The following is a 55628-nucleotide window of genomic DNA, read 5'->3' as shown; positions in this document are numbered from 1 at the left end:
GTATGCGCGCCGAGCGTCAGCCGGCCGTCGTCGATGCGCAGCCATACCCGGCGATGCTGCCAGTAGAATCCCATGACCAGCCCGATCAGCGAGATGAAGGCGCCGACGAAGACGAACGGCAGCGCCCGGTCGACGCGGACATTGAGATAGCTGACGTCGCCGGCGAATTCCACGTTCGCCATGTCCGTCACGCGGATGTCGAACCGTTCGGCCATTTCGCCGTTGATCAGGTCCTGGCCGAACCGCTCGCGGTCGGTCTGGATCGGGAAGTAGAAGAACGTCTCCCCTTCCGCCGGAAGATCCGGCCCCTGGATCAGGAACAGGAACGCCGGCGCGTTCGGCTGGGACGACAGGTTCGCCGGCTCGCCGCTTGCGTTCACCGTGAAATCGAGGAACCGTGTAATCAGCTTCAGCCGGTACGGGCCGAGTTCATACTCCGATTCCGGCTCGAGGATCGACAGCTCGAAAGGTCCGTACGATTCGCCGCTCTTCAGATCCATCAGCACCGGACGGACCGCCTTGAGCCTCGGCGTCGTGTCGTAGTCGAACTGGTACAGCTTGAGCCCCTTGTATTCGAGCGGGTCGTTGACGAGAATGTCGTGCGTTTTCACCTTGCGCAGGACGGGTTCCAGCGCCGTGCTGCCGCAGTTCGCTTCGCATACGTACAGCTCGGCCTTCGTCTCGAACCGCTTCGGGCGCATCGTCCCCTTCAGCCGGTCCGGCATTTCGTCATCCGAGTAGTACTCAACCTCGAAATCGATGTTTTTCACATAATAGTTCGTTTCGGGAATCGGCACGGCCTCGCCTTCCCGCACGGCCACATATTCATCCAGCTGCCAGCCGGGGATGGCGCGGGCGAGGACGGCCAGCAGGAAAATAATCAGCCCGATATGGTTGATGTACGGCCCCCACCGGCTGAACCGGTTCTTCTCGGCGAGCAGCGCCGTCTGTTCCGCCGCGACGCGGAACCGCTTCTTCCTGAGCTGCTCCGCCAGCTTCCGCGTCCATTCCTCGTCGCCGCCTTCCAGATCCGCGGCATAGGTCACCCGCTGGCGCGTCAGGAACTGGAGATGCTTCCGGATCTGCTGCTTGTTCAGCGCCCGGTACAGCGGCAGCACCCGGTCCAGGCTGCAGATGACGAGCGAAGCGCCGATCATGACGAGCAGCGTGATGAACCACCACGACTCGTACGTATGGGACAAGCCGAGCGCATAGTAGATTTTGCCGGCCAGCCCGTAGTTCTCTTCGTAATATGCGGGATCGAAATTGATGAACGTGTTCTCCTGCGGATAGATCGTGCCGAGCATCGCCCCGATCAGCGTGATGACGATCAGGACGACGGCCACCTTGACCGAGGAGAAGAAATTCCAGATGCGGTCGATCAGGTTCGGATTCGCCTTCTGCGACCGGCGCGCCACGCCGTCATACCGCATCTCGAGCGGGCGGTTCGACAAGGCCTCCTCGCCGAGCGGCTTCCCGCAAGATTCGCACAGCGTCGTATCCGGCGGATTCTGGTGCCCGCATTCGCATTTCGTGTTTTCAAACAATGCCGCCAATGCTGCCTGCTCCTTTCCGGATGTCACGCCTCCATCAGTTTCAGAATGCGCTGTTCAATGTCCTCTTCGGTCATTCCGCCGACTTTGATGTCCTGAATTCGTCCGTCGCGGCTGATGAAGAACGTTGTCGGATAGGAACGCAGCGCATATTTCTTCTCGATCATCCGATTCTTGTCGCGCAGGATCGTATAGTGCAGATCGAACCGTTTCAGAAAATCCCGCACGGTGATGTCGTCCTCGCTCAGATTGATCGCAAGCACGACGAGCCCTTGATCCCGGTATTTCAAATATTGCCTGTCGATCGCCGGCATCTCCGCCACGCACGGCGGGCAGAAGCTGCCCCAGAAATTAATGACCACGGGTTTCCCCTTGTAATCGTCAAGGCTGTGCAGATTGCCTTCGATATCGGCCACATTCTCGAACGACGGCGGACGTCCGCCGATCTTGGGCTTGTCATCGTCCGACACGAACAGCGTCTTGCCGACCGCGTAACCGCCGAGCAGCAGAATGCCGATCAGGATGACGTATTGGATAATCTTGCGCTCCCGGCCTTTCATCCGCTGTCCACCTTTCCGTGAGTTAACCGTTATTCTCCATCATTATAACGAATCCCGGCGCCTTGGGGCTCCGGGGCTGAATCGTTATTTATGAACTTTATGTGACCTTTCGGCTTCCATTAGCAGCGCCTTCACCTCTTCGGGCTTGAGTTCGCGGTACTTGCCGCGGGGAATGCCCTGCAGGGTAAGACTGCCGAAGCGCACGCGCCTCAGCCGCTTCACCGGATGGCCGATCGCTTCGAACATCCGCCGCACCTGCCGGTTGCGTCCTTCGTACAGCGTAATCTCGATGGTCGCCTCGTTCTTGTCCATATCCACGTCCCGGTACTCGACTTCCGCGGGAGCCGTCATGCCGTCGTCCAGATTGATGCCTGCCGCCAGCTTCTCAAGGAGCGTGCCGTGCGGGATCCCCTTCACGACGGCATGGTACGTCCGCGGGATATGGCCGGAAGGATGCGTCAGCTTGTTGGCGAAATCGCCGTCGTTCGTGACGATGAGCAGACCTTCCGTATCGTAATCGAGACGTCCGACCGGGTACACCCGTTCCTTGACGTCGCGGAAATAATCAGCCATCACCCTGCGCCCTTCCGGATCGCGGGCGCTCGTGATGACGCCCTTCGGCTTGTTGAACGCGAAGTACAGCTTTTTTTCCGGGCGGATGGGGCGTCCGGCGACCTTGATCTCGTCGACGGCCGGATCAGCTTTCGCCCCGAGCGTGCGGACGACCTCGCCGTTCACTTCCACCTGGCCGGACAGGATCAGTTCTTCGCATTTCCGCCGCGATGCAATCCCTGCGCGGGCCATGATCTTCTGCAGTCGTTCCAATCGTTGTCACCTCTCGTCAACATCATACCCGTCCGCGGGCAAAATCACAAGCGGACCGCCCATTGGCATACGAAAACGGGAACTCCGGCGCTTAGCCGAAAGTTCCCGCTTGTCACCGAATGTTTCATCCGAAAACGATCATGCAGACGGCGATGGCGGCGACGAATCCGACCAGATCCGAGAACAGCCCGACCTTGAGCGCGTAGCGCGTACGGCGGATGCCGACCGCGCCGAAATAGACGGTGAGCACATAGAGCGTCGTGTCCGTGCTGCCCTGGATGGTCGACGCGATGCGGCCGATCATCGAATCCGGCCCGTACGTCTTGATGAGATCAGTCGTATACGCCAGCGATCCCGCGCCGGTGATCGGCCGAAGCAGGCCGAGCGGCACGACTTCGCTCGGCACGCCCAGCCGCTCGAACAGCGGCTTTACCGCCGCGAGCATCAGATCCATCGCACCCGAAGCGCGGAACATGCTGATGGCCGTGATCATGCCGACCAGATGCGGAATGAGGCCGACGGCCGTCCCGAAGCCGTCCTTCGCGCCTTCGACGAACGTTTCGTACACCGGCACCTTGCGGTAAGCCGCGTACAGCGGAATGAAGGCGATCATGGCGGGGATCATCCAGGCGGAGAGCGTCGTGACGAGCGCGTACACCGGCGCTCACCCGCCTTCCGCATGCGGCGGACGGCCAGAACCGCCGGCTGCCGGCGGCAGCGGTTCTTCCGCCGGACGCCGGGATCTCCCCGCGCGTGTCGTCCGGGGCAGCCCGGCCGGCGGATCCGACCGGTGCGGCGGCCGCAAGGCGCGGCTGCGATACCAGCGGTCGGCCAGCAGCGCCGCGCCCGTCGCGATCGCCGTGGCGGCGATGGTCGTGCCGACGATTTCCGCCGGATTCGCGGAGCCGAAGTTCATCCGGATCGCGATGAGCGTCGTCGGCACGAGCGTAATGCTCGACGTATTGATCGCAAGCAGCGTGCACATGGCGGGCGTGGCCGTCTTCGGATCGGGATTCAGCTTCTGCAGCTCTTGCATCGCCTTGATGCCCATCGGCGTCGCGGCGTTGCCGAGCCCGAGCAGATTCGCGCTCATGTTCGACATGATGTATCCGATCGCCGGGTGATCCTTCGGCACGTCGGGGAACAGGCGACGGACGGCCGGACCGAGCAAGGCCGCCAGCTTCCCCAGCAATCCCGCGTCCTCGGCGATCCGCATCAGGCCCATCCAGAACACGAGCACGCTGATGAGCCCGAAGCATACGGTAACGCCGGTCTGCGCGCCGTCGAACGCCGCCTTGGTCAGTTCGTCCATCCGGCCGGTCGCGGCGGCGGCGATGAAACTGAGCACGATCATGCCGAGCCAGATCAGGTTGACCACGGCTCACACCTCCCGCATCAGCAGCGTCAGACCGACCGTCCGCAGGGCGGAGAGCAGCGTGCGCGCCGCCGGCCGGGCTTCCGGCTGCGGCCCGGCGCCGGACGAAACGGCCTTCCGGTCAGCCTGGCCGCGCGACAAGCCGGGCTGCTCCAGCAGCTTCAGCGGCACCGAACCGATCGGCACGCCGCCGAGCTCCAATTCCAGCCGCCCGGCATCGCCGAGCAGCGTCCGGACATCGTCCTGCGGGCGGACGACGAGCCGCGTCGTGATCCGCTCCCGCTCGCCTTCCGCCAGCGGGTAACGGAACGTGCGTCCGGCCGCCAGACTGTAGCCCGCGATCTTGCGGCCTTCTTCCACAATGGTTTGCAGCGGATAATGCCGGAACCCCCAGTCGAGCAGCCGCTGATGATCGGCCCAATCGTCTCCGTCATTGAGCGTGACGGCCGCGAGCTGCTGTCCGCCCCGCGTGGCCGAACTGACGAGGCAGCGGTGCGCCAGTTTCGTATAGCCGGTCTTGACGCCGTCCGCCCCTTCGTACATGGTGAGCATTTTGTTCTTGTTCGTCCATATGTAGTCCCATTCCGCGTTCGGATTCGGCACCTTTTTGACGCGGGTCTTCACGATTTCGCGGAATACCGGATTGCGCAAGGCGTATGCGGTGAGCCTCGCCAGATCGTTCGCGGACGAATAATGATCGTCGTGGTCAAGTCCGTGCGGGTTCATGAAATGCGTGTTCGCAAGTCCGAGCTCGCGGGCTTTCTCGTTCATCATCCAGACAAACCCTTCCTCCGAGCCCCCGACATGCTCGGCGATCGCGACGGCGGCGTCGTTGCCGGAGCGAAGCATGAGGCCGTACAGCAGGTGGTGAAGGCTCATCTCCTCGCCCGCCTTAAGGTAGATCGACGATCCTTCTTTGCCCGCCGCGCGGCTGCTCGTCTTGACGATATCGGACAAGTCGCCGTTCTCGATGGCGACGATCGCGGTCATGATCTTCGTCAGACTGGCGATGCGCATCCGTTTGTCGCCGTTGTGGCTGTAAAGCAGCCTTCCCGATTCGACGTCGATCAGCGCGGCGGCTTCCGCGTTTGTCTCGATCGGGCGGGGCGCGGCGGCGGCTCCCGGCGAGACGGCCGATGCCAGCAAAGCGGCGACGGCCAGAATCCATAGCATGCGCGGCTTCATCCTGCGGCTTCCTCCTTCGCGGACTGGCGGATCGGGCGCGAGTCAGGCCGCGCCCGACCCCCGGGTCTTGTACCATCGTATGTCCGAGCCTCCGCCCGAATGCTTCGGTCCTGCAAAAGCCGAAAAAAAAAACTGCCCTTGAGCGGGCAGTTTCCATCAGACGACCGGGGTGTTCGCCGTTGTTGCTTCCGTCTCGATCTGCGCGTCCGAAACGTGCTTGTGCGAGCCGGATTTCATCATGGCCGAAAGCTTGTCGAGCATCTTCGGAGCCGAGTCGATGACGCGCTCCCACAGGTGGGTCTGGTTGTCCAGCGAAACGATCTTGACGCCCTGCGAGCCGACGACCAGGAATGCGATCGGCGTAATCGACACGCCGGCGCCGCTGCCGCCGCCGAAAGGAAGCGAGACTGTCGCGTTATGCTGATCGACCGAAGCGTGCGTCGGTTCGGAATTGCCGTCCAGTTTGATGTCGGAGCCGCCGGCGACAAAGCCGAAACCGACTTTCGAAATCGGCAGGATTACGCTGCCGTCCGGCGTCTGCACCGGATCGCCGACGATCGTGTTGACGTCCACCATCTCCCGGATGCTCTCCATGGCGGTCTCCATCAGCCCTTGGATCGGGTGCTCGAGCATGTTCATCCTCCTTCGTCGGTTAATGCTGCTGCTCACGCATGGTTAGGTTGCCCCGGGCCGGATTCTTTATGCCGCGCGATTCAGCGGGCGTGCGGCCCGCATGGCAAAGCGTTCTGTGAACGCTGTTCCCGCAGCGCTATGTACGCTGAGGCTCGGCCTTGTCCGGCTTCGTCAGCAGCTTTACCCAGCCTTCGATTCCGCCGCGCACGCGCAAGATCCGGCCAAACATGCTCAGGCCGGCAAGCAGCAGCAGGCCCGCGCGGATCCGGGCGGTGAAGGTCAGATTTGTCTTGAACACGGATGAACCGAACAGCGGTTCCACGCGCAGCACCGGCTTCGCGCAAAGGCGCAGACGGTGCGACAGGAAGCCCGTCAATCCCGCCTGGAGCGACCAGGCGGCCCCGGTCATCATCGCCGTCCAGAACGCGTCGCGCAAGCCGATGACCGTATGCCATTCCCACTCGGTCAATCTCATTCTGGCTGTCAGCCGCTTGACGACATCGGTCAAATGAAAGGTCAGCCGGAGGGCCACCCTGGTATTCCGGAAAAACCGCTCCACATCGTCCCGGTCGATATGCGCGACGCCCTGCTGTCCGCGCTTTACGAGAAATTCCGTGCCGGACCAGGACCAGTCGAACGCCTTCACCACCGAGCGCCGACGGATCAATCCGTACAGCGCGCGGATTTCCAACTCGGCTTCATCATCCGCGCCGACGCGGCGGTAACGCCCGCGCACTACGACATCCGAACTGCAGACGGCTGTGAGCAGAATGATTGCGGCGACGGAAAACCAAAACCAGGCAAACGGCATCGTCCATCCCCCGCTTTCCGACGCGTTGCCATGGATAGTATGCTCTTCCGCTGCCGGATTATGCCGCAGGCCGGACGGCTGAAAAAACGGCAGACCGAAAGCGCCGCCTGGGCGCGTACCAGTCTGCCGTCGTCAGGATTGATATGATGGTGATCAGGCCTTGGTCAGTTTTCGTCCCTGAATTCGTCCAGCGTCATCTGCATGCTGTCAAGCTTCTCGAACAGCATCTGCGTCTGCTCGGCCAGCAGATCCTGCTCGGCTTCTTCCGGCTCGGGCAGGGCGCTCAGATCCGGCAAGCCGAAATAGTCGAGGAAAGCTTTCGTCGTGCCGTACAGGATCGGCCGTCCGATCGCGTCCGCGCGGCCGACTTCCTGGATCAGTTCCTTGTTCACCAGCGACTGCAGCGCGCGATCGCTCTTGACGCCGCGGATTTCCTCGATCTCGACGCGCGTGATCGGCTGGCGGTAGGCGATGATCGCCAGCGTCTCCAGCGCGGCCTGCGACAGACTCTGCCGGCCGGGCGTATAGGCCAGCTTCTCGAAATAAGGCGCATGCTCCGGCACGGTGGTCAGGCGATAGCCTCCGGCCACTTCGGCGACGCGCAAGCCCCGGCCCTCGCGGACCATGTCCGCCTTCAGTTCTTCGGCGGCGTCCCGCGCCAGGGCGGGGTCGCAGCCGAGGATCTCGCCGAGCTGCTTCGCGCTGATCCCTTCGTCGCCGGCCATGAACAGCAGTCCCTCAATAATCGATTTCAAGGTCTTGTAATCCACTCGCCGCCGCATCCCCTCTCCATTGAATGACGATATCGTCGAACAACCGATGCTGGAAACAGTACACCGCCCGCCGCTTCATCAGTTCCAGGATGGCGAGAAAGGTCACGACGATCTCATGGCGGTCCATTTCCCGCCGGATGAGCTTCGAGAACTTGACGGTCGAATGCTCCCGCAGCAGTTCGGCAATATCGCGGATCCGGTCCTTGACCGAAATTTCGTCGCGCCTCACCGTGGAGACGATGTTGCGGCGCGCCTGCCGGCGCAGCGCGCGCATATAGGCCGCGGCCAGGTCGGCCGGCACCAGCCCCTGGACCGGATTTTCCGGCTTGGAAGGCATGTAGGGCGTCAGATCTTCGGGCTCCTTGGTGTAGACAAGCCCGCGGTCGGTCTCCAGCTCGCGCAGCTTCCCGGCGATTTCCTTGTATTTGCGGTATTCGACCAGCCGCCGGATCAGCTCTTCGCGCGTATCGATTTCGTCATCCTCGAAACCTTCGGGCCATTCTTCCTCCACGACCGGCGGTTTCGGCAGCAGCTGCCGGCTCTTGATGGCCAGCAGCGTGGCGGCCATGACGAGAAATTCGCTCGTGATCTCGAGTTCGAGTTCCTGCATGGCGTTCAGATACGCCAGATATTGGTCCGTGATCTCGCTGATCGAAATCTCGTGGATGTCGATTTCCGCCTGATCGACCAGATGGAGCAAGAGGTCGAGCGGCCCTTCGAATGTCTCGAGTTTGTAATGGATCGTCACGCTTAGAGTTCCCTTCGCTTCGGCTGTATCAATTTTCAGGCCTGGATAGCCCGGGTCAGGTTCGCCATTTCAATGGCCGTGACGGCGGCGTCCCAGCCTTTGTTGCCCGCTTTCGTGCCGGCCCGCTCCACCGCCTGCTCGATCGTGTCGGTCGTCAGGACGCCGAAAATGACCGGCACGCCCGTCTTCAGCGAGATCGCCGCGACGCCCTTGGACACCTCATTGCAGACGTAATCGAAATGCGGCGTCGAGCCGCGGATGACCGCGCCGAGCGTAATGACGGCGTCGTACTTGCCGCTTTCCGCCATCTTCTGCGCGATGAGCGGAATCTCGAACGCGCCGGGCACCCAGGCGATCTCGATCTCCGAATCGTCCGCTCCGTGCCGCTTGAGCGCGTCAAGGGCGCCCGACACCAGCTTGGATACGATAAACTCGTTGAACCGTCCGGCGACAATGCCGTATTTGAGCCCTTGCGAGACCAGCTGTCCTTCGTACACTTTCACCATTGCATCCGTCATCCTTTCTCTCCACCCAGGGAATTCAGATCGAGCATATGCCCGAGTTTCGTCTGCTTCGTCCGCAGATAGCGGACATTGTCTTCGTTCGCTTCCATCTGCAGCGGCACCCGCTCGACCACCTCGAGGCCGTAGCCTTCGAGACCCTTGATCTTGCGCGGATTGTTCGTGAGCAGCCGCATTTTGCGCACGCCCAGATCTTTCAGAATCTGCGCGCCGATGCCGTAATCGCGCAGGTCGGGCTTGAAGCCCAGTTTAATATTCGCGTCGACCGTGTCGAATCCCTGCTCCTGCAGCTTGTACGCCTTCAATTTGTTGATCAGCCCGATGCCCCGGCCTTCCTGGCGCATATAGAGCAGGACGCCGCAGCCGGCCGCGTCGATCTGGCGCAGCGCCGCCTCGAGCTGCGGACCGCAGTCGCATCGGTGGGAATGGAACACGTCGCCGGTCAGACATTCGGAATGGACGCGCACGAGCACCGGCTGGGAAGGATCGATCTGCCCTTTCACCAGCGCGACGTGCTCTTTCGAGTCGACATCGTTCGTATAGGCGATCGCGCGGAACACGCCGAAATCGGTCGGCATCCGCACCTCGACGACGCGCTGGACCAGATTTTCCTTCTCGTTCCGGTAGCGGATCAGGTCCCGGATCGTGATCAGCTTCAGCCCGTGCTTCTCGCGGAACTTGAGAAGATCCGGCAGTCTCGCCATCGTGCCGTCGTCTTTGATGATCTCGCAGATGACCGCCGCGGGATAAGCGCCGCACATCCGCGCCAGGTCGATCGCCGCTTCGGTATGGCCGGCGCGCCTCAGCACGCCGCCTTTCTTTCCGATCAGCGGGAAGATGTGGCCCGGCCGCCGGAAATCGGTTGGCTTAGCCTTCGGATCGATCAGCGCCTTCACCGTTTGGGCGCGTTCGAACGCCGATATGCCCGTCGTCGTCGAAACGTGGTCGACCGAGACGGTGAACGCCGTGCCGTGATAATCGGTATTGTGGCTGACCATCGGCGGCAGGTCAAGCTCCTCCGCGCGTTCCGGCGTAAGCGGCACGCAGACGAGGCCGCGGGCCTCCGTGATCATGAAATTGATCACCTCCGGCGTCGCCTTGTCCGCCAGCGCGATCAGATCGCCTTCATTTTCCCGGTCTTCATCGTCCACGACGATAACCGGCTTGCCCAGGATGAGATCGTATATCGCATCTTCGATCGCATCGAATTCCGGTTTCATCGCACTCCCTCCGTTTCTTCGCGCATCTTTTTGAATATCAGATAAAACCGTTCTCTCTGAGCAGCGCTTCCGTCAGGCCGCCTCCGCTGATGTCCGCCCGCCCCCCGGATTTTTGACCGAAGCCGAGCAGATGCTCCACGTATTTGCCCAATATGTCGCATTCCAGATTGACGCGGTCGCCGGGCCGCTTGTGCCGGAGCGCCGTCATTGCCAGCGTGTGCGGGATGATGGAGACGCTGAAGCTTCCGCCGTCGACCCTCGCGACCGTCAGGCTGATGCCGTCCACCGCGATCGAACCGCGCGGCACGATATAGCGCATCAGATTCGGATCGTCCGGCTTGAACGCGAACCAGACGGCGTTGCCCTCGTCCTCCCGCGACACGATGACGCCCGTACCGTCGGCATGTCCCTGCACGATATGGCCGCCGAACCGGCCGTCCGCAGGCATCGCCCGCTCCAGATTGACCGGGCTGCCCGGCTTCAGAACGCCGAGCGCCGTGTGCCGGTAAGTCTGCGGCGTCACGTCCGCGGTGAACACGCTGCCGCCCAGCGACGTCACGGTCAGACAGACGCCGCTGACCGCGATGCTGTCGCCGATTTTCGTGCCTTCGAGCACCCGGTCCGCCTCGATCGTCAGTTCCATCGACTCGCCTTTCTTTACGGCTCTCACGAGCCGTCCGACTTCCTCCACCAGACCGGTGAACATGCTCTACTCCCCTCCCTGTGCTGGCTGCTCCGGATAACCGGTGACGCACCAATCGTCTCCATAGCGTTCGATCTCGACCCGGGTGAGCCTTACGGCTTCCGCCATCCGCGCGGCGACCGGATGGTCGAACAGCGGCGTTCCGCCGCTGCCGACGATCTTCGGCGCGAAGAAGACGGCGATCTTGTCGATAAGTCCGGCCTGAAGCATCGCGCCGTTCAGCCTGCCGCCGCCCTCAAGCAGCACGGAGCCGATCTCGCGCTCGCCCAGCTTTCGCATCGCGTCATGCAGATCGATGCGCCCGCCGTCCGCGGCGCAGCCGATGACTTCGACGCCCGCCGTTTCGAGCACGCGCCTCTTGTCGGCATTGGCGTCCGCCGCGGTGAGCACGATCGTCGGCGCCTGGCCGTCGGTGAACAGCTTCAGGTTCGGCGGCAGCTTGAGCTGCGCGTCGACGACGATGCGCACCGGATGGAGGCCCGGAACCGGCGTCCGCGTCGTGAGCGACGGATCGTCCTTGAGCGCCGTGCCGGCGCCGATCATGATCGCGTCATGCAAATGCCGCAGCGTATGCACGGCCGCCCTCGACTCCTCACCGGTCACCCACTTGCTGTCGCCCGAGCCAGCGGCCAGCCTTCCGTCCAGCGTCGCGCCCGCTTTCAGCGTCACGAACGGCAGGCCGGTGCGGATATATTTCTCGAACGCTTCGTTCAGCTTCCGCGACTCGGCTTCGAGGACGCCGCTGACCGTCTCGATGCCGGCGGCCCGCAGCTTCGCAAGGCCGGTTCCCGACACCTTCGGGTTCGGGTCCGTCGCGGCGGCGACCACGCGGCCGACTCCCGCTTCGATCAGCCGGTCGGCGCATGGCGGCGTGCGGCCGTAGTGGGAACATGGTTCAAGCGTCACGTAGACGGCCGCTCCGCGCGCCTCTTCTCCGGCCATTTTCAGCGCGTGGATTTCGGCGTGCGCTTCGCCGCGCCGCAGATGGCTGCCGAGGCCGACGATCCGGCCGTCTTTCACGATGACGCAGCCGACGACCGGATTGACGCCGGTCTGGCCGCGCGCCTTCGCGGCGAGTTCGAGCGCCAGCCGCATGTAGTATTCGTCATCCAATCGGTCGATCACAACAAGAAAACCTCCGAAGTTCGTTCCTTCGGAGGCTTGGAGAATGCGGACATTTATGCGCACGCAAGGAGCGTCCGGAACCGTTAGACCCAGGTCCGGCCGAATGCTTTTTTTCAACACGGAGAGAATGGAATGGCCCGTCGGTTCACGGCCGCGCCAAATGCGGCGGCTGCAGGAAGCAGCGTATGCCTTGGCTCGCGAGGTCACATGACAAACCGGATGCCCCGGTACAGGATTTGCGTCCGCACATGCCCGAACATGCACGGATATACCGGCATGCACGCCCAGACGATAAGCGCCCGGTCATGGGTCATGGCCGAACAAGTGCAACCCGCCATTCGGGCATGCCCGGATCGACGGACTGCCGGCCGGCGCCGATTGTCGAACTCTCCATGTGAAAAAAAGTACAATCCTTGCTGTCTCAAAACTGTTGCGCTTCTGCCCGCTTCCTTCTCCCATCCAGACTGTTACTGTCGGCTCCGGAATTGCACCGGATCCACCGTGCCGTCAGACGGCTTATCGCCGTCGTTCCGGCCCGGGTCACGGGCTGACGCCGGTTCCTTGCGGCTGTGCGCCGCTCCGGAACCGCGATCACCGCCGGTAGGGACTTCCACCCTGCCCCGAAGGAAACGTTCATGAAAAATATTCAAAAGGGATACAGATGAATAGTAGCACCATCGCCGGCAATTTGCAAGAAACGCCGAACGAGCGCCCGGCTGTGGATGCCACTCGGCGGCGGAACCACGTTCCGTTAGCGTGCCCGTCCCGCCCGCGGGCCAGAGGCCACGTCCCCCGCGGTCAATCGAATCACACTTCGTAAACTTCGACTTTCTCCATGACATCGCGCCCTTTGAACGCGTCGACATGCTCCATGCCTTTGATCACTTTGCCGAACACCGTGTGCTCGCCGTCCAGATGCGGCTGCGGCTGGTAGCAGATGTAGAACTGGCTGCCGCCCGTGTTCCGTCCGGCGTGCGCCATGGCGACGGTTCCGCGCTCATGCTTGTTCGGATTGATCTCGCAGTTGATCGTATAGCCCGGGCCGCCGGTGCCGTTGCCGTTCGGGCAGCCGCCCTGCGCGACGAATCCCGGAATGACCCGGTGGAACGTCAGTCCGTTGTAGAATCCTTTGTTCGCGAGTGTCTCGAAATTTTTCACCGTATTCGGCGCGTCTTTCTCGAACAGTTCGATGACGATTTCCGCGCCATTCTGCATTTTGATTTTTGCTTGTTTGGCCATGGTCCGGCTTTCAGCTCCTCTGTCCAAAAAAGTTTGCACCCATCATACTACAAACCGCCCGTCGGCGCAAAAAGGCCGACCGTCAGCAAACGCAAAAAAAACTCCCCGCACCCGCCGCCCGGACCGCCGAGAGTTCGACGTCAGGCGCGAAGGCCGGGGAAGCTGACGCGCTTCAGATCAGTTCGCCGCCGGCGCGGCTTTCAGCCGCTCGGGCAGCAGATCGTTGCCGACGATGTCTTCGTACGTTTCGCGTCGCACGACGAGCGACGCCTGGCCGTCCTTGACGAAGACGACCGCCGGACGCGGAATCCGGTTGTAGTTGCTGGACATCGCGTAGTTGTAAGCGCCGGTGCAGAACACGGCGAGCAGATCGCCCGGCTTCACGGCCGGAAGCTCGATGTCCCAGATCAGCATGTCGCCGCTCTCGCAGCATTTGCCCGCGATCGACACCGTTTCGGTCGCCGGCTCGTTCGCCCGGTTCGCCAGCACCGCTTCGTACTTCGAGCCGTACAGCGCCGGACGCGGATTGTCCGTCATGCCGCCGTCGACGGCGACGTACTTGCGCACGCCCGGAATGTCCTTCGTCGTGCCGACAGTGTAAAGCGTCGTCCCGGCGTCGCCGATGATGCTGCGGCCCGGTTCGATCCAGATCTCGGGCAGCGGATACTGCGCCGCGGTGAAGTTCGTCCGGACCGCATCCGCGATCGCCTGGACGTAAGTTGCCGCCGGAAGCGGCTTGTCTTCGGCCGTGTAGCGGATGCCGAAACCTCCGCCCAGATTGATGACGCGGAACAGGATGCCGAGCTCGTCCCGCACCTGGATCGCAAACTCCGCCGCTTTGGCCGCCGCCAGGCGGAAGCCTTCCACTTCGAAAATTTGCGAGCCGATATGCGAATGGATGCCGAGCAGTTCAAGATGCGGCTTCGCCGCGGCGCGCTTCACCGCTTCGAACGCGGCCCCGCCGGCCAGGTTGAAGCCGAACTTCGAATCCTGCTGCCCGGTCGAAATGTATTCATGCGTATGCGCTTCGACACCGGGCGTGATGCGCAGCAAAATATTCACGCGCTTGCCCCGTTCGCCGGCCAGCGCGTCGAGCAGATCGAGCTCGACGAAGTTGTCGACGACGAAGCAGCCGATGTTCGCGTCAAGCGCCAACGCGATTTCATCCGGCGTCTTGTTGTTGCCGTGGAAATGGATCCGCTTCGCCGGGAAGCCGGCCTTGAGCGCCGTGTGCAGTTCGCCGCCGGAGACGACGTCCAGCGACAGCCCTTCCTGCTCGGCGACGGCGCAGATCGCCATCGTGCAGAACGCCTTGCTGGCGTAAGCGACCTGGAACGGAATGCCGGTGGCGCGGAACGCGTCCATGTACTCGCGCATGCGCTGCCGGACGAGCGCTTCATCGACAATATAGAGCGGCGTGCCGAATTCAGCCGCCAGAAGCTGAACGTCGCAGCCGCCGATTTCAAGCCGGCCTTCGGCATTGATCTTGCTGGTTCCGTGCAAGTGCATCAAAGATTCTCCCCTTGCGCTGGTTCATCTGATTTGCAGCATATGCACTAGTATATCGCATTCGGAACCAGTGAGAAATGGATTTTTTGCAACAACCTTTGCACTTTTATGCCTGTTGTTTGCACTTATTTACCTATTCTTCTGCGTATCCGGGAGCCGGTCCAGCTGCTGCGGCTTCAGCAGCGGATTCCGCTTCTTGTTCTGCAGCTCCGGCGGACGAATGAGCAGGGCGGCCAGCGACCTGCCGTCGAACGGGATGAACGGCCACAGATAGGGCCGGTTGAACGACCGGGTGCAGGCGAGCAGCACGACGAACAGCGCGGTGCCGACGACGAATCCCGGAATGCCGAAAATCGCCACGGCGATGATGAGCGCCAGCCGGACGATCCGGTTCGCCAGCCCAAGCTCATAGTTCGGCGTGGCGAACATGCCGATCGCGGCGATTGCCATGTACAGAATGACCTCGTTGTTGAACAGCCCGGTCTTCACGGCGATGTCGCCGATCAGAATCGCCGCGATCAGGGACATGGCGGTCGACAGCGGCGAAGGCGTATGAACGGCGGCCATCCGCATCAGGTCGACCCCGATCTCGGCGAGCACGAACTGCAGAAACAACGGGATTCGCCCCATCTGCTGCGGGCCGAGGAAGTCCAGCTGCGGCGGCTTCAGCTCCGGCTTCAGTACGAGCAGAAACCAGAGCGGCAGCAGGAAGAGCGAGAAAAAGATGCCGATATACCGCACCCAGCGCAGGTACGTGCCGATAAACGGCGTCTGACGGTTCTCTTCCGCGTGCTGGGTCAAGTCGAAGAACGTCGTCGGCAGCATCATGACGCTCGGCGTCGTGTCGGTCAACACCGCGACGCTGCCTTCGAGCAGCTGCGCCGCGACGACGTCCGGCCGCTCCGAATAGCGGACGAGCGGGTACGGATGCCAGCCGCGGTTGACGGTCGTCTCTTCGAGCTGCTTGTCCGCGAGCGGCAGCCCGTACACGTTCACATGCCCGATTTTCCTCTTCACTTCTTCGACCAGTTCGGGATCCGCAATGTCGCGGATATACGCGATGCAGACATCCGTCTTCGTCCGCGCGCCGACGCGTATCAGCTCGTACCGCAGGTCCTTGTCGCGCAGCCGGCGGCGGATCAACGACACGTTCGTCATCAGCGTCTCGATAAAACCGTCGCGGGAACCGCGCACGACCCGTTCGAGCGAAGGTTCTTCCGGCGTTCGGTCCGGGAACATCTTCGCGTCGATGATCAGCGCCGCGCGCTCGCGGTCGACGAACAGGGCGGCGCAGCCCGCGAACACGCTGTCCAGCATGTCGTCGAACACATCCGTCTTCGTCACCTGGACCGCGGGCACATACGTCTCGAAGAAAAGTTTCAGCGCGTCCGTATCGAGATCTTCCGCCGTCAGGTACGACAGCCGTTTGAGCACTTCCGTCAGCTCCGCCGAATTGACCAGCCCGTTCATGTAAAAAAGCGCCGTCCGCCGGCCGCCGAACGTCATCTCGCGCAGCACGACGTCGAAACTGGTGTTCAGCCCCGCCTCGCGTTCCAACAGCGGCTTCAGCTCATCGATGCTTGCCGGAATCGGCTGCTTATCCGCCGGCTGCGATTGCCCGTGCTGTTCCCGGTTCTGCGAGCCGGCTTGTCCATGCCGGGCTTGACTTTGCTCCTCCCGGTTGCGGGCACCGCCTTGCCCCGGCTGCCCCAGGCTTTGCGCGCGGGTCTGCCCCTGCCGCTCTCCGTTCTGCCCGCGGGCTTGACCATCCAGGCTCCGCGCCGCCAAGCGGGATCTGCGGCCCGATTGCCGCCCGCGTCCCCGCCTGGAACGCTCATCTTCCGCGGCATGCTTGCCGGAACGATCGTCCTCCGGTTCTTCCCGCTCCGGACGAATCAGCTTCCGCCGGACGGGACGATCGGTGCTCGCTCCCGGTTCCTTCGGCGGTTCGGGCGGAACGACGGGAGGCTGCCATCCGCCATCCTGCTGCATATCGTTTCGTTCGTCCATGGGGCTGTTGCGCACCTCCTGCCGGAATGTGCCGGAAGCCCGGCCTCAGCGATGATAGACGAGCCAATCGAACAGCGAACCGGCCAGCTTGCCGAGCACCAGCGCCCAGACGAGCGCCGGCAGTTTCGACTCCAGCCTGAGCCGCTTCGCCATGATGGGCAGGACGTTGACCACTTCCGTCAGCGCGGCCGCCAGCATGCCGACGAACAGCCCGGTGAACAGGCCGGCCAGCGCGGCAAGGATCTCGGCTGCGCCCGTATGCGGGCTCCGCCAGTCGCCGAAATCAGCCGACATCCAGTACACCGTGCCGGCGATGATGGCCGTCTCGTACCATGCCGCCAGCCGGTATCCCCGGGACAGCTGCGCGAGCCGCGGAATCAAATCCAGAATGACCAGCAGCGCGATCAGGCCGCTTCCGACCGCGAGTCCCCCGGACAGGCCGAGCAGCGCGGCTGCGCCGTTCGCGAGCCATTCAGCCACGGCCGCCGCTCCCTTGTCCGCCGCCTCCCTGATTCCGGTGCAGTTTCCGCATCTCGTCGGCGACGACGTAGGCGTCGACGTTTTCCTGGTACAGATACAGTTCGACTTCAAGCGGACTGGGCTCTTCGCTTAGCTTGCGCCGGATCACGCGGTTGAAGAACAGCACCATGCCCAGACCGACACCGATCGAATACGGAATTTGGAACCAGAGCGGGCGTTCCGGCTTCGTGCCCGTAATCAGCTCCGTCATGCGCCGATGCACTTCCAGCATGCCGACGTCGGCGTGGAAGTTCATGATGGCGAGCCCCGAACCGAAGAACAGAAGGAGCCACGCCACAATCAACATGCCGGGCAGCGGCTTCTGCGGCCGGGCGGCGACCGTGACGAGCGTCTGCGGCTCGCCGACGAACTCGACGTCGAGCCCCGGCTCCGTTTCGGACACGGCGCGGATGACGTGCAGCATGTCGATGACGACGCGGTCGCCGTCTTCCGGCTTGTGCCGGTACAGAACCAGCTCCTTCAGCCGCCGCTCCCGCGCTTCGTCGGCGAGCAGCCGGGCGGCGTCGCCGAGCCGCACGTCATCGCCGGGCCGGATGACCAGCCGCTTGCGCAGCCGGACGTACAGCGTGTTCGTTCGCACGGTCGTCATGGGACTCACCCTTTCGCGGCGTTCCTGTCAAGTTCTAGTATGAGTGGGAAACGGCCGGCCTAACCGGGAGCCTCCCTGACAAATGCGGGAAACGCGGACGCCGCCAAAAAAGACCAGACCGCTAAAGCGCGATCTGGTCCTTGATCGTCTGCAATATTTTTTTCTCGAGCCGGGACACCTGCACCTGCGAAATGCCGAGCCGGCTGGCCACTTCCGATTGCGTCTGATCGCGGTAATAGCGGAGATAGACGATCAGCCGCTCCCGTTCGGACAGCGTCCCGATCGCTTCGCTGAGCGCCAGCCGATCAAACCAACGTTCTCCCGATTCGTCGGCGATCTGGTCCATCAGCGTAATCGGATCGCCGTCGTTCTCGAACACGGTCTCATGAATCGACGCCGGCGGCTTGTTCGCTTCCTGCGCGAATACGACTTCTTCAGGCGATATGCCGAGCCTCTCGGCCACTTCACCGATGGTCGGCTGCCGGCCGAGCCCCTTGGACAGTTCGTCCTTCGTCTTCCGCACCTTGTTCGCAAGCTCTTTCAGCGAGCGGCTCACTTTCAGCGTGCCGTCGTCCCGGAGGAACCGCTGGATCTCGCCAATGATCATCGGCACGGCGTAGGTGGAGAATTTGACGTCGTAGGACAGATCGAATTTGTCGACCGACTTGAGCAGGCCGATGCATCCGATCTGGAACAGATCCTCCGGTTCATACCCGCGGTTCAGGAACCGCTGCACGACCGACCATACGAGCCGGATGTTGGCCTGGACCAGCTTGTCGCGGGCATCCGCGTCCCCGGATTGACTGAGTGCGATGAGCCGTTTGACCTCGGCGTCGTCCAGGTACGGCTGCGACTGCTGTCTCCAATCGACTTCCATGCGGTCCAACCCCTGTGCGCGCTTAGTTGTACAGCGCCTTTTTCGATTCGATCCGCTTCATCATCCGGATCTCCGTTCCTTTGCCAGGTTCGCTCGCCGCTTCGAATTCGTCCATGAAGTTTTCCATGATCGTGAAGCCCATGCCGGAACGTTCCAGCTCCGGTCTGGAGGTGAACAGCGGCTGCCGCGCCAGTTCCAGATCTTCGATGCCCTTCCCTTCGTCGCGGACGATGATCGAGACGGTGTCGCCCTCGATGCGCGCCTCGATCGTCACCATGCCGTCGGGATTGCCGTCGTAGCCGTGGATGATGGCGTTCGTTACCGCTTCGGACACAGCCGTCTTCAGATCGTTCAGTTCATCGACCGTCGGGTCGAGCTGCGAGACGAACGCGGCGACGGCGATGCGCGCGAACGCTTCGTTCTCCGAGCGGCTGGAAAACGTCAGGGTCATGCGGTTCGATCCGTTCATGATACGACCTCCAGACTGCCGAGCGCTTCATGTTCATTCTCGTACAGCGCGACAATTTTGAGCAGACCTGACAGTTCGAACAGCCGCCGGACGGCCGGATTGACGCCGCAGATGATCAGTTTCCCGCCGCGGGCGGTCACCGTCTTGTAGCGACCGAGGATGACGCCGAGGCCCGAGCTGTCCATGAACGCGAGCTCACTCAAATTGAGCACGACGTGCGTTGCCCTGCCCCTGAGCAGCGCATCCTCGAGCCGCTGTTTGAGTCCATCGGCCGTATGATGATCCAGTTCGCCTTTCAGCCTGACGATCAGCACATTGCGGTAATGCTCCATTTCCTCACGAAGCCGCATTGCCGTTCACTCCTCTCCCTGCTTCAGACAGTCATTTCTACGCGTCCGTCCGCCGTTCCTGCCCTGCGACAAAACTAGAACCTGCCGGACAAATTCCGCCGCCGGACGCGTCCGGATTCGCGGTTATGCGAACAATTCCGCGCATGTCCGCTTGAAGAGCGTCCACCAGTTCGCCCGTCCCACGTTCTCCGGCGCTTCGACGTCGAATTCGGCGAGCACGTTCGCGCCCTGATAGACGATGACCTTGCCGATCTTCTGGCCGGCTTTCACCGGCGCCTTGACCGGTTCGTCGAGACGCAGCTCATGGCGGATGTCCTTCATGTTCGCGCCCTTCTTCATCAGCACGCTGTACGGATGCCTTGCCTTCAGCTCAAGCCGCGGCACTTCCCCTTTGGCGATCCGCACCGTGCCGATCGTGTCGCCTTCCTTGTAGATCGGAACGTTCGTGTACATGGCGAACGCGTAGTCGAACATCTGGGCCACTTCGGCGTTGCGCGTTTTCGTGTCCGGCTCGCCCATGACGACGGCGATGACGCGGAAGTTGTCGCGCTTCGCGGTCGCGCTCAGACAGAACTTCGCCTCGCTCGTGTACCCCGTCTTCAGTCCGTCCGCGCCGGCGTAGAACCGGACGAGCTTGTTCGTGTTGACGAGCCAGAACGGACGATCGGTGTCCTTCCGCAGATAGTCCTGGTACAGTCCGGTATATTTCGTAATCTCGGTATGCTTCAGCAGTTCCCGCGACATGACGGCGATGTCGTAAGCCGAGGTGTAGTGGTTCTCGGCGGGCAGCCCGTTCACGTTGACGAAATGGGTGTTCTTCAGACCGAGCTGCTGCGCCTTCTCGTTCATGAGGCGCACAAACTCCTGCTCGGTGCCCGCGATCTTCTCGGCGAGCGCGACGGACGCGTCGTTGCCGGATGCGATCGCGACGCCTTTCAGCAGATCCTCGACCGTCATCTCTTCGCCCGCTTCGAGGAAAATTTGCGACCCGCCCATCGAAGCCGCATATTCGCTCGTCGTCACTTTGTCCGTCAGCTTGATCCGGCCTTCATCCAGCGCCTCCATGACGAGCAGCATCGTCATGATCTTCGTGATGCTGGCCGGCGGCAGCCGATCATGGCTGTTCTTCTCGAAAATGATCGTGCCGCTGTCGGCATCCATCAGAATGGCCGAGCGCGCGGAAGGCGCCAGCTTGACCGCTCCGTCCTGCGATGACGCGGGCGCGCCTTTCGTCTTCTCCTCCGCGGCCGCCGCTGCGGGCAGCGCCATGATCATGGATAAAACCAGCAGCAGTACGGGGCGTAATCTCCTCACCATCATGGTCCCTCCTAAGTCTCTCCGCCGCCCGAAAAAGGGGCAGGCTTCTTCTTCCCAGTATCACCAGACGGGAGGAAAATTATTCCGCCTCCGCGGCAAACGAAAGCCCCGCCTTGAGCAGACGGAGCCTGGTCGTCCAGATTCGGTTCGGAGTAAAATTAATTAGCGTAGTTTTTTCTTTAATTTTTGATTTTCGGTCCCAAACCTTTATCCGCGCCGGATGCCGTCTTCCGTCACGACGGACAGGATGAGCGGCCGCACAGCCGGCGGCTCGCCGCCGATCTCGAACGCCTCCGCAGCAAGCCGGAGCGCCTCCGCTTCGGCCGAGCCTTCGCGCGCGGCGTGCAGCTCCGCCAGCGGTTCGCCGGCGCCGACCCGACTGCCGAGCTTCTGCGCGAGCACGACGCCGACCGCGTGGTCGATCGGCGCGTCCTTCACCGCGCGCCCCGCGCCGAGCATCATCGCCGCAAGGCCGAGCTTCTCCGCGTCGATGCGGCGCACGTACCCGGCGCGCTCCGCCTTCACGCAGATCCGGTGCGGCGCCGAGGGCAGCCGATCCGGATCGTCGACAACCGCCGGATCGCCGCCTTGCGCGGCGACGAAAGCGCGGAACTTGTCCAGCGCTTCGCCGGACTTCAGCTTCCGCTCCAGCAGCAGGAGCGCTTCATCGATGCCGGCCGCCTTGCCGCCGAGCACCGTCATATGCGCCGCCAGCGTCAGGCAGAGCGACGTCAGATCTTCCGGGCCATCATCGCGCAGCGCGGCGATCGCTTCTTTCACCTCGAGGGCGTTGCCGATCGCCCGTCCCAGCGGCTGGTCCATGTCGCTGATCACAGCCGCGGTCTTGCGGCCCACGAGCCGGCCGATCGCGACCATCGCCTCCGCAAGCCGCTCCGCATCCTCCAGCGTCTTCATGAATGCGCCGCCGCCCGTCTTCACATCGAGCACGATCGCGTCGGCGCCGGATGCGATTTTCTTGCTCATGACGGAACTTGCGATGAGCGGAATCGATTCGACCGTCGCCGTCACGTCGCGGAGCGCGTACAGTTTCTTGTCCGCCGGCGCCAGATCGCCGCTCTGGCCGGCAACGGCCAGCCCGATCTCCCCGACCTGGCGGAAGAACGCCTCGGGGGCAAGCTCCGTGCGGAAGCCCGGTATCGACTCCAGCTTGTCGATCGTGCCTCCGGTATGGCCGAGCCCGCGGCCGGACATTTTCGCAACGGGAACACCCGCCGCTGCGGCCAGCGGCGCGACGATGAGCGTCGTCTTGTCGCCGACGCCGCCCGTGCTGTGCTTGTCCACCTTGATGCCCGGAATGCCGGACAGATCGAGCTGGCTGCCGGACCGGGCCATCGCCAGCGTCAGCTCCGCCGTCTCTTCCGCGGTCATCCCCCGGATGAGCACGGCCATGGCGAACGCGGACATCTGATAATCCGGAATGTCGCCCCGGCAGTATCCATCGATCAGGAACGCGATTTCCCCGGCGGTCAACTCCCCGCCGTCCCGCTTGCGCCGTATGATGTCAACCGCACGCATGCCTTTCCCTCCTGATCGTCAACATTTCTGTTTTCTCGGAGGCCGCTTCATGAGCTGAACCAGCACGATCAGCTCGTCAAGCGACTGGCTCAGTTCCAGCACTTCGCGGTGCTGCATGTCGTTCCTTGCCCGGAACGCCGTGTTCATTTGATTGCGCAACCATTCGACTCGTCCCAACAACTGCTTGTCCATGATGAAAATTCACACTTCTCCCTCTTTCGGATTCACGGGCCATTATACGACGAAACGGAGGGAAGAACGTGTCGCACCCGGTCGAGTCGAACGGTGCATTTTCGCTTCCTGCAAAGTCCTACAAACGGGGGATGACGCCTGTGACCAGAGCCAGAAAACGGGACTTCACGCGCTCGGTCGTCTCCATCACTTCGTCATGGGACAGCGGTTGATCCAGTATGCCTGCCGCCATATTGCTGATGCAGGAAATGCCCAGCACCTCAAGTCCGATGTGGCGCGCGGCGATGACCTCCGCCACCGTCGACATGCCGACAGCGTCCGCGCCCAGCGCGCGAAGCATGCGGATTTCCGCCGGCGTCTCATACGATGGACCCAGCAGTCCGGCATAGACGCCTTCCCGCAGCTTGAGGTCCTGTTCCCGCGCCGTTTCGGTTGCGATGGCGCGCAGCCGCCGGCTGTAAGCTTCCGACATGTCCGGGAACCGGGGGCCCAGTTCGCCGTCGTTCGGCCCGACCAACGGATTGCGTCCGGTCAGGTTCAAATGGTCGGCAATCAGCATCAGATCGCCCGGTTCGAAAGACGTATTGATGCCGCCCGCCGCGTTGGTCACCACGAGCGTCCGCGCGCCGAGCGCCTTCATGACGCGAACCGGGAACGCCGTCAGCTCCGGTCCGTATCCTTCGTACATGTGGAACCTTCCGCGCATGATGACGACCGTCCGTCCGGCCAGCCGGCCGATGACCAGCTCGCCCGCGTGTCCTTCAACGGTGGAGAGCGGGAAATGCGGAATGTCCTCGTATCGGATCACGGCCGCGTCTTCCACATGATCGGCGAGCACGCCGAGGCCGGAGCCGAGAATCAGTCCGATCTCCGGCACAAGCGCCGTCTTTCCGCGGATCGATTCCGCGGCTTCGCGAATATGCACTGCCGTCAATGTCATGGGATCATCCTCCTGACTCAGGTTGCCGCGCCGGGTCTCAGGCGAGGCCGAGATCGTTAAGAAAGCTGGTGCCGTGCGGCGGGCGCTGCACGCCGAACAGTTCGGCGATCGTCGCGGCCAGATCCGCGAACGTCGAACGGGTGCCGAGCGGTCGGCCGGCCATGCGCGGGTTGTACAGGAGCAGCGGCACATATTCCCGCGTATGGTCGGTGCCGTGGTGAACCGGATCGTTGCCGTGGTCGGCCGTAATGATGAGCAGACCGTCATCACCGGTCAGCCGTTTCAGATCCGGTACCGCGCGGTCGAACTCGGCGAGCGCCTGCGCATAGCCGGCGGGGTCGCGCCGGTGGCCGTACAGCGAATCGAAATCGACGAGGTTCGTGAACACGACGCCCCTGCACGGCTTCTCCATCAGTTCCAGCGTCCGCCGGATGCCGTCGGCGTTGCTCTTCGTCGACCAGGCGGACGTGATGCCTTCCCCGCTGAAAATGTCGTTGATCTTGCCCACCGCCCATACGTCATACCCGGCATCCTTCAGCGCGTTCAGCACCGTCGGCTGCGGCGGTTTCACCGCGTAGTCGTGCCGGTTCGGCGTGCGGGTGAACGCGCCGGGCTCCCCGACATAGGGCCGGGCGATGACGCGGCCGACCGCATGCGGTTCGTGCAGCGTCAGCTCGCGCGCGATCTCGCAGGCCCGGTACAGCTCGTCCAGCGGAATGACTTCCTCGTGCGCGGCGATCTGGAAGACGCTGTCGGCAGACGTGTAGACGATCCATGCCCCGGTCCGCATCTGTTCTTCGCCGAGCTCCTCGATGATCGCGGTGCCGCTTGCCGGCTTGTTGCCGATGACCGGACGGCCCGTCCGCTTCTCGAACTCGCGGATGAGCTCCTCCGGAAAACCGTCCGGAAACGTGCGGAACGGTACGGGAATGTGCAGGCCGGCCAGCTCCCAGTGGCCGGTCATCGTATCTTTGCCCGCCGATGTCTCGGCCATCTTGCCGTAGGCCGCTTCCGGCGCCGAATGCGGCGCCCAGTCGGCGATCCGCGCGATGTTGGCGAGGCCGAGCCTGCGCAGTTCGGGCAGATCGAAACCCGGCACCGTTTCCGCGATATGGCCGAGCGTATGGGCGCCCGCATCGCCGAATGCCGGCGCGTCCGGCAGCTCGCCGATGCCGACGCTGTCAAGCACGATCCAGGTCACTCTTGTAATCTTCACGGGTCAGCGCCACCTCTTGTTCTCACATTTTCAAAGGTATGAATCGATGCGCAGTCAGGCAGTCAAGCCGCCTGCCGCAAGGCGTCAACGCGCCCTCGGATGGGCCGATTCGTAGACCGATTTCAGGCTCGGCCGCGCCATCTGCGCGTACGCTCTCGTCGCCGAGATGTCCTTGTGGCCGAGCATCTCCTGCACGGCGCGCAGGTCGGCGCCGCCCGCGACCAGGTGCGCGGCGAACGCATGCCGCAGCATATGCGGGCTGACGCCGCCCAGGCCGGACGTCTCGGCATGCTTCTTCATCAGCTTCCAGAACCCTTGCCGCGTGAGCCGGCTTCCGCGCCGGCTGACGAACAGCGCGCGTTCGGGCCGGTCCGGGCGGACCAGATGCGGCCGGCCGTCCTTCAGGTAGCGCTCCAGCGCTTCCGCGGCCGCCTTGCCGAGCGGGACGAACCGCTCCCGCCCGTCCGGGCTCGCGCAGCGGACATACCCGAGGGAAGGATTGACGTCATCAACGTCCAGCCCGATCAGCTCGCCCGCGCGGATGCCGGTCGCGTACAGCAGCTCCAGCATTGCCCGGTCGCGCAGACCGGAAGGACCGCCGCCGTCCGGCGTCTCCAGCAGCCTGGCCGTTTCCGCCTCGGTCAGGATACGCGGAGCTTTGCGTTCCGGCTTCGGCGGCCGGATATGGGCCGCCGGGTCGGCCTCGATCGCGTTCAGATCGGCGGCCAGATAGCGGAAGAACGCGCGGATGCTTGACGCGGCGCGGGCGACGCTCGCCGGCGCCTTGCCTTCCGCCTTGAGTCCGGCCAGATAGGCCGCGATATGATGCGGCTTCACCCGCCCGGGATCGCCGATGCCCTGCGCTTCCATCGCGCCGGCGAACGCCTTCAGATCGCGGGCGTACGATTCCGCCGTCGAGCGCGAAAAGCTGCGCGATTCCATGCGGCTCGCAAGAAACTTCTCCAGCAGATCCGGCAAATCCGGCATGTCCGAATCCCTCCTTCCCGCCGAAGCGGTTCTTCAGTCGCCGGTCAGATAGAACAGGCGCAGGCGGTCAAGGACGGACGGCGAGGGCCCGCCGTCCGGGTCGTTCACGAACACTTTGACCGCCCGGCCTAGCGGCGCGGCATAAGGGTCCGGCATCCGCAGCCATTCGGCCAGGAGCCGGAATGCCGCCGCGATCACCAGCGTCAGCACCAGGAACAGCGCGGCGAACAGCAGTCTGCGCAGCATGCGGCGCAGCGACACCACCATGCAGGATCACCTCCGCCGCCCGACGGGACGGGCTTGCTGCTAACACTCTATGTATCCGTTCCGCCCGCCAGTACCGCGAAGGGAGCTGCAGATGGGATCGCGGCGGTCTTTTTTTCAAAGTCGATGCAAAAAACTCCCGAACGGCCCCGCTAGGGTCCCCGTCCGGGAGCATGCGCTGCGGTTTATTCGTCGGATTCGCGGGATTCGCGGCAGCGGCGGCAAATGCCCTGGAAATCGAGCCGATGATCGATGACATGAAAGCCGTACTCCTGCTCCAGCCGTTCCTCGAGCGGGATGAGCCAGTCTTCCATGATCTCTTCCATCGAGCCGCATTGCACGCAAATCAGATGATGGTGATGGTGCTTGGAACTGTCCGTCCTCAGATCATAGCGCGCGACGCCGTCGCCGAAGTTCAGCTTCTCCACGACATGCAGCTCGCTGAGCAGTTCCAGCGTCCGGTACACGGTGGCCAGACCGATCTCCGGCGCGATCTCCTTCACGAGCATAAAAACGTCTTCCGCGCTGAGATGGTCTTCCTCGTTCTCCAGCAATACGCGAACGGTTGCTTCCCGCTGCGGGGTCAACTTGTAGCCCTGCGACTGAAGTTGTTGTTTGATTTTCTCTATCCGGGCTTCCATGTTCTCCCCTCCGCGAATCAGGCAACCATCGCTGTTACGATGTTTGGAATCATTATCATTATAGAAGGAGGTTCGAACGAAAGTCAAACCTTCCGGCGCAGTCCGTGATGCGAAGTCAGGATGCAAGCAGCGGCGCCGCCCAGCCGATCAGATTCGGCGCGACGTAAGCTTCGATGAATGCTCCGCCGGTCATGACGGCAAGCATGATCAGCGCGGCGGACGTATGGGCGAGCAGCGGCTCCCTGAGGCTGCCGGACGGCTGCACCAGCCGGTACCTGAACACGTGCAGCGCAAAGGCGACGGACGAGACGCTGGCAAACAGAAGCGCCGGAAGCACCAGCAGGTTCCCGGGCACCATCGCCGCCAGGGCGAACAGCATCCCTTTCCACCCGTACGCCTGGACAAGCACGCCGAGGCTGAAGCCGATCAGCACGCCCTTCAAAAAATCGAGCACCAGCACAAACGGCGCCCCGATCACCGTCACACCCAGCAGCCAGACGGCCAGCAGCCATTTCCCGTGCAGCATCGCCCGGTCGCTGAGCGTATCCCCGGCGTCCGCCATCTGCCCGGCTTCGGCCGTCAGCGCGTACCGCGCCAGATCGGAAGCCAGATTGTCCTGCTGGTCGAGCGTCAGCGTCCGGCTGGCCAGCACCCCGAACACGATGCCCGCCGCCGTAAGCACCGCAATGAAGACCAGCAGCGTCTGCCGGTATGACGCCGTCATAAAGCCGAATTCCGCCCGCATCGCCGTCTCTCCCGTCGCGGAAAAATCAGACATGCTGTACCATTGTATGTTTCGGGTCGAAAGGGTATGCCGGCGTGCCGATTGCAGCGTTTCAGCGGATGGCGTCTAGCCCGACAGCGCCTTGCCGTAGCGGCCTCCGCCGCCCGCCTTGAGGCCGAGCCGTCCTTCCCGGGCGGCGAGGATCAGCGCGGCCGTCTTGTCCCCCGCCGTTTCGGCCAGCGCTTCGGGCGAAGCGTCATGCAGCACGTTCATCTCCGTGCCGAAGCGGTCCAGCAGCCGCTCGAGCAGCTTCGGCCCGACGCCCGGGATGAATTCGAGCGGCACCTGGCAGATGTACGGCGGCCTTGCGCCGCCGATCCGCGGGATGTCGCGTCCGGCGAGCCGGCCGAGGGCGCGCACCCGCTCGGATACGCCGCGGATCAGTTTCGCCGACCCGCAGAGCGGGCAGCGCATTGCAGCGTCCGGGCTTTCCGGCATTTCGCCGTCCTCCGCGCCCAGCGTCGTTCCGCAGCCCGCGCAATGCGTCCGGTGATACTTGCCGAGACGCGGATCAAGGCCGTAATTCGCCGCGATCCCGCGGCCGTCTTCGCCGCGCAGCGCCTTGCACAGCTCGTCGAACGAAGGTTCGCCGAGGATGAGCGCGTTGTATTCCCGGCCGATGCGGGCAAGCGAGTGCGCGTCCGAGTTCGTCAGGAACGGATAGCGGTCCAGCTCGGGCACGAGGCCGGCCATCGCCGTGTCCGCGCTGAGTCCCAGCTCGACCGCGTCGACGAGATCGGGATCGAGCACGTCGGACAGCCGGTCCGCGCAGCTGCCGTACAGGCTGCGGTGCGGCGTGAAAATGTGGGCGGGGATGAACAGCCCGCCCCGCGCCGCCGTCTCCCGCTGCAGTTCCAGGCCGCTTGCGCGGATGCGCTGCGAGCTGAGCCCGACGTTCGTCATCCGCTCCTTGAGCCATTCGGTGAACGAGCGCATCGCGTCGAAATCGCGCAGAAATACGAGGTGATGCGCCGGTCCGCGTCCGGGCTCCTTCACCTCGATCTCCGCGCCGAGCAGCAGCGTAACGTCCCGATACCGGATGCCTCCGCCCGGCGCTTCCGCCATCTCGCCGCGGTCGAGCAGTTCCGCAATATCCCGCTGGACACCGGGCGAGTGGGCATCGATGACCCCGAGCAGCCGGATGCCTTTGCGGCAGGCGGCTTCATGGGCGATGTTCCGGAACGTCAGCGCCCGGCTGGCGCTGATCTTCACCGGTTCGCCGCGCCCGGTGGCGCCGATGTGCAGATGGAGATCGGCGAATACGCGGCGCAGGCCCTCGTCTTGGCCGCGCTTTGGGTTTGTGCCGGTGCCGCCCATGTCAGACGAACGACCCGGTGAGCCGCTGCAGCCGCCAGGCCTGCACGGCCATGATCGTCTTCGCGTCGCTGATCCGGCCTTCGCGGATGTAGGCCAGCGCCTGCTCGAACGTGATGGCGTCCACGTTCAGATGTTCGTCCTCGTCCGGCGCGAAGGTTCCGCGCGAGAGGTCGTATGCCGCGTACAAGTACAGCTTCTCGTCGGCGAATCCGGGCGAAGTGTAGAAAGCATGGAGCGGCTCGAGCCGCTCCGCCCGCCAGCCGGTCTCCTCCTCGAGCTCGCGCCGCGCCGTCTCCATCGGATCTTCGCCGGGTTCGAGCTTGCCCGCCGGAATCTCGATCTGCATCTTCCCGAGCGGCTTGCGGTACTGTTCGACGACGATCAGCCGGTCGTCGTGCAGCGCGAGCACCGCGGCCGCGCCCGGGTGTCTGACGATCTCGCGCGTCGCCGTCTTCCCGCCGGGAAGTTCCACCGTGTCCACCTGCAGGGAAATCAGCCTGCCCTGAAAGACCGGCTCCGTGCGGACGGTCCGCTCGGGTTCCTGCCGCTCCTTCTCTCCGCTCCTGTTGTTCATTTTTGCTCTCTCCCCGTGTGATAACTTGTCCGCTCCGCGCATAGGATGGGGCATACCCACCCCGGAACGGAGGTTTGACGAATGAAACAGTACAACGATCCGAACGGCATCCGTCTCGTCGGCAAAGCGTGGGAAATCCGCCACAAGCTCCGCGTGCTGTCGAGCGGGCGGAAGAAGCTGTCCGACTATGTCCGTTCGTTCGGCGGTCCGTCCGGTTCGAAGTGAGCGCCGGAACCTGCCGCCGGTTCGATCAAGCACGCAAAGCGCGCCTTCACCGCCGGGCGTCAAACAGGACGAGGGCGGCCGGCGTCGAAGTCGGCTGCTCGCTTCCGCCTTTCGGCTCGGCGGTGAGCGAGATCATCTCGGCATTCGGCAGAAGAAGCGAACGAACGTGCAGATGGGCGATGCCGTCGACCAGTTTGAGCACGCCGAGGCTGTCCGCGTGCGGTCCCCGAACCGCCCAGGCCTGATAGTCGACCAGATCCGTGTCGGGCAGACCGTACAGATAGAGCAGCGCTTCCTGCGCGTCGCCGCTCAGCCAGATATACCCCTCGCCCGATGTCCCGAAGGCGTGGACGACCTTGAATTGCGTCGTGTCCGGAGCGGTCAGGACGGTGCCCGCCTCCGGCTCGCGCATCAGCAGGTATTCGCCGGGCGATTCATGCCGCGCGGACGGCGCGAACGAATCCGCGGCCAGCCCCGCGCGATGGAGCAGTCCGGCGGTCAGCAGCACGACGGCGGCCGCCGCGGCCGCGGCGATCGCCGGACCCCGCAGCCTGCGGCGCAGACCGATCGCGCGGACCGCCCGTCTGAGCGACCGCCGGCGCCGCTCCGACGGCAGCGGCACGGACGGCGCATCCTGCGGCCGGCCGCCCGGCGCGGGCGCAAGCCGCAGCCATTCCGCCCGGCGTGCGGCGCAATCGCCGCATGCGCCGGCATGCGCCTCCATCGCGGCCGCATCCTTCGCATCCAGGAGCCCCAATGCGAAATCCGCCCACTCCCGATCGGTAAATCCGAGCGCGCACCGTTTCAGATCGAAGCCGCCTTCATTTCGCATCATGCCGCGTACCTCCTTCCCCGCCGCTCAGCCAGCCGCGCACGGCCATCTGTTTCCGCAGATTGGCGATGCCGCCGCGTATCCAGGACTTGACCGTGCCGAGCGGCACGTTCCACTCGTCCGCCATTTCCCGCTGCGTCTTCTCCCGGTAATAGGCGGTCGCCAGCGCGCGGCGCTGCTGGCTCGGCAGCGCGGCGAACGCTTCCCGCACGGCCGCCTGCTGGAACCGCAGGACGACCGTATCCTCCGGCGCGGACGCAGCGGTCTCCAGACCCGCGATCCGTCCGATCGCCGCGTCCGCCCCGCCGGGAACGGCGCGCCGGGACCGGCGCAGCCGGTCCAGCCCGCGGCTGCGCGTCAGGACGGCCAGCCAGCTCTCGATCGACCCCCGCGAACGGTCAAAACGTCTGCCGGTCCGCAGCACTTCGAGGAACACATCATGGCAGAGGTCCTCCGCTTCCATCCGGTCATCCATCACCCGGAGGGCAATATGCATGACAAGCGGCGCGTACCGTTCGTAGAAACGGTCGAATGCCTCGACGGAGCCGGCGCACATCGCTTCCAGCACCGCCGCCATGTCATCTCCCCGTCTGTCCAATCCGCTATCCTCCCCGCCGACAGCAATTTTCTGCTTGTTATTTTAGCAGAAGCAGGGATGGGCCGGAAGTTTCGCCGGGCGCCGAAAAAAATTGGTTGACCGCATTAATCCGCGCCCGCCGCTCGTTCGTAATGTAAGCGAAATCGTAATTTTCTAAGTCAGAAGGGGGATTGGAAGCATGCTTGCCGCATGCCGCAACATCTGGATCAAGCTTGGGCTTGCCGCCCTGATCGCGGCCGGAGCGGCCGCCGCGTCCGCGGGTCAGGCCGATGCCGCGGAACCGTTTGAACTGTACACAACCTACGTCAACCTGGCCGCACCGCCCGGGGAGTCGATCACGTACTCGGTTGAAGCGATTAACCGCAGCGATGCGACGAAAGTGTTTCCGATCACACTGGAGACGAACGGCAACAACTGGGAGTACAAGATTACGTCCGGCGGACGCACGGTCCGGGAAATTGCCGTCAAGCCGGACGAGTCGGAATCGTTCAACGTCCAGATCGAAGTGCCGCTCGAAGTGAACAAGGGCGAATACCGGTTCACGGTCGTCGCCGGCAATCTGGCCCGGCTCCCGCTCGTCATCAACGTCACCGAGCAGGGCACGTTCGCGTCGGAATGGACGGTGGAGCAGCCGAACATGGAAGGGTACGCCGACGATACCTTCACGTTCTCGACCGAGCTGCGCAACCGGACCGCTGAAGAGCAGACGTATGCGCTGGCCGCGGCGGTGCAGCCGGGCTGGGACGCCCGCTTCTCGGTCAGCGGCGACAGCGTCCGTTCCGTGACGGTTGAGCCGAACGCGACGAAGACGATCTCCGTCCAGATCATTCCGCCGGAGTCGATCGAAGCCGGCACCTATCAGATTCCGGTCGCGGCGACGAACAATTCGACGCAGGCCGAAACGACGCTCGAAGTCGTCATCACCGGCACGTACGGCATTGACCTGACGACGGCGGACGAGCGGCTGAACACGAAAATCAAGGCCGGCGGCACGCGCACGGTCGATCTTGTCGTGAAGAACACCGGCACGGCGAAGCTCGAAGATGTCAGCCTGACGTCCAACTCGCCCGTCGATTGGGAAGTGACATTCGAGCCGTCCAAGATCACGTCCATCGAGCCGGGTCAGACGGCGACCGTTCAAGCCACGATCAAGTCGACGGACAAGGCGCTCGCCGGCGACTATGAAGTGGACATCACCGCCCGCTCGGCGCAGAAGTCGGACACGATCGCGCTGCGCGTCGCGGTGCAGTCATCCGTGCTGTGGGGCTGGATCGGCATTCTGATCGTCATTGCCGTTGCGGGAGGCGTCTACTACCTGTATCGCAAATACGGGAGGCGGTAATCGTGGACGTGCGCAGCGGTGAACGCGAGCCGGTCATCGAACTGAAAGGGCTGACGAAGATGTACGGCGAGCACGCGGCCGTGAACCGTCTCGATCTGACGATCGGCCGCGGCGAAGTGTTCGGCCTGCTCGGGCCGAACGGCGCCGGCAAGACGACGACGATTCTGATGATGCTCGGGCTGACCGAGCCGACTTCCGGATCGGCCCGCGTGCTCGGCCTCGATCCGACCCGCAGCCCGCTGCAGATCAAGCGACGCGTCGGCTACATGCCCGACGATATCGGCTTCTATGAAGACCGGACCGCCATCGACAACCTGATCTATACGGCGCGGCTGAACCGGATTCCGCCGGCGGAAGCCGAAGCCCGCGCGCGCGAGCTGCTCGAACGCGTCGGTCTGGCCGAAGCCGCCGATAAGCGGGTCGGCGCCTTCTCCCGCGGGATGCGCCAACGGCTCGGTCTCGCCGACGTGCTGATCAAGAAGCCCGAGATCATCATTCTCGACGAGCCGACGCTCGGCATCGACCCGGAAGGGGTGCGCGAGCTGCTGGAACTGATCACACGGCTAAGCCGCGAAGAACGGATTACGGTGCTGCTCTCGTCCCACCATCTGCATCAGGTGCAGCAGGTGTGCGACCGGGTCGGCCTGTTCGTCAAGGGACGGCTGATCGCCTGCGGCGACATCGAGTCGCTGTCGAAGCAGCTCGACGAAGACGGCACGATTACGGTCGAGCTCGAGCTCGAAGCGTGGCCAGACGCGCTGGACGAGGCGCTGAACGGACTCGGGGGCGTCGTATCCGTGAGGCGCGGCGAAGGCGGCAAAGCCTCCGTCATCTGCAGCTCGGATCTGACCGCGGACATCGCGCAGGCGGCCGTCGGATGCGGCGGGCGGCTCTTGGCCGTCAGCCGCAGGAAATACGGGCTGGACGACATCTATCATCGCTATTTCGAAGGAGGGGAAGCCCATGGCGCTTGACGGCAAGGCGATTCTCGGCCGGCTGACGCGCCGCGCGGGACGGCGGGACGGCGCCGAAGACACCGGCGCCAGGGAAGCGCAGGGCGCCGCGATCTCTCCTTTCTGGGTCATCGTGCAGAAGGAATTCGGCGACCATATCCGCAGCTGGCGGTTCACGATTCTGCTCGCCATCATTACGCTGGCGTGCATCGGGTCGATCTATTCCGCCGTTTCCGCCATCCGGGGCGGCGCCCTGAAGGACGAGCTGGACTTCCTGTTCCTGCAGATGTTCACGATCTCGGACGGGACGCTGCCGAACTTCATTACGTTCGTCTCGTTCCTCGGCCCGCTGATGGGGATTGCCCTGGGGTTTGACGCCGTCAATTCGGAGCGGAACCGCGGGACGCTCAGCCGGCTCATGTCGCAGCCGATCTACCGGGACGACTTTATTCTGGCGAAGTTTACGGCTTCTCTGCTGCTCGTGACGGTCGTCATCTTCGCCCTGGGCCTTCTCGTCATGGGGCTCGGCCTGTTCACGATCGGCTATCCGCCGACGCCGGAAGAGTTCTGGCGCGTCTTCTTCTTCCTCGTGCTCGCGGTCGTCTACGTCGGGTTCTGGCTCAACCTGTCCATCCTGTTCTCGATCCGGTTCCGCCAGGCCGCGACATCCGCGCTGTCGAGCATCGCGCTGTGGATCTTCTTCACTGTCTTCTACGGGCTGATCCTGAACCTGATCGCGCGCGCGATCGCGCCTTCGTCGGACGCCGCGGTGCAGCGCATCCTGAATTATCAGGAGACGATGCTGTGGCTGAACCGGCTGTCGCCGGCGGAACTGTTCTCCGAGGCGACGACGACGCTGCTGACGCCGAACGTCCGGACGCTCGGACCGTTCACGCTCGAGCAGGTGTATCTCGCGATCAAGAGTCCGCTGCCGCTCGGCCAGAGCCTGCTGCTCATCTGGCCGCATGCGACCGGGCTCATCGCCGCGACGGTCATCTGCTTCGGCATCTCTTACGTCATGTTCATGCGTCAGGAGATCCGTTCACGGTCATAATCGCCTGTTTTGGCATAAGACAGAGGCTATAGGAAATGGATACGCTCCCCTCCAGGCAGACTCCTGGAGGGGAGCTTTTCTATGGGGAGATGCGTGAACCGAAGACCGAAGCGGAAGGATTTTCACAACCTTTCCTCATTTGGAAAGTATAGTTTATTAGTGTAAATAGTACCTTGTGAAGGAGAGTTGAAGGTGAAAAAGTGGTTACTCGTCTGTTCAATCTTTCTGTTGCTGGTTGGCTGTGGAGAGCATGCGAACCCATCTGCGCCAAAGTCGCCTTCAAACGAAACGCAGGCTGCTCCTAACGACAGCTCACCACCCGAGACGTCGTTATCTTCAAATGAGACGCAGGCTGCTTCTGATAACTCGCCGCCCGGGACGTCGCAATCTTCAAATGAAAATGAAACGCGGACTGATCCTTCCGACAGCTCGCCGTCTGAGAAGTCGTCATCCATACCAGAAGAGGAAGAAATGGAGCCGGTGTATATCGATGAATCTCAATATGAAGGAGACGAGCTGATTTTTGTCCAGTTAATCAATCATTCTGTTCGATTTATAAATGAAGAGAACGAAGAAGGGTATATGTCACTGTTAGCCAGCAATTCTGTAGTAACTGCCATGCCCAAAAGAAAAATAAGCAAAGTGGAGTTGGTAAGTATAGGTGAACCTAACGGGTCACATATTGCTGTTAGCGTAAATTACTGGCGAAATGAAGAAGAGCAAAGCAGGATGTACGTTTTCACAAAAGAAAACAACGAATGGAAAATATTAGATATCGACTAGACATTTATAGAAAAGAACCGGCAGGATATTTTCCGCCGGTTGATATGAACTTCGAATACGACTCTGCACTCTTATTCTCCCTTATCCTTTCGCAACTCTTTGATGGCCTGGGTTATCTCTTGCACGAATGTTTTAAAATCATTGCGCTGGTCTTCAAGAGTTTTGCGAAAGCTGGTCAAAAGGTAGATTGTCAGCGCCATGGCAAAACCATTATTGGTGACCACTTGAACCCAAAAATCGGCAGCTTCCATAGCCAATCTACTCCTTTTGAAGCAGGAGCCGGCAGTAAATCTCTGCCGGCTCGTTGCGATTCAGTACTGATAAATCCACTGCGTCGGATTTACAGCAACCATGTTGTAGACGGAACGATTCTCTCCGGAGGGATCATATGTGCCAACAAAGTTGCCGCTGGGAGATGCGACAAGAAAACGCATTTGCGAGGAACCGCCTCCGTCAAGCATGACCGCCATAGTGCAACCTTCATTTTTCATGAATTGGCGAACTTCATACGCTTTCTCCGATTGGAAAACAGCGAGAACGATTTTCGAACCATCCCAGCCAATCGCTGTCCGCGGAACAGTGCCACCAGGATTCAGACGGTAAGCATTTTCGGTATTGGCCTGAGCAGGAGTACACGAGCTCGCGCTACCCGACCCGTTAATGTCGGCAAGGTACTGAGACTCGCTGGTATACGTTTTGTTGAGGTGCAGACTATAGCCGCCGATTGCCCACTTGATTTGACTGGACGACGCTCCGGTATCCAAAATGCTCGCGAAGGCAGCAAAATAAGGAAGAATAAGGTAAATGGGCAGTCCTGAAAAAGGATGGGGATGAGGTGATGTTCACGATCGGACTTTTTCAGGAGCAACCAACTATGAAAGTATGTGTCCATCTCTCTCATCACGGCGAACACAAACAACCAATATCCTTAGGCTTTTCAATACACAAGCAAGAAGCCTTATATAAGCAATTGAAGTATTTACACACTTCAGCAACTCGAGCGGAAAAGGCGGCTAGGTGACTTACCCTCGGTTGCTTTTGCATGCTGCAAAAAAATTCCACAATTTACGGAATCCAAACAATCCGATTTAGTTTGCAGTCTACTTGACAGGGAGCAGTTCAAAATCCGGGCCCTCTTTCGACCATTTATGCCTTCATGTCCGCGGCCAGCTTGATCAGCTGTACGACGAGTTCCGTCGTCTTGACGAGGTTATCGACGTGAATCCGCTCCCGCGTCGTATGGATCTCTTCGTAGCCAACTGCGAGGTTGACGGTCGGGACGCCGTGGCCGTTGAAAATGTTCGCGTCGCTGCCGCCGCCCGAATGGAACGTCCGCGCCTTGCAGCCGATCGCTTCGATCGCTTCTACGGCGAGCCTCACGACCGGATCGGCTTCCGTATAGCGGAACGACGGATACAGAATCTCGCTCTCGAATTCCGCCCGGGCGCCGAACTCCGCGGCCGCGCTCTCGAGCGCCTGCCGCATTGCTTCCACCTGCCGGTCCAGCTTCGCCTGGTCGATGCTGCGCGCTTCGGCATCAAGCTTGACGAAATCGCAGACGATGTTCGTCGCGCCGCCGCCTTCGAACCGGCCGATGTTGGCGGTCGTCTCATGATCGATGCGGCCGAGCGGCATGCGCGAGATCGCCCGCGCGGCCACCTGGATCGCGCTGATGCCGTCCTCGGGGTTGACGCCCGCGTGCGCCGATTTGCCGTGCACCTTCATCGTGATCTTCGCCTGGGTCGGCGCCGCGACGGCGATGTCGCCGATGCTGCCGTTCGAATCGAGCGCGTAGCCGAACGCCGCCTTGAGCCGGCCGCGGTCCATGGCGCGCGCACCGTTCAGCCCGGCTTCCTCGCCGACCGTGATGACGAACTGGACCGGTCCGTGCGGAATGTTCCGCTTCTTGATCACCCGGATCGCTTCGAGCATCGCCGCAAGGCCCGCCTTGTCGTCGCTGCCCAGAATCGTCGTGCCGTCGCTGCGAATATAGCCGTCATCGTCCAGCCGCGGCTTGATCCCCCGGCCCGGCGCGACGGTGTCCATGTGCGACGTGAAGAAAATGACCGGCGCATCCTCCGCCCCGTCGGCTTCCAGCATCGCGAACAGATTGCCCGCGCCGTGTCCCGTCTTCTCCGCGGCGTCGTCTTCCTCGACGGCAAGACCGAGACCGGCGAACTTCGCCTTGAGCACGCGGCTGATCTCCTGTTCGTGGCCGGTCTCGCTGTCGACGCGGACGAGTTCCATGAACTCGTCAATCAGTCTCTGACGATCAATCATCGCTTTCCTCCCGTCTCGCATATCGGATAAAATAGAATCTGTACAGCCTGGCTGAAAGGAGCGTTCAGCAAACCATGATCAACCGCAAATGGATCCGGATCACCGCCATTGTGATCGTCGCCGCCATGCTGCTCTCAACCGTCGTGGCCGGCATCGGCCTCCTCTTCTATTAAGGGCCCGGCGCTCCTGCCGAATACGCGGCAGAAATGCGGCACGATCTCCCGCGCCGCCCGCTCCGGCGGCATCTCCATCCCCGTCAAATCTTCGAAACTGGTGACGCCGTATTCGCGGATGCCGCACGGAATGATCCCCGAGAATCCCTCGTTGCCGATGCCGGCGCGCAGGTTGAGCGCGAAGCCGTGGCTTGTAATAAAGCCGCGGCGGCTTCGCGCTTTGTTGAATTTGACGCCGATCGCCGCGATTTTTTCCTCCCCGACCCACACGCCGGTGTAGGCTTCCTTGCGGCCGCCTTCAATTCCGTAATCGGCCAGCCAGTCGATGATAACCTGCTCAAGCGCGCGCAGATAGCCGTGCAGGTCGAGCACCGCCGGATTCAGGTAGAGCAGCGGATAGCCGACGAGCTGGCCGGGTCCGTGATAGGTGATGTCGCCGCCGCGGTCGATCTGAAACACGCGGATGCCCCGCACGTTCAGCTCTTCCTCGCTCAGCAGCAGATGCTCCGGATGCTTCTGCGACCCGATGGTGTAGGTCGGCGGATGCTGGAGCAAGAGCAGCGTCTCCGGCCGCTCGCCGCGGTCGATTCCGCGCACGATTTCCTTCTGTCTGCCCCACGCCGCGGCGTAATCGATCATCGGGATGTAGCGGATATCGAGCAATTGGTTATCGTTCATGGCGAGCCTCTCAATACAATGTGGTCGTCTCGATGCTGTAGCTTTCGAGATTCTCTTTCACCCGCTGCAGGAACCGTCCGCAGATGACGCCGTCGAGGATGCGGTGGTCAAGCGAAAGACACAGGTTCACCATCGAGCGGATCGCGATCATGTCGCCGATGACGACCGGTTTCTTGACGATCGATTCGAACGTGATGAGCGCCGCCTGCGGGTAGTTGATAATCGGCTGCGACAGAATCGAGCCGAACGAGCCGGTGTTGTTGACCGTGAACGTTCCGCCCTGCATGTCGCTGAGCGACAGCCGGCCTTCCCGCGTCTTGCGCGCGAGGTCGTCGATCTCGCGGGCCAGCCCGGCGATGTTCTTCTGGTCGGCGTTCTTGATGACCGGCGTCCAGACGCCGTCCTCCGTGCCGACGGCCAGCGAAATGTTGATGTCGCGCTTGACGATGATTTTGTCGACGGCCCACACCGAATTCATGATCGGATAGTCCTTGATCGCGTTGATGACCGCCTTCAGGAAGAACGCGAGATATGTCAGGTTGATGCCTTCGCGCTTCATGAACTCGTCTTTCAGCTTGTTGCGCAGCGCGACAAGATTCGTCACGTCCGCCTCGATCATCGTCCAGGCGTGCGGAATCTCCGTGACGCTCTGCCGCATCCGGGTCGCGATCGTATGGCGGAGCGGCGACACGTCGATGAAGTATTCGCCGCTGCCCGGCGCCGCCGCCTCGACTTCGATCGCGGGCAGCTTCGGCTCTTCCGACAGATGCAGGCCGCTGGACCGGACCGGCTGGCGCGCCGGATCGGCCGAACGGCTGTCCGCGGGTTTGCCGGATGCGCGGCCGGATTCGATGTAGTTCAACACGTCCTTGCGGGTAATGCGCCCGCCGAGCCCGGTGCCCCGCACCTCGGCCAGATTGACGCCGTGTTCGGCGGCGAGGCGCTGCACCGCCGGCGAATAGCGGCCGCTCATAGGCGCCGCGCCTTCATCCCCGTCCGATGCGGCCGCCTGCCGTGCCTGCGGCTGCGCCGCATCTCCCGAATCCGGCGCGGATTCTGCCGGAGCGCCGGCCGACGCCGTCTCGACGAGACAGATCGGTGCGCCTACGTCCACGGTCTCGCCTTCGCCGGCCAATATTTTGACCAGTTTCCCGGTGACGGTCGACGGCAGCTCCGCGTTCACCTTGTCCGTGTTGATCTCGCAGATCGGCTCGTACATGTCGATCCGGTCACCCGGCTGCTTCAGCCAGCGCTCGATCGTCGCCGACACCAGCGATTCCGCCAGCTGCGGCATGACGATTTCCTGAAGACCCTCTCTCACGTTCTCAACTCCTTCTTCCCATCCCGGATTGGACCATAAGGTCATCAATAAAGCGCCAACTGCCGCATCGCATCCCGCAGTTTCTCCCGATTCAGCATGAAATGTTTCTCGCCCGGCGCATGAATCGGCATCGCCGGCACGTCCGGACCGCACAGCCGCATGATCGGCGCGTCCAGCTCGTACAGCAGCTCCTCGGCGATGATCGCCGCCACTTCGGCGCCGACGCCGCCCGTCTTGTTGTCTTCGTGGACGATGAGCACTTTACCCGTGCGGCGGACCGCTTCGAGGATCGCTTCCTTGTCCAGCGGCTGCAGCGTGCGGAGATCGAGAATGTGGGACGAGATGCCTTCCGCCTCCAGATCCTCGGCCGCCTGCATCGCGAAATGCAGCGGCAGGCTGTATCCGATCACCGTGATGTCATCGCCTTCGCGCAGCACGTTCGCCTTGCCGATCGGCACGATGTAGTCGTCCTCCGGCACTTCGCCGGAGACGAGACGGTAACATTTCTTGTGTTCGAAATAGAGCACCGGGTCCGGATCGCGGACGGCAGCCTTGAGCAGCCCCTTCGCGTCGTAGGCGGTGTACGGTGCGACGATTTTCAGGCCCGGCGTGCCGAAGAAGACCGATTCCACGCTCTGCGAATGGTACAAGCCGCCGAACACGCCGCCGCCGATCGGGGCGCGGATGACGACCGGGCACGTCCAGTCGCTGGCCGAACGGTAGCGGATTTTCGCCGCTTCGCTGATGATCTGGTTCGTCGCAGGGAAAATAAAGTCCGCATACTGCATCTCGGCGATCGGCTTCAGGCCGTACATGGCGGCGCCGATCGCCGCGCCGGCGATCACCGACTCCGCAAGCGGCGTGTCCAGCACCCGCTCCGGCCCGAACTTCTCGAGCAGTCCTTTCGTCGTTGTGAAGACGCCGCCCTTATAGCCGACGTCCTCGCCGAGCACAAACACATCCTCGTCGCGAGTCATTTCTTCTTCCATGGCCAGCCGGATCGCGTCGATGTAATGCATGACCGCCATGTTACCGCCCTCCTTCCGCATCGCCGGCATAGACGTGGTGCATGATCGATTCCGGAGAAGGGTATGGCGCCTTGTCCGCATACTCGGTCGCTTCGTCGAGCATCTGGCGGATGTTCGCGTCGAGCGAACGGTCCAGCTCTTCGTTCCACAGCCCGCAGTCAATCAGGTACTGTCGATAGCGCGGCAGCCCGTCCTTCGCCCGGTGCTCCTCGACTTCTTCCTTCGACCGGTAGGCCAGGTCGTTGTCGGATGTCGAGTGCGGCGACAGCCGGTACATCACGGCCTCGATCAATGTCGGGCCTTCGCCGGCGACCGCGCGCTCGCGCGCTTCCTTGACGACCTTGTACACTTCCAGCGGATCGTTGCCGTCAACCCGGACGCCGGGGAACCCGTAACCGACCGCCCGGTCGCAGATCCGCCCGGCAACCTGCCGCGAAATCGGCACCGAAATGGCGTACTGGTTGTTCTCGCACATGAAAATGACCGGCAGTTTGTGCACGCCCGCAAAGTTGCAGCCCTCATGAAAATCGCCCTGGTTGCTTGAGCCCTCGCCGAACGTCACGAACGACACATAGGGCTGCCGCTTCAGTTTGAGCGCGTATGCGATGCCGACCGCGTGCGGCACCTGGGTCGTCACCGGGCTCGATCCGGTGACGATGCGCAGCCGTTTGCAGCCGAAGTGGCCCGGCATCTGCCGGCCCGCGCTGTTCGGATCTTCTTCCTTCGCGAACAAGGACAGCATCAGCTCGCGCAGCGTCATGCCGACCGCCAGCACGAAGCCATAGTCACGGTAGTAGGGAAGAAACCAGTCGTTCTCCCGATCCAGCGCGAAGGCGGCCGCCACCTGCGCGGCTTCCTGTCCGATTCCGGAGATGTGAAAATTGATCTTGCCGGCCCGCTGAAGCAGCAGTGCCCGCTCGTCGTATCGTCTTGCCATCAGCATCGTCGCGTACATCTGCACCGCTTCGTCGTCCGTAAGACCGACCTCGCGGTGGCGGAACGTCCGCTTGGTACCGGTATTGGCCATAAAATGCCTCCTTCTCCCGGCTGCAAGAGAGCCGCCCGTTCGAGGCCAGCTCTTAACACCAGGTACTAAAGGTAAGATGCATCCATTATACCCTGTTTTGCCGGAAAAAGAAATGAACCGATCGCCCCGAACCTTCGAGTCAGAACGACAAGGACACGCCGTCGATCGCCAGCATCGCCTCGCCGAGCATTTCCGACAGCGAAGGGTGCGGATGAACGAGCTGGCCGGCTTCCCATACCGAAGCGTTCAGAAGATCCGCGAGGCCCGCCTCGGACAGCAGTTCCGTCACATGCGGTCCGATCATGTGGACGCCGAGGATGTCGCCGGTCTTCCGTTCGGCGATCACTTTCACGAAGCCGTCCGTCTCGCCGAGCACGATCGCCTTGCCGCTCGCCCGGAACGGAATCCGGCTCGTCTTCACGTCATGGCCGCGGGACAGCGCCTGGCTCTCCGTCAAGCCGATGGAGGCCACTTCCGGCCGCGAGTAGATGCAGCGCGGAATGCGGTGCGGCTGAAGCGGCTCAGTTTTGAGGCCGGCGATATGTTCGGCCGCGATCACCCCTTCGCGCGCCGCCGCGTGCGCAAGCTGCACGCCGCCGATGACGTCGCCGACCGCATAGATGTGCGGTTCGGCCGTCTGGTACGACGCGTTGACGGCGATAAAGCCGTCCTTGACCGCCACATCGGTCGCTTCCAGGCCGATCCCGTCGACGTTCGCCGTCCGTCCGATGGCGACGAGCATCCGCTCGGCGGACAGCGCGACCGCCCCCTCGCCGGTTTCGATCTTGACCGCCACGCCGTCGTCTTTCCGCTCGAACGTGTCGGTGAGCAGCTTCGCCGAAGTGATCACGCGGACGCCGCGTCTGCGGAGCAGCCGCTCCATCTCGGCGGACACGTCGGCGTCTTCCCCCGGCAGCAGGCGCGATGCCGCTTCGACCAGCGTCACGGCCACGCCGAAGTCGTTCAGCATCGACGCCCATTCGATACCGATGACGCCGCCCCCGACGATCAGCATATCGCGCGGCAGCGTCTCCATGTTCAGCGCGTCATCGCTGCTCAGCACCCGGATGCCGTCAAACTTCAGTCCCGGCAGCTCGCGCGGACGCGAACCGGTCGCGATGATCAGCTGCTGCGGCACGACCGTCTCCATCTCGCCGTTCTCCAGCTCGACCGCGACCGAACCGCTGCGCGGCGAGAAGATCGACGGCCCGATGATTCTCCCCTTCCCGTGGATAACCTCGATGTTGTGCTTTTTCATGAGCGACGTGAGTCCGCGGTAAAGCTGCTCGACGGCGGCGCGCTTCCGCTCCAGGACAGCGTCGTAGCGCAGCTCCGGCTCGCCCTGGACCGCAATGCCGTAGCGGGCGGCTTCCTTCACCGTATGGAACACTTCCGCGCTGCGCAGCAGCGACTTGCTCGGAATGCAGCCCCGGTTCAAACAGACGCCGCCAAGCCGGTCCTGCTCGATAATGACCGCTTTCTTGCCGAGCTGGGCGGCCCGGATTGCGGCTGTATAACCGCCGGGTCCTCCGCCGAGTACCGCAACGTCCGCATGTATCGTCATGTGCATTCTCCTCTTCCCGGTCTTGGGTGTTGATCCGTACTCTACTATTTTACCTTTCCCGCGCGTCATATAACAGACCTGTCCCCGCGTTGGACAGCGAATACGCTTTCGCGGTATGATATAATGTGCTGGGATTTGCGTCGCACGCTGGACAACGGAAGGATGGTAAAAACATGAGATTGGTGCTCTCGCGTTTTCTCGCCGTGCTGCTGCTTGTCATTCCCGGCATCGGGGCGGCTTACGGCTTTCTGCAGATTAAAAACACGCTGTTCGATTATTTCGCTGCCTTCGGGCCCGACGACCCGGCTCCGGTCTTCAACTGGCTTCGGTTTATTATCGGCCTCATCCTGTTCCTTGGCGGCGTCGGCTTCATCGGCGGCTGGATTTTCTTCCGCGACCGGAAGCGCAACTATGTCGCGCCGCGCTTCCGGAAGAAGCGTCCCCGACCGCCGAAGCCTGTCCGGCTGCCGGACAACGAGCAAACATGACAGTAACGCCGCATCCGGGCTTGCATCCCGATGCGGCGTTTGTCTCTTCTATGCGGGAGTCTTGCGCCGTAGCGCTGTCGTCCACCTGTTTTGGCGCTGCAGATCAAAGAACGCTTCTTCGCTGCTGAGCCTGGTTTTGTCCAGTTTCGTGAAATCGATGATACTTCGACGGACCGTTGCATCCAGCACGACGCGCCCGTCCAGGGCGAACACAAGTTTCTGGAGAGAGTCGTCGTCGACCGGGTGCCGGCCGATCGGCGTGCGGCGGATCAGGTAATCGGCATAGGATTCGTACCAGGCTCTCCCGACCTGCTCCTCCATCTCACGCCAGGTCGTGTATGGACCGAAGATGTACAAGGTATCCCAATCGAAATCCGTTACCTCCGCCATCCCGAACGCATCCGCAGTCAGCGCGATCACCGAAAGCTCGCGGATGAACCGGCTGTCGTCGTGGAGTGCCGTTTTGGCCCGTGTGTATTCGCCAAGTGACGCCACGACGGGTATGGCGATCAGCACGACCAGCGCGGCGATGATATAGATCGCAATTCGTCTCACGTCTCAAAACCTCGTTTCCGATCCTCACTTGAATCAGACGAGGTCTGCGCGGAGAAGGTTGCATATTTGCGGGCTGCAGCAACGGCCTCACGTACCGCAAGCGAGATCCGGCAACCGGATGCCGCGCCACCCGCTGACCTCGCATTGACCGAACGTGTTGTCCCCGATGGCGACGACTGTGCCATTCGCGCACAGCCCGACGGTATGGACGCAGCCCGCCGCTATGGCGACAATGTCCCGCCAGCCCCGCACCTCGCATTGGCCGAACGCATTGTGCCCCGCGGCGACGACCGTGCCGTCAGCGCGCAGGCCGTCGGTATGCAGGCTGCCCGCCGCGACCGCAACGATGTCCCGCCAGCCTCCTACCTCGCACTGGCCGGCCTGGTTGTTGCCGGCAGCGACCACCGTGCCGTCTGATCTCAGCCCTACCGTATGCAAATAACCTGCCGAAATCGCCACAATATCGCGCCAATCGTCCACCTGGCACTGACGATGCCGGTTGTTTCCCGTCCTGGCGACCGTGCCGTCTGCGCGCAAGCCGACCGTGTGCCAGTCGCCTGCCGCAACAGCCGCGATATCCCGCCATCCGTCCGTATCGCATTCCCCTTCAAGATTCCGTCCTGCCGCGGCCACCGTTCCATCCGCGGGCAGCCCTACGGTCCGGCACCAACCCGCCGCGATGGCAACGATGCCGCTCCAGCCGTCAACCGCGCATTGGCCGTACCGGTTCCAGCCCGTTGCGACAACCGTTCCGTCCTCGCGAAGCCCGACGGTATGCGCGTTGCCCGTATTCGGCGCCATATGGACATTGCCCGCTGCAACCGACACGATCCCGCGCCAGTTTTCCACCTTGCATTGGCCGAGACGGTTGTCGCCGGCCGCGACGACCGTGCCGTCCTTCCTCAGACTGACGGTATGCCGCCTGCCCGCCGCCAGGACATTACGCTGCATTCCCGGAAAAAGGCTCCCCATCCCGTGCCGCGATCGCGTCTCCCTCCTTCTTTCGTCATGCCGCCTTGAAAGCAAAAACACCACGCCTCCATTGGTCATGCGACCAACGAAAACCCGTGGTGTTTCGAGGCTCCGCCGCTCAAGCCGCCGCTACGATACCTTGTGCTCGATCCGCAGCTTGTCGGCCACCATCGCGATGAATTCGCTGTTCGTCGGCTTCGACTTGCTGATGTTGATCGTGTAGCCGAACAGATGGCTGATCGAGTCGATGTTGCCGCGCGTCCAGGCGACTTCGATGGCGTGCCGGATGGCGCGTTCGACGCGGGACGGCGTCGTCTTGAACTTCTCGGCGATCGCCGGATAGAGTGTCTTCGTGATGGCGCCCAGAATTTCGATGTTGTTGTACACCATCGTGATCGCTTCGCGCAGGTATTGATAGCCTTTGATATGGGCAGGCACGCCGATTTCGTGAATGATGCTCGTAATGTTGGCGTCGAGGTTTTTGCTCTTGCCGATCGGCACAACGTTGGTCGACTTCGGCAGCACCGAGCCGTAGCTTGCGGACGGGGACAGCACGGGATTGCTCACCAGCTGGCGGATCCGGTTCGCCAATATTTCCATGTCGAACGGCTTCAGTATGTAGTAAGACGCACCGAGCTGGACCGCCTTCTGCGTAATATTCTCCTGACCGAATGCCGTAAGCATGATGATTTTCGGCATCGGATTGAGATCCATGTCGCGCAGCCGTTCAAGCACGCCAAGGCCGTCGAGATGCGGCATGATAATGTCCAGGATGAGGACGTCCGGCGCCTTGCGGGATTCCTCCAGCAGCCGAAGCACTTCTTCGCCGTTGTAGGCTACGCCCGTGACTGTCATGTCGCTCTGTTCTGAGATGTACTCGGAGAGCGGATTCGTAAATTCACGGTTGTCGTCGGCCAGCAATACTTCAATTCTTTGCAAGGTGTGAGTCCTCCTTATTTGAATGGGATTCACTTGTGGAAGGTCTGTTCCTCCCCGATATATTACCGTTTCGACATGGGAAAGGAAATTCCTTCATGTTAAAAATTTTTTCTTTACTTTTTTTGTGACAATGAATATAATAAAAATTTATTCCAAAATATTCGTGATTTCTGGGATGTTCAACATTTTTCGACACGGACGGAAACAACGAAAGCTTAGGGCGTTATCCCGCCTTAAGCTTCCGTTGATGCGCGTTGGGCAGAATGCCCGCATCGCCGAGCATCCATTCGATGTAGCAGCCGTATCCCGATGACGGATCGTTGACGAATACGTGGGTGACGGCGCCGACCAGTTTACCGTCCTGGATGATCGGACTGCCGGACATCCCCTGCACGATGCCGCCCGTCCGTTTCAACAGCTTCTCGTCGGTGATCCGGATGATCATGCCTTTCGTGGCCGGCTCGGTCTGGCGCATCGCACGCGTAATCTCGATATCGAACTTCTCCACTTTCTGACCGTCGACCACCGTCAAAATATGCGCCGGCCCTTCCTTCACTTCATCGGCAAACGCGACCGGAATTGCCTTGTCGTCGTAGCTGGGCTTCGGCAGTTCACTCATCCGGCCGAATATGCCGAACTGTGTATTGCGCTCGACGGTGCCGAGCACCTTCCCTTCCTTGACGAAATGCGCTCTTTTCTCGCCGGGTTCGCCGCTGGAGCTCTTGTTGATCGACGTGACGCTTGACTGCACGATCTGCCCTTCTCCGACCCGGATCGGCGCCTGCGTGTCCATATCGGTGATGATGTGCCCCAGAGCGCCATATACGCCCTGTTCCGGCGCGTAGAATGTCAGCGTGCCTACGCCGGCAGCGGAATCCCGGATATAGAGACCGAGCCGCCACGCCCGGTCTTCCGCGTCATAGACCGGCTTGAGTTCTTTTTCAAATTTCTCGGTTCCACGCTCGATCGTGAGCTTCAGCGCCTTGCCCTCCTTGCCCGCCTGCTCGACCATCTTCGCCATCTGGCTGACTTCCTTCAGCTTGACGCCATTCACGCTCATGATCAGATCGCCGAGGCGGATGCCGGCCGACTGGGCGGGCGACAGCGTTTCGCCTTTTTCCGTCTTCACCTGATGATGACCGACGACCATGATGCCGTCCGATTTCACTTTGACGCCGATCGTCTGGCCGCCGGGTATCACTTTCAGCCCGGGAACGACATGGACGGTGACCGTCTTGAAAGGAATCGTACCGAATAATTTCATTTTCAGCTTGGCCATGCCGCTGGACTGCGGAACGATCGACAGCGGCTTGCGCAGATCAACCTTGACCGAACGGCTGTCCGAACCGTTGATGTTGACGATGGATGGATCGACCGTGATGTCGGCGTGCACCGGCATCGTGTAATCGAGCTGTCTGTGCTGGCCGAGGAACAGATTCAGCTCACTGGGGAAGGCGGCATAATGCCGAAACGGGGCGGTGAAACCGGCCGCGCAGACGAGAATGGCGAGCAGAAGACCGAACCAACGGATCCGTGCGCTGTCATTCAATGGATTCACGCTCCCTAAGGAATCTGGATGAACAGCGGGCGGGATGCGGACGGCGCATAGAAAAAAGCCGCCGATGAACCGCATGTCGGAACTAGCCCGGCATGCGGTTCTCGCGGCTTCGTCGGCGCGGGCGTGGGAACAAAGGCCGCCCGATGCGATTGAAGCCGCGGAAGCTGCCGCTCCCGTGTCTGTCGCTTCGCCCTGTTGGCGTACCTTTAAGGTAACCCCGCCCCTTTTCTTTTATGACCGATAAAACATTCCCGGACTGGCTTTCAAGCGCCCTTCTTCCGTTCGGCCAGATCCAGCATCTCCCGGGCGTGATGGCGCGTCATATCCGTCACTTCCACGCCTCCGAGCATGCGTGCCAGCTCCTCGACCCGGCCGATGCCTTGCAGCGGTTCGACCGTCGTGGACGTGCGCTCGCCGAGCGTCTGCTTGCGAATGCCGTAATGATGGTCCGCCATGCAGGCCACCTGCGGCAGGTGCGTGATCGCGAACACCTGGCAGCGTCGGGACAGCTTCGACATCTTCTCCGCGATAGCCTGCGCGGCACGTCCGCTGACGCCCGTGTCCACTTCGTCGAACACGAGAACCGGCACCCCGTCGATCGCGGCGAAAACCGTCTTCAGCGCCAGCATGATGCGCGACATTTCGCCTCCGGAAGCGATCTTCGCGAGCGGCTTCGGCGGTTCGCCCGGATTCGCGGAGAACAGGAAGACTGCCTCGTCGATTCCGTGCGGCGCCAGCTTCGGCTCGCCATCCTCGCCCGGCTGCTGATCGAGCTGCACCTTGAACGTCGTGCGCTCCATCTGCAGCTCCTTAAGCTCGCTTTCGATCTCCTTCGCCAGCCGGTCCGCCGCAAGCCGGCGCTGCTCCGAAAGCCCGAGCGCCAGGCGCTGCGCCTGCTCGCGCAGCTTGCGCTCTTCCTCGCGCAGCCGCTCAAGATGCTCGTCCCGGTTCTCCATCTTGTCGATGGCGTCGGCGATCTTCGCCCGGTATTCGAGGATATCTTCGATGCGCTCGCCGTATTTGCGCTTGAGCCCCCCGATCAGATCAAGCCGGTCTTCGATCTCGGTCAGCCGCTCGGGATCGGACTCGATGCGTTCGCGATAGTCGCGGAGCTGGTACGCCGCGTCTTCCGCCTGATAATAAGCCGACTGCAGCTGCTCCAACAGCGGCTCGATGGCCGGGGCGTCGTACTTGCGGATATCCTCGAGCCGCGAAATCGCCCTGGCCAGCGCATCCAGCCCGGCATTGCCGTAAATGAGCTCATACGCCTCGGATGCGTTCTGCATGATGCGCTCGGCATGCGCCAGCCGCCTGCGCTCATCCTGCAGCGCCTCGTCCTCGCCGGGCTTTAGCCGCGCGTCGTCGATCTCCGCGAGCTGGAACTTGTACAGATCGAGCATCTGCATGTTTTGCCGCGAAGCGTCTTCGAGTTCCCGCAGCTTGTTCCGCGTCTCCGTATATCGCCGGTAGATCTCCTGATAATCCCGCTTCAGGTCGGCCAGCTTCCCGCCCGCATAGGCGTCGAGCCACTCGAGGTGCCGCTCCGTCTTGAGCAGCGACTGATGCTCGTGCTGACCGTGAATATTGACGAGACATTCGCCGATCTCCCTGAGCATGGACAGATTGACGATCCGGCCGTTCACGCGGCTTACGCTCTTGCCCTGGACCGACAATTCGCGCCGCACGACAATCGGCTCATCCGGTTCCGCTTCGATGCCGAGCGATTCCAGCACTTCCCGCACCGGATGGCCGGCAGGCGGGTCGAACAGCGCTTCGATCTCGGCCTTCTCGCATCCGTAGCGCACGATGTCCGCCGCGCCGCGGCCGCCGATGACCAGGCTGAGCGCGTCGATCAGAATCGACTTGCCCGCGCCGGTCTCGCCGGTCAGCACATGGAACCCCTCCGCGAAAGATACGGATACGTGTTCGATGACAGCCAGATTGCGTATCGACAGCTCGCGAAGCATGACGTGTCCCCTTCCTGCCAATAAATACGATGGCTATTTCCGCCCCGGTTCATTCAGCAGTCCGATCAGCCGGTCGACGACGGTCTTGCTCTGCGCTTTGGTCCGGCAGATGATCAGAATCGTGTCGTCGCCGCAGATCGTGCCCATGACCTCGTTCCATTCCATCGCGTCGATGAGCGAACCGATCGCGTTCGCCGTGCCGGGCAGACATTTCATGACGATCAGATTGTCCGCGCTGTCGATATGGACAAAATGATCGAGCATCGCCCGTTTCAGCTTCTGCAGCGGGTAGACGCGGCTTTCCGCCGTCAGCGAGTATTTGTAGCGCCCGTCCTCGGTCGGCACCTTGACGAGCTGCATCTCCTTGATGTCGCGGGAGACGGTCGCCTGCGTCACGTTCAGGCCGGCTCGGCGAAGCGCCTCGACGAGCTCGTCCTGCGTCTCGATCTCCTGTTCGCCGATAATCTCCCGAATCTTCATCTGTCGGAATCCTTTCATTGCCTGGGCCTGCCTCCTTAAGCTTCCGTTCCGATCGCGAACGTGATCGTTCTCAGCCACCGCTCCCTCGGATCCGCATACACGATGCCTTCCGCCGACGGCACGAGCAGCGCGTATACGAGAAACTTGTCCCGTACGCCGGCTCCGGTCCAGTCGATCGGCATCCGGTCGCGCGCCGTCTTCACCAGCCACGTCCGTCCGTCCTTCACGGCCACATAGTCGATGAACAGCCGCGACTGCATCAGCTCGCCGTCCACCTCGATCTCGATCGGTACCCGATGCTTGCCCGAGACGACCTCATAGCCGCTTGCGGTCAGGAAACGCACCGTCTCGTCGCCGGGGTCCGGCTCCGATCCTTCGCCCAGCCGGTAGACGCGGCTGGCCGGCGGCTCATGGAGCCAGACGTAGAACCGGCGAAACAGCCAGACGGCGATCAGACCGCCGGCGGCGATCATGAGAAACCAGTCGGCCGCATTGTTCACATTCGCCGCCCCCTTCACGCAACAAGCATGCATGGAAATGCTTGCGCTATAGGTTCTCGCTTCGGGGCGGAAATTCCTTCCACAAAAATTTTTTAATAAACGGGAACGTTTGTTTGGTCCTAGTATACCAGAAATTTCGTGCAAACGGAAGACGCGGCTTGATCCTGCTTGCGTTCCCTTGAAAGCAAAAAGGTCAATCGATTGTTCAACCGATTGACCCCGCATGCTCTGCGCCATGGTCTTGGCGATGCCCGCGATCGACAACGATCTGCGACGGCCCCGCAACCATGGAATGGTCCATTTTCCCGCTTTCCTTCAATGGTCAAGCCCGGCGGAACGCCGCGTGCGCTTCCGCCACAAGCCGCGCGACCGCATCGGCTGATGCCTGGAAGCGCGCGTCCGCGCCCAGCCGCCAGTAAGCCAGAAACTCGATATTCCCTTCACCGCCCGTAATCGGCGAATACGTCAGCCCTTGCAAGCCGTATCCTTCGGCTTCCGCGAAGCCGCACACCCGGGCGATGACCTCCTCATGCACCGCCGGGTCGCGCACGACGCCGGACTTGCCGACGGCTTCGCGCCCCGCTTCGAACTGCGGCTTGATCAGCGCGACGACGCCCGCGCCGGGCGGAATCAGCTGCTTGAGCGTCGGCAGGATGAGCCTGAGCGAAATAAATGAAACATCGATCGCGGCAAAATCCGGCTGCGGGCCGCGCAAATCTTCCGGTTTCAGATAGCGGAAGTTCGTGCGCTCCATGACGCATACCCGGCTGTCCTGCCTGAGCGACCAGTCCAGCTGATTGTAGCCGACGTCGATGGCGTAGACATGGGCGGCGCCGTTCTTGAGCGCGCAGTCGGTAAATCCGCCGGTCGACGCCCCGATATCGAGCATGACGCGTCCTTCCATCGCGATGCCGAACGTTTCGATCGCCTTCTCCAGCTTCAGGCCGCCGCGGCTGACATACGGATGCGGCGCGCCCTTCACCGTGATCGCGGCCGTGCGCGGCACCTTGGCGCCGCTCTTCTCGATCCGTTCGCCGTCCGCGAGCACGAGCCCGGCCATGATCGCCGCCTTCGCTTTCTCCCTGCTCTCGAAAAACCCTTGCTCCACGAGGAGCACATCAATCCGTTCCTTGCCTTTGAGATCCTTGTCTGACATGTGATTCCCGTCCGCTTTCTCCGCGTCAGCTGCGGATGACGCTCGCGCGCCTGCCCGGCCGGGCCCGCAGCTGCTTCACTTCGCTCACGATCCGTTCGACGGTCAGTCCGATCTCCGCACGCTGCTCTTTGATCGAGCCGTGCTCGATGAACCGGTCCGGCACGCCGATCAGCCTGATCCGCATATGGTCGATGCCGCGCAGCGCACAGAATTCCAGCACCGCGCCGCCCAGTCCGCCGTGCACCGCGCCTTCCTCGAGCACGATGACGGGCAGCCCTTCACCGGCGAGAGCGAGCAGCATCGCTTCGTCGAGCGGCTTCAGGAACCGGGCGTTTACGACGCGCAGCTGCAAGCCGTCCCGCTTGAGCTGCTCCGCCGCCTCCATCGCCAGGCCGACCATCGGGCCGCAGGCGAGCACGACCGCGCTGTCGCCCTCGCGTACCGTCTCCCATTCGCCGATCGGGATCGGCTGCGGGTCGGGATCGAGGCTCGCGCCGACCCCCGCGGCCCGCGGATAGCGGACCGCGATCGGGCCGCCGTCATAATCGACGGCCGTGCGAAGCATGCGCCTCAGCTCGTTCTCGTCCTTCGGCATCATGAGCACCATGTTCGGAATATGGCGCAGAAACGCGATGTCGAACACGCCCTGATGCGTCTCGCCGTCCGGACCGACCAGTCCTGCCCGGTCAATGGCGAAAATCACATTCGCGTTGTGGCGGCAAATATCGTGCACGACCTGATCATACGCCCGCTGCAGGAACGTCGAATAGACGGCGAAAACCGGCTTCATCCCTTCCAGCGCGAGCGCGGCGCACATCGTCGCCGCGTGCTGCTCGGCAATGCCGACATCGAACATCCGGTCCGGGAACCGTTTCGCGAACTTCAGCAGCCCCGACCCGCCGGGCATCGCCGGCGTTACCGCAACGATGCGCGGATCGCGCTCCGCCAGTTCCACCAGCGCTTCCCCGAACACGTCCGTGTACGTCGGCGGGCCGACCGCCTTCAGCACCTGGCCGGATTCGATTTTGTATGGTGTGATGCCGTGCCATTTGTGCGAATCCGCTTCGGCCGGCTCGTACCCTTTCCCTTTCACGGTTAACACATGGACGAGCACCGGTCCCCCGACCGATCTCGCCTGCTGGAGCGCTTCGAGCAGCTTGCGGATGTCATGCCCGTCCACTGGACCGAGATACGTGTAGCCGAGCTCCTCGAACCACATGCCCGGCACAACCATATACTTCAGGCTGTCTTTCACCCGCTCGGCCGTCTTCGCCAGCTTCCCGCCGATCGCCGGAATCCGGTTCAGCAGCTGCTGCAGCTCTTCCTTGGCTTTCAAATAATGCCGGTCCGAGCGGATCCGGCCGAGATAATTGTGCAGCGCACCGACGTTCGGCGCGATTGACATCTCGTTGTCGTTCAGGATGACGATCAGATCTTTCTTCTCGTGGCCGATATGGTTCAGCGCCTCGAGCGCCATGCCGCCGGTCAGCGCGCCGTCGCCGATGATCGCGACAACCTGGTGGCTTTCGCCCTTCAGGTCGCGGGCGATCGCCATGCCCATGGCACCCGACAGCGACGTGCTGCTGTGTCCGGCTTCCCAAACGTCGTGCTCGCTCTCCGCGCGCTTCACGAAACCGCACAGGCCCTTGTACTGGCGCAGCGTATCGAACCGGTGCATCCGGCCGGTGATCATCTTGTGCACATACGCCTGATGGCCGACGTCGAAAATCAGCTTGTCCTTCGGGCTGTCGAAAACATAATGCAGCGCGAGCGTCAGCTCCACAACGCCGAGATTCGACGCCAGGTGGCCGCCGGTCACGGACAGCTTCTCAATCAGAAACTGCCGCACTTCCGCCGCCAGCTCGTCGAGCTGGTCGACCGGCAGCGCCTTCAGATCTTCCGGTCCCCGGATATGTTCGAGCAGCATGCGTAAACCTCGCTTTCGTCTGACAGAACAGCTCTCCGGCATGCCGGTTCAGCCGCCGGGCCGCGAGCCGGTCCGTCGAGCATCGATCGCCTTCCGGCCGTCAAATGCCCTTATGTCTGCAACGGAATCAGTTTTGCAAAATCATGTGCATGTAGGGCCATTATACCATAACCGGATCGGGCCGGCACCCGACGGAAGACCGGCCGGCCGTTTGTGCGGCAGGCGCCGCCTTCCTCAACGATCGCGGCTCATCAAATATTCGGCGATGCCGAGCAGCAGATCGGGCTTGCGCAGGCCGGCGTCAAGCAGCACCTCTTTCGCCTCGCGCGTCAGCCGCTCGACCTCTGCCCGGCTGGCATCGAGGCCGATCAGATACGGATAGGTAACTTTCTGCCGCCTCGCGTCGCTGTTCGTCTTCTTGCCGAGCACCCGCTCGTCGCCGACGACATCGAGAATGTCGTCCCGGATCTGGAACGCCAGGCCGATCCGCATGCCGAATCCCGCGAGCGCGTTGATCTGCGCGGAGTCGGCGCCGCCGGCCCGGCCGCCTGCCGTCAGCGAGAAGATGATCAAATCGCTTGTCTTGTGCAGGTGGATGTAGCGCAATTCGTCCAGCGACGTGACGCCCTGCTCGCCGAGTATGTCGGCCGCCTGACCGCCGACCATGCCGCTTACGCCGGCGAGCCTGGCCAGATCGGCCGAGATCGCCAGCGCTGCGCCCAAAGGCAGCTTGCCGGAGAGGCCGGCTTCCGCGATCAAATGAAACGCGTGGGTAAGCAGCCCGTCTCCTGCGAGAATGGCCATCGCTTCCCCGAACACTTTGTGGTTCGTCGGTTTGCCGCGGCGGAAGTCGTCGTCATCCATCGCCGGCAGATCGTCGTGAATCAGCGAATAGGTGTGCACCAGTTCGACGGCGCAGGCGGCCGGCATCGCCGCCTCCGCCGCCGATTCGTCTCCCCTCACCGCTTCCGCGGCGGCGAGCACCAGCACCGGGCGGATGCGCTTTCCCCCGGCTTTCAGCGAATACAACATCGCTTCGCGCAGCCTGCCCGGCACATCCCATTCCGCGGGAATTGCGCTGTCCAGCGCCTGTTCGACCGTGCCGGCCAGCCGCGCGATATACGCCTCAACAGACATGTCGCTCATGAACTCCATTCAACCTAATCTCAACCGTATCTTCCCCCGAAGCGCGACAAACACCGCGGCATCCGACCCTTATTCCTCGGGGGCAAACGGCTTGCGCTGCAGCCCCTGCTCCGTCTCGATCAGCATCTCGATCTTCCGTTCCACCTGCTCCAGCTTGCTGCCGCACAACTGGGAGAGCCGCATGCCTTCCTGGAACAGCTCGATCGCCTGCTCGAGCGGCACATCGCCCGATTCCAGCTTCGCGACGATCGCCTCGAGCTGCTCCATCGCTTCCTCGAAGCTGACGGACGCCTCCTGCGGCGCGCCGCCGGATTCACCGCCTTGTTCGGGCATGCCGCCGCCCGTCCGCTCAAAGCTCGTTTCCGCCAAAACCGTCCTCTCCTCTCATGGACCAGATATGGCATTCCAACCTTCCGTCCGTCAGCCGCACGTTCACCATGTCGCCCGGCTGCACGTCCCGGATCGACCGGATCAGCCGCTCTTCCCGCTCGTCGTAGACGAGGCTGTACCCGCGCATCATCACCTTGAGCGGGCTGAGCGCGTCGAGCTGGCGCATCGACATCGCCAGACGCTGTGCGCTGTCCTTCACGGCTGCCCGCATGGCGGCCGCAAGCCGGCGCTCCGCCTCGCGCCGCCGGGCGGTGGCCATCTCCACCCGTCCGCCCGGATGCGCCGCGGCCAGGCGCGCCCGCACGCCGA

The 55628-nt window shown here is 62.5% G+C and carries 62 protein-coding genes and 1 riboswitch (1 of these 63 running past the window's edge); of the genes, 7 read left to right on the top strand and 55 right to left on the bottom strand.

The annotated features are described in order from the left end of the window. From resB to KJQ12_RS13375, 33 genes are all read right to left on the bottom strand, one after another. A protein-coding gene (resB, locus tag KJQ12_RS13535; RefSeq protein ID WP_213485107.1) for a cytochrome c biogenesis protein ResB crosses the window boundary here: on the bottom strand, positions 1–1547 show its 5' portion. The gene continues 106 nt to the left of window position 1, outside the view; only the first 1547 of its 1653 coding nucleotides appear in the window; it begins with the start codon at positions 1545–1547; the stop codon falls past the left edge of the window. A gap of 32 nt (positions 1548–1579) precedes the next feature. Further along, positions 1580–2113: a redoxin family protein gene (locus tag KJQ12_RS13530; protein ID WP_213485092.1), complete on the bottom strand. Its 534-nt coding sequence runs from the start codon at positions 2111–2113 to the stop codon at positions 1580–1582. Between the two features lie 84 nt (positions 2114–2197). Next, positions 2198–2938 carry a pseudouridine synthase gene (locus KJQ12_RS13525; RefSeq protein ID WP_213485090.1) on the bottom strand — a complete coding sequence of 247 codons (741 nt, stop codon included), beginning with the start codon at positions 2936–2938 and terminating at the stop codon, positions 2198–2200. 124 nt (positions 2939–3062) lie between these two features. Further along, positions 3063–3563 carry a spore maturation protein gene (locus tag KJQ12_RS13520; RefSeq protein WP_198285798.1) on the bottom strand — a complete coding sequence of 167 codons (501 nt, stop codon included), beginning with the start codon at positions 3561–3563 and terminating at the stop codon, positions 3063–3065. Positions 3564–3602: 39 nt separating this feature from the next. Continuing rightward, positions 3603–4316, bottom strand: a complete 714-nt coding sequence (locus KJQ12_RS13515; RefSeq protein WP_015254776.1) for a nucleoside recognition domain-containing protein — start codon at positions 4314–4316, stop codon at positions 3603–3605. A 3-nt stretch (positions 4317–4319) separates the two neighbouring features. Next, entirely contained in the window at positions 4320–5498 is a 1179-nt protein-coding gene (locus tag KJQ12_RS13510) for a D-alanyl-D-alanine carboxypeptidase family protein (protein ID WP_015254777.1), read from the bottom strand. A gap of 156 nt (positions 5499–5654) precedes the next feature. Further along, on the bottom strand, positions 5655–6131 hold the full coding sequence (gene ytfJ / locus KJQ12_RS13505; RefSeq protein WP_015254778.1) for a GerW family sporulation protein: 477 nt from the start codon (positions 6129–6131) through the stop codon (positions 5655–5657). Positions 6132–6267: 136 nt separating this feature from the next. Beyond that, complete coding sequence (locus tag KJQ12_RS13500; protein WP_213485089.1) at positions 6268–6942, bottom strand: DUF2953 domain-containing protein; 675 nt, start codon at positions 6940–6942, stop codon at positions 6268–6270. 164 nt (positions 6943–7106) lie between these two features. After that, positions 7107–7712 carry an SMC-Scp complex subunit ScpB gene (gene scpB / locus KJQ12_RS13495; RefSeq protein ID WP_213485088.1) on the bottom strand — a complete coding sequence of 202 codons (606 nt, stop codon included), beginning with the start codon at positions 7710–7712 and terminating at the stop codon, positions 7107–7109. After that, positions 7681–8463, bottom strand: coding sequence for a segregation and condensation protein A (locus KJQ12_RS13490; protein ID WP_015254781.1), 783 nt, complete (start codon positions 8461–8463; stop codon positions 7681–7683). Before KJQ12_RS13490 ends, scpB begins: the two co-directional genes overlap by 32 nt. A gap of 35 nt (positions 8464–8498) precedes the next feature. Continuing rightward, the gene (gene ribH, locus KJQ12_RS13485) at positions 8499–8969 is read right to left on the bottom strand and encodes a 6,7-dimethyl-8-ribityllumazine synthase (protein WP_041854346.1); all 471 of its coding nucleotides are present in this window, start codon (positions 8967–8969) and stop codon (positions 8499–8501) included. 8 nt (positions 8970–8977) lie between these two features. After that, the gene (locus KJQ12_RS13480) at positions 8978–10204 is read right to left on the bottom strand and encodes a bifunctional 3,4-dihydroxy-2-butanone-4-phosphate synthase/GTP cyclohydrolase II (RefSeq protein WP_213485083.1); all 1227 of its coding nucleotides are present in this window, start codon (positions 10202–10204) and stop codon (positions 8978–8980) included. A 37-nt stretch (positions 10205–10241) separates the two neighbouring features. Then, positions 10242–10910: a riboflavin synthase gene (gene ribE, locus KJQ12_RS13475; RefSeq protein WP_213485082.1), complete on the bottom strand. Its 669-nt coding sequence runs from the start codon at positions 10908–10910 to the stop codon at positions 10242–10244. A gap of 3 nt (positions 10911–10913) precedes the next feature. Continuing rightward, positions 10914–12032, bottom strand: a complete 1119-nt coding sequence (gene ribD, locus KJQ12_RS13470; protein WP_213485080.1) for a bifunctional diaminohydroxyphosphoribosylaminopyrimidine deaminase/5-amino-6-(5-phosphoribosylamino)uracil reductase RibD — start codon at positions 12030–12032, stop codon at positions 10914–10916. Positions 12033–12475: 443 nt separating this feature from the next. Then, positions 12476–12664: riboswitch (FMN riboswitch) on the bottom strand. Positions 12665–12839: 175 nt separating this feature from the next. After that, on the bottom strand, positions 12840–13271 hold the full coding sequence (locus tag KJQ12_RS13465) for a peptidylprolyl isomerase (RefSeq protein WP_213485079.1): 432 nt from the start codon (positions 13269–13271) through the stop codon (positions 12840–12842). Between the two features lie 177 nt (positions 13272–13448). Beyond that, positions 13449–14780, bottom strand: a complete 1332-nt coding sequence (gene lysA / locus KJQ12_RS13460) for a diaminopimelate decarboxylase (protein ID WP_213485077.1) — start codon at positions 14778–14780, stop codon at positions 13449–13451. Positions 14781–14909: 129 nt separating this feature from the next. Next, positions 14910–16790, bottom strand: a complete 1881-nt coding sequence (locus KJQ12_RS13455; protein WP_213485076.1) for a spore germination protein — start codon at positions 16788–16790, stop codon at positions 14910–14912. A 45-nt stretch (positions 16791–16835) separates the two neighbouring features. After that, complete coding sequence (locus KJQ12_RS13450; protein ID WP_015254790.1) at positions 16836–17270, bottom strand: stage V sporulation protein AB; 435 nt, start codon at positions 17268–17270, stop codon at positions 16836–16838. After that, positions 17263–17919, bottom strand: coding sequence for a stage V sporulation protein AA (locus KJQ12_RS13445; RefSeq protein ID WP_213485075.1), 657 nt, complete (start codon positions 17917–17919; stop codon positions 17263–17265). The genes KJQ12_RS13450 and KJQ12_RS13445 overlap by 8 nt, the downstream gene beginning before the upstream one ends. A 121-nt stretch (positions 17920–18040) precedes the next feature. Continuing rightward, positions 18041–18796, bottom strand: coding sequence for an RNA polymerase sporulation sigma factor SigF (sigF, locus tag KJQ12_RS13440; protein WP_213485073.1), 756 nt, complete (start codon positions 18794–18796; stop codon positions 18041–18043). Positions 18797–18818: 22 nt separating this feature from the next. Further along, positions 18819–19265 (bottom strand): anti-sigma F factor, encoded by a 447-nt coding sequence (gene spoIIAB, locus KJQ12_RS13435; protein WP_213485072.1) that lies wholly within the window; start codon positions 19263–19265, stop codon positions 18819–18821. Next, positions 19262–19615, bottom strand: coding sequence for an anti-sigma F factor antagonist (gene spoIIAA / locus KJQ12_RS13430; protein ID WP_213485071.1), 354 nt, complete (start codon positions 19613–19615; stop codon positions 19262–19264). The genes spoIIAB and spoIIAA overlap by 4 nt, the downstream gene beginning before the upstream one ends. 123 nt (positions 19616–19738) lie before the next feature. Next, positions 19739–20932, bottom strand: coding sequence for a D-alanyl-D-alanine carboxypeptidase family protein (locus KJQ12_RS13425; protein ID WP_280529263.1), 1194 nt, complete (start codon positions 20930–20932; stop codon positions 19739–19741). 207 nt (positions 20933–21139) lie between these two features. Continuing rightward, the gene (locus tag KJQ12_RS13420; protein ID WP_213485069.1) at positions 21140–22468 is read right to left on the bottom strand and encodes a pyrimidine-nucleoside phosphorylase; all 1329 of its coding nucleotides are present in this window, start codon (positions 22466–22468) and stop codon (positions 21140–21142) included. Between the two features lie 18 nt (positions 22469–22486). Next, positions 22487–22660: an aspartyl-phosphate phosphatase Spo0E family protein gene (locus KJQ12_RS13415; protein WP_015254804.1), complete on the bottom strand. Its 174-nt coding sequence runs from the start codon at positions 22658–22660 to the stop codon at positions 22487–22489. Positions 22661–22778: 118 nt separating this feature from the next. Beyond that, entirely contained in the window at positions 22779–23600 is an 822-nt protein-coding gene (locus KJQ12_RS13410; RefSeq protein ID WP_015254805.1) for a purine-nucleoside phosphorylase, read from the bottom strand. Positions 23601–23637: 37 nt separating this feature from the next. After that, a complete protein-coding gene (locus KJQ12_RS13405) occupies positions 23638–24816 on the bottom strand; it encodes a phosphopentomutase (protein WP_213485068.1) in 1179 nt (392 codons plus the stop codon). Positions 24817–24900: 84 nt separating this feature from the next. Then, positions 24901–25803 (bottom strand): tyrosine recombinase, encoded by a 903-nt coding sequence (locus KJQ12_RS13400; RefSeq protein WP_213485066.1) that lies wholly within the window; start codon positions 25801–25803, stop codon positions 24901–24903. A 33-nt stretch (positions 25804–25836) separates the two neighbouring features. Continuing rightward, positions 25837–26070 carry a DUF4227 family protein gene (locus tag KJQ12_RS13395; protein ID WP_213485065.1) on the bottom strand — a complete coding sequence of 78 codons (234 nt, stop codon included), beginning with the start codon at positions 26068–26070 and terminating at the stop codon, positions 25837–25839. Positions 26071–26252: 182 nt separating this feature from the next. Next, positions 26253–26708: a ferric iron uptake transcriptional regulator gene (gene fur / locus KJQ12_RS13390; RefSeq protein ID WP_213485064.1), complete on the bottom strand. Its 456-nt coding sequence runs from the start codon at positions 26706–26708 to the stop codon at positions 26253–26255. 115 nt (positions 26709–26823) lie between these two features. Next, positions 26824–27453 (bottom strand): stage II sporulation protein M, encoded by a 630-nt coding sequence (spoIIM, locus tag KJQ12_RS13385; protein ID WP_213485063.1) that lies wholly within the window; start codon positions 27451–27453, stop codon positions 26824–26826. Positions 27454–27558: 105 nt separating this feature from the next. Continuing rightward, entirely contained in the window at positions 27559–28809 is a 1251-nt protein-coding gene (locus tag KJQ12_RS13380; RefSeq protein ID WP_213485062.1) for an endonuclease Q family protein, read from the bottom strand. A 1-nt stretch (position 28810) separates the two neighbouring features. Next, positions 28811–29383: an NUDIX hydrolase gene (locus KJQ12_RS13375; RefSeq protein ID WP_213485061.1), complete on the bottom strand. Its 573-nt coding sequence runs from the start codon at positions 29381–29383 to the stop codon at positions 28811–28813. 81 nt (positions 29384–29464) lie between these two features. On the opposite strand from KJQ12_RS13375, the gene mciZ reads away from it, so the two are divergent. Then, positions 29465–29608, top strand: coding sequence for a Z-ring formation inhibitor MciZ (mciZ, locus tag KJQ12_RS13370; protein ID WP_213485060.1), 144 nt, complete (start codon positions 29465–29467; stop codon positions 29606–29608). 46 nt (positions 29609–29654) lie between these two features. Here mciZ and KJQ12_RS13365 read toward each other — a convergent pair whose 3' ends face one another. Both KJQ12_RS13365 and KJQ12_RS13360 read right to left on the bottom strand, forming a co-directional pair. Then, positions 29655–30443, bottom strand: coding sequence for an anti-sigma factor (locus KJQ12_RS13365; RefSeq protein ID WP_213485059.1), 789 nt, complete (start codon positions 30441–30443; stop codon positions 29655–29657). After that, positions 30430–31038 carry a sigma-70 family RNA polymerase sigma factor gene (locus KJQ12_RS13360; protein WP_213485058.1) on the bottom strand — a complete coding sequence of 203 codons (609 nt, stop codon included), beginning with the start codon at positions 31036–31038 and terminating at the stop codon, positions 30430–30432. Before KJQ12_RS13360 ends, KJQ12_RS13365 begins: the two co-directional genes overlap by 14 nt. 178 nt (positions 31039–31216) lie before the next feature. Here KJQ12_RS13360 and KJQ12_RS13355 point away from each other — a divergent pair, with 178 nt between their 5' ends. The 4 genes from KJQ12_RS13355 (at position 31217) to KJQ12_RS13340 (ending at position 35170) form a co-directional block, all read left to right on the top strand. Further along, positions 31217–32380 carry a COG1470 family protein gene (locus tag KJQ12_RS13355; protein WP_213485057.1) on the top strand — a complete coding sequence of 388 codons (1164 nt, stop codon included), beginning with the start codon at positions 31217–31219 and terminating at the stop codon, positions 32378–32380. Positions 32381–32439: 59 nt separating this feature from the next. Then, positions 32440–33354, top strand: coding sequence for an ABC transporter ATP-binding protein (locus KJQ12_RS13350; protein WP_213485104.1), 915 nt, complete (start codon positions 32440–32442; stop codon positions 33352–33354). Next, positions 33344–34387 carry an ABC transporter permease gene (locus KJQ12_RS13345; RefSeq protein WP_015254818.1) on the top strand — a complete coding sequence of 348 codons (1044 nt, stop codon included), beginning with the start codon at positions 33344–33346 and terminating at the stop codon, positions 34385–34387. The genes KJQ12_RS13350 and KJQ12_RS13345 overlap by 11 nt, the downstream gene beginning before the upstream one ends. Before the next feature lie 192 nt (positions 34388–34579). Further along, positions 34580–35170, top strand: a complete 591-nt coding sequence (locus KJQ12_RS13340; RefSeq protein WP_213485056.1) for a putative periplasmic lipoprotein — start codon at positions 34580–34582, stop codon at positions 35168–35170. Between the two features lie 71 nt (positions 35171–35241). Here the strand turns inward: KJQ12_RS13340 and KJQ12_RS19905 are convergent, their stop codons facing one another. The 3 genes from KJQ12_RS19905 to KJQ12_RS13325 form a co-directional block, all read right to left on the bottom strand. After that, entirely contained in the window at positions 35242–35421 is a 180-nt protein-coding gene (locus tag KJQ12_RS19905) for a hypothetical protein (RefSeq protein ID WP_213485055.1), read from the bottom strand. A 60-nt stretch (positions 35422–35481) separates the two neighbouring features. Beyond that, complete coding sequence (locus tag KJQ12_RS19900) at positions 35482–35934, bottom strand: phosphodiester glycosidase family protein (protein WP_213485054.1); 453 nt, start codon at positions 35932–35934, stop codon at positions 35482–35484. Positions 35935–36316: 382 nt separating this feature from the next. After that, positions 36317–37450 (bottom strand): M20/M25/M40 family metallo-hydrolase, encoded by a 1134-nt coding sequence (locus KJQ12_RS13325; protein ID WP_213485053.1) that lies wholly within the window; start codon positions 37448–37450, stop codon positions 36317–36319. A 74-nt stretch (positions 37451–37524) separates the two neighbouring features. Between KJQ12_RS13325 and prli42 the strand changes: the two genes are divergently transcribed. Next, positions 37525–37623 carry a stressosome-associated protein Prli42 gene (prli42, locus tag KJQ12_RS13320; RefSeq protein ID WP_015254821.1) on the top strand — a complete coding sequence of 33 codons (99 nt, stop codon included), beginning with the start codon at positions 37525–37527 and terminating at the stop codon, positions 37621–37623. Here the strand turns inward: prli42 and lipB are convergent. The 5 genes from lipB to lpdA form a co-directional block, all read right to left on the bottom strand. Beyond that, positions 37585–38301, bottom strand: coding sequence for a lipoyl(octanoyl) transferase LipB (gene lipB / locus KJQ12_RS13315; protein WP_213485052.1), 717 nt, complete (start codon positions 38299–38301; stop codon positions 37585–37587). The two genes, prli42 and lipB, sit on opposite strands and share 39 nt — an antisense overlap. A 10-nt stretch (positions 38302–38311) precedes the next feature. After that, positions 38312–39595 carry a dihydrolipoamide acetyltransferase family protein gene (locus KJQ12_RS13310; RefSeq protein ID WP_041854351.1) on the bottom strand — a complete coding sequence of 428 codons (1284 nt, stop codon included), beginning with the start codon at positions 39593–39595 and terminating at the stop codon, positions 38312–38314. Between the two features lie 71 nt (positions 39596–39666). Further along, positions 39667–40650, bottom strand: coding sequence for an alpha-ketoacid dehydrogenase subunit beta (locus tag KJQ12_RS13305; protein ID WP_213485051.1), 984 nt, complete (start codon positions 40648–40650; stop codon positions 39667–39669). 1 nt (position 40651) lies between these two features. Then, entirely contained in the window at positions 40652–41677 is a 1026-nt protein-coding gene (locus tag KJQ12_RS13300; protein WP_213485050.1) for a thiamine pyrophosphate-dependent dehydrogenase E1 component subunit alpha, read from the bottom strand. Between the two features lie 139 nt (positions 41678–41816). Then, a complete protein-coding gene (gene lpdA / locus KJQ12_RS13295; protein ID WP_213485049.1) occupies positions 41817–43241 on the bottom strand; it encodes a dihydrolipoyl dehydrogenase in 1425 nt (474 codons plus the stop codon). 173 nt (positions 43242–43414) lie between these two features. Here lpdA and KJQ12_RS13290 point away from each other — a divergent pair, with 173 nt between their 5' ends. Next, positions 43415–43729 (top strand): DUF2627 domain-containing protein, encoded by a 315-nt coding sequence (locus KJQ12_RS13290; RefSeq protein WP_213485048.1) that lies wholly within the window; start codon positions 43415–43417, stop codon positions 43727–43729. 48 nt (positions 43730–43777) lie between these two features. On the opposite strand, the gene KJQ12_RS13285 is transcribed toward KJQ12_RS13290, so the two are convergent. The 12 genes from KJQ12_RS13285 to KJQ12_RS13230 all read right to left on the bottom strand — a co-directional run. Beyond that, positions 43778–44284, bottom strand: coding sequence for a hypothetical protein (locus tag KJQ12_RS13285; RefSeq protein ID WP_213485047.1), 507 nt, complete (start codon positions 44282–44284; stop codon positions 43778–43780). A gap of 87 nt (positions 44285–44371) precedes the next feature. Beyond that, entirely contained in the window at positions 44372–45235 is an 864-nt protein-coding gene (locus tag KJQ12_RS13280) for an RCC1 domain-containing protein (RefSeq protein ID WP_244860604.1), read from the bottom strand. A 150-nt stretch (positions 45236–45385) separates the two neighbouring features. Next, positions 45386–46195: a sporulation transcription factor Spo0A gene (spo0A, locus tag KJQ12_RS13275; RefSeq protein ID WP_213485045.1), complete on the bottom strand. Its 810-nt coding sequence runs from the start codon at positions 46193–46195 to the stop codon at positions 45386–45388. A 223-nt stretch (positions 46196–46418) separates the two neighbouring features. Next, the gene (gene spoIVB, locus KJQ12_RS13270) at positions 46419–47744 is read right to left on the bottom strand and encodes a SpoIVB peptidase (RefSeq protein ID WP_213485044.1); all 1326 of its coding nucleotides are present in this window, start codon (positions 47742–47744) and stop codon (positions 46419–46421) included. A 272-nt stretch (positions 47745–48016) separates the two neighbouring features. After that, positions 48017–49720, bottom strand: a complete 1704-nt coding sequence (gene recN / locus KJQ12_RS13265; RefSeq protein ID WP_213485043.1) for a DNA repair protein RecN — start codon at positions 49718–49720, stop codon at positions 48017–48019. Positions 49721–49753: 33 nt separating this feature from the next. After that, entirely contained in the window at positions 49754–50218 is a 465-nt protein-coding gene (gene ahrC / locus KJQ12_RS13260) for a transcriptional regulator AhrC/ArgR (RefSeq protein ID WP_015254833.1), read from the bottom strand. Between the two features lie 17 nt (positions 50219–50235). Then, positions 50236–50700 (bottom strand): hypothetical protein, encoded by a 465-nt coding sequence (locus KJQ12_RS13255; RefSeq protein WP_157373562.1) that lies wholly within the window; start codon positions 50698–50700, stop codon positions 50236–50238. Between the two features lie 322 nt (positions 50701–51022). Then, complete coding sequence (locus KJQ12_RS13250) at positions 51023–51856, bottom strand: TlyA family RNA methyltransferase (RefSeq protein WP_213485041.1); 834 nt, start codon at positions 51854–51856, stop codon at positions 51023–51025. Positions 51857–51881: 25 nt separating this feature from the next. Then, a complete protein-coding gene (gene dxs, locus KJQ12_RS13245; RefSeq protein WP_213485040.1) occupies positions 51882–53783 on the bottom strand; it encodes a 1-deoxy-D-xylulose-5-phosphate synthase in 1902 nt (633 codons plus the stop codon). Positions 53784–54017: 234 nt separating this feature from the next. Next, on the bottom strand, positions 54018–54920 hold the full coding sequence (locus KJQ12_RS13240; protein ID WP_213485103.1) for a polyprenyl synthetase family protein: 903 nt from the start codon (positions 54918–54920) through the stop codon (positions 54018–54020). A gap of 78 nt (positions 54921–54998) precedes the next feature. Next, on the bottom strand, positions 54999–55262 hold the full coding sequence (gene xseB / locus KJQ12_RS13235) for an exodeoxyribonuclease VII small subunit (RefSeq protein ID WP_213485101.1): 264 nt from the start codon (positions 55260–55262) through the stop codon (positions 54999–55001). Between the two features lie 16 nt (positions 55263–55278). Then, the coding region (locus KJQ12_RS13230; RefSeq protein WP_280529262.1) for an exodeoxyribonuclease VII large subunit at positions 55279–55628 on the bottom strand (350 nt) is incomplete at its 5' end.

Origin of the sequence: Thermobacillus xylanilyticus, assembly GCF_907165215.1 — a bacterium.
GTDB classification, from domain to species: Bacteria; Bacillota; Bacilli; order Paenibacillales; family Paenibacillaceae; genus Thermobacillus; species Thermobacillus xylanilyticus.
Note: the sequence above shows the minus strand (reverse complement) of the source record. Positions and strands in the feature narration are given on the sequence as shown.

What these genes read in the sequence shown, in the direction of transcription:
- KJQ12_RS13530 (WP_213485092.1), bottom strand. Translation starts at nt 2,113, where the DNA reads ATGAAAGGCCGGGAGCGCAAGATTATCCAATACGTCATCCTGATCGGC.
- KJQ12_RS13520 (WP_198285798.1), bottom strand. Translation starts at nt 3,563, where the DNA reads ATGATCCCCGCCATGATCGCCTTCATTCCGCTGTACGCGGCTTACCGC.
- KJQ12_RS13510 (WP_015254777.1), bottom strand. Translation starts at nt 5,498, where the DNA reads ATGAAGCCGCGCATGCTATGGATTCTGGCCGTCGCCGCTTTGCTGGCA.
- ytfJ (WP_015254778.1), bottom strand. Translation starts at nt 6,131, where the DNA reads ATGCTCGAGCACCCGATCCAAGGGCTGATGGAGACCGCCATGGAGAGC.
- KJQ12_RS13500 (WP_213485089.1), bottom strand. Translation starts at nt 6,942, where the DNA reads ATGCCGTTTGCCTGGTTTTGGTTTTCCGTCGCCGCAATCATTCTGCTC.
- ribH (WP_041854346.1), bottom strand. Translation starts at nt 8,969, where the DNA reads ATGGTGAAAGTGTACGAAGGACAGCTGGTCTCGCAAGGGCTCAAATAC.
- KJQ12_RS13480 (WP_213485083.1), bottom strand. Translation starts at nt 10,204, where the DNA reads ATGAAACCGGAATTCGATGCGATCGAAGATGCGATATACGATCTCATC.
- ribE (WP_213485082.1), bottom strand. Translation starts at nt 10,910, where the DNA reads ATGTTCACCGGTCTGGTGGAGGAAGTCGGACGGCTCGTGAGAGCCGTA.
- KJQ12_RS13465 (WP_213485079.1), bottom strand. Translation starts at nt 13,271, where the DNA reads ATGGCCAAACAAGCAAAAATCAAAATGCAGAATGGCGCGGAAATCGTC.
- lysA (WP_213485077.1), bottom strand. Translation starts at nt 14,780, where the DNA reads ATGCACTTGCACGGAACCAGCAAGATCAATGCCGAAGGCCGGCTTGAA.
- KJQ12_RS13455 (WP_213485076.1), bottom strand. Translation starts at nt 16,790, where the DNA reads ATGGACGAACGAAACGATATGCAGCAGGATGGCGGATGGCAGCCTCCC.
- KJQ12_RS13445 (WP_213485075.1), bottom strand. Translation starts at nt 17,919, where the DNA reads ATGACGACCGTGCGAACGAACACGCTGTACGTCCGGCTGCGCAAGCGG.
- sigF (WP_213485073.1), bottom strand. Translation starts at nt 18,796, where the DNA reads ATGGAAGTCGATTGGAGACAGCAGTCGCAGCCGTACCTGGACGACGCC.
- spoIIAB (WP_213485072.1), bottom strand. Translation starts at nt 19,265, where the DNA reads ATGAACGGATCGAACCGCATGACCCTGACGTTTTCCAGCCGCTCGGAG.
- spoIIAA (WP_213485071.1), bottom strand. Translation starts at nt 19,615, where the DNA reads ATGCGGCTTCGTGAGGAAATGGAGCATTACCGCAATGTGCTGATCGTC.
- KJQ12_RS13425 (WP_280529263.1), bottom strand. Translation starts at nt 20,932, where the DNA reads ATGGTGAGGAGATTACGCCCCGTACTGCTGCTGGTTTTATCCATGATC.
- KJQ12_RS13420 (WP_213485069.1), bottom strand. Translation starts at nt 22,468, where the DNA reads ATGCGTGCGGTTGACATCATACGGCGCAAGCGGGACGGCGGGGAGTTG.
- KJQ12_RS13415 (WP_015254804.1), bottom strand. Translation starts at nt 22,660, where the DNA reads ATGGACAAGCAGTTGTTGGGACGAGTCGAATGGTTGCGCAATCAAATG.
- KJQ12_RS13410 (WP_015254805.1), bottom strand. Translation starts at nt 23,600, where the DNA reads ATGACATTGACGGCAGTGCATATTCGCGAAGCCGCGGAATCGATCCGC.
- KJQ12_RS13400 (WP_213485066.1), bottom strand. Translation starts at nt 25,803, where the DNA reads ATGCCGGATTTGCCGGATCTGCTGGAGAAGTTTCTTGCGAGCCGCATG.
- KJQ12_RS13395 (WP_213485065.1), bottom strand. Translation starts at nt 26,070, where the DNA reads ATGGTGGTGTCGCTGCGCCGCATGCTGCGCAGACTGCTGTTCGCCGCG.
- fur (WP_213485064.1), bottom strand. Translation starts at nt 26,708, where the DNA reads ATGGAAGCCCGGATAGAGAAAATCAAACAACAACTTCAGTCGCAGGGC.
- spoIIM (WP_213485063.1), bottom strand. Translation starts at nt 27,453, where the DNA reads ATGCGGGCGGAATTCGGCTTTATGACGGCGTCATACCGGCAGACGCTG.
- KJQ12_RS13380 (WP_213485062.1), bottom strand. Translation starts at nt 28,809, where the DNA reads ATGGGCGGCACCGGCACAAACCCAAAGCGCGGCCAAGACGAGGGCCTG.
- KJQ12_RS13375 (WP_213485061.1), bottom strand. Translation starts at nt 29,383, where the DNA reads ATGAACAACAGGAGCGGAGAGAAGGAGCGGCAGGAACCCGAGCGGACC.
- mciZ (WP_213485060.1), top strand. Translation starts at nt 29,465, where the DNA reads ATGAAACAGTACAACGATCCGAACGGCATCCGTCTCGTCGGCAAAGCG.
- KJQ12_RS13365 (WP_213485059.1), bottom strand. Translation starts at nt 30,443, where the DNA reads ATGATGCGAAATGAAGGCGGCTTCGATCTGAAACGGTGCGCGCTCGGA.
- KJQ12_RS13355 (WP_213485057.1), top strand. Translation starts at nt 31,217, where the DNA reads ATGCTTGCCGCATGCCGCAACATCTGGATCAAGCTTGGGCTTGCCGCC.
- KJQ12_RS13350 (WP_213485104.1), top strand. Translation starts at nt 32,440, where the DNA reads ATGTACGGCGAGCACGCGGCCGTGAACCGTCTCGATCTGACGATCGGC.
- KJQ12_RS13345 (WP_015254818.1), top strand. Translation starts at nt 33,344, where the DNA reads ATGGCGCTTGACGGCAAGGCGATTCTCGGCCGGCTGACGCGCCGCGCG.
- KJQ12_RS19905 (WP_213485055.1), bottom strand. Translation starts at nt 35,421, where the DNA reads ATGGAAGCTGCCGATTTTTGGGTTCAAGTGGTCACCAATAATGGTTTT.
- KJQ12_RS13325 (WP_213485053.1), bottom strand. Translation starts at nt 37,450, where the DNA reads ATGATTGATCGTCAGAGACTGATTGACGAGTTCATGGAACTCGTCCGC.
- prli42 (WP_015254821.1), top strand. Translation starts at nt 37,525, where the DNA reads ATGATCAACCGCAAATGGATCCGGATCACCGCCATTGTGATCGTCGCC.
- lipB (WP_213485052.1), bottom strand. Translation starts at nt 38,301, where the DNA reads ATGAACGATAACCAATTGCTCGATATCCGCTACATCCCGATGATCGAT.
- KJQ12_RS13310 (WP_041854351.1), bottom strand. Translation starts at nt 39,595, where the DNA reads ATGCCGCAGCTGGCGGAATCGCTGGTGTCGGCGACGATCGAGCGCTGG.
- KJQ12_RS13305 (WP_213485051.1), bottom strand. Translation starts at nt 40,650, where the DNA reads ATGGCGGTCATGCATTACATCGACGCGATCCGGCTGGCCATGGAAGAA.
- KJQ12_RS13300 (WP_213485050.1), bottom strand. Translation starts at nt 41,677, where the DNA reads ATGGCCAATACCGGTACCAAGCGGACGTTCCGCCACCGCGAGGTCGGT.
- lpdA (WP_213485049.1), bottom strand. Translation starts at nt 43,241, where the DNA reads ATGACGATACATGCGGACGTTGCGGTACTCGGCGGAGGACCCGGCGGT.
- KJQ12_RS13290 (WP_213485048.1), top strand. Translation starts at nt 43,415, where the DNA reads ATGAGATTGGTGCTCTCGCGTTTTCTCGCCGTGCTGCTGCTTGTCATT.
- KJQ12_RS13280 (WP_244860604.1), bottom strand. Translation starts at nt 45,235, where the DNA reads ATGCAGCGTAATGTCCTGGCGGCGGGCAGGCGGCATACCGTCAGTCTG.
- recN (WP_213485043.1), bottom strand. Translation starts at nt 49,720, where the DNA reads ATGCTTCGCGAGCTGTCGATACGCAATCTGGCTGTCATCGAACACGTA.
- ahrC (WP_015254833.1), bottom strand. Translation starts at nt 50,218, where the DNA reads ATGAAAGGATTCCGACAGATGAAGATTCGGGAGATTATCGGCGAACAG.
- KJQ12_RS13250 (WP_213485041.1), bottom strand. Translation starts at nt 51,856, where the DNA reads ATGTCAGACAAGGATCTCAAAGGCAAGGAACGGATTGATGTGCTCCTC.
- dxs (WP_213485040.1), bottom strand. Translation starts at nt 53,783, where the DNA reads ATGCTGCTCGAACATATCCGGGGACCGGAAGATCTGAAGGCGCTGCCG.
- KJQ12_RS13240 (WP_213485103.1), bottom strand. Translation starts at nt 54,920, where the DNA reads ATGTCTGTTGAGGCGTATATCGCGCGGCTGGCCGGCACGGTCGAACAG.
- xseB (WP_213485101.1), bottom strand. Translation starts at nt 55,262, where the DNA reads ATGCCCGAACAAGGCGGTGAATCCGGCGGCGCGCCGCAGGAGGCGTCC.